Origin of the sequence: Paracoccus sphaerophysae (assembly GCF_000763805.1) — a bacterium.
Lineage (GTDB): Bacteria > Pseudomonadota > Alphaproteobacteria > Rhodobacterales > Rhodobacteraceae > Paracoccus > Paracoccus sphaerophysae.
On sequence record NZ_JRKS01000013.1, the window covers coordinates 1 to 56,348 of the forward strand.

General features: G+C 66.0%; 57 protein-coding genes, 1 tRNA gene and 1 pseudogene (1 of these 59 running past the window's edge). 46 read left to right on the top strand and 13 right to left on the bottom strand.

Annotation, left to right across the window (positions count from 1 at the left end; all coding sequences use genetic code 11):
* Positions 1–48: 48 nt before the first annotated feature.
* Positions 49–125, top strand: a tRNA-Met gene (locus tag IC63_RS05880).
* A 112-nt stretch (positions 126–237) separates the two neighbouring features.
* Here the strand turns inward: IC63_RS05880 and IC63_RS17350 are convergent.
* Together IC63_RS17350 and IC63_RS05890 are read right to left on the bottom strand one after the other, a co-directional pair.
* Positions 238–2,613 carry a S8 family peptidase gene (locus tag IC63_RS17350; RefSeq protein WP_198026263.1) on the bottom strand — a complete coding sequence of 792 codons (2,376 nt, stop codon included), beginning with the start codon at positions 2,611–2,613 and terminating at the stop codon, positions 238–240.
* Positions 2,614–2,781: 168 nt separating this feature from the next.
* Positions 2,782–3,768 carry an AAA family ATPase gene (locus IC63_RS05890; RefSeq protein WP_036717916.1) on the bottom strand — a complete coding sequence of 329 codons (987 nt, stop codon included), beginning with the start codon at positions 3,766–3,768 and terminating at the stop codon, positions 2,782–2,784.
* A gap of 274 nt (positions 3,769–4,042) precedes the next feature.
* Here IC63_RS05890 and IC63_RS05895 point away from each other — a divergent pair, with 274 nt between their 5' ends.
* The 21 genes and pseudogenes from IC63_RS05895 (at position 4,043) to IC63_RS05995 (ending at position 20,313) form a co-directional block, all read left to right on the top strand.
* Entirely contained in the window at positions 4,043–4,369 is a 327-nt protein-coding gene (locus IC63_RS05895; RefSeq protein ID WP_036717917.1) for a helix-turn-helix domain-containing protein, read from the top strand.
* A gap of 10 nt (positions 4,370–4,379) precedes the next feature.
* A complete protein-coding gene (locus IC63_RS05900) occupies positions 4,380–5,102 on the top strand; it encodes an ImmA/IrrE family metallo-endopeptidase (protein ID WP_036717920.1) in 723 nt (240 codons plus the stop codon).
* Positions 5,103–5,206: 104 nt separating this feature from the next.
* Positions 5,207–6,397: a hypothetical protein gene (locus IC63_RS05905; protein ID WP_232222523.1), complete on the top strand. Its 1,191-nt coding sequence runs from the start codon at positions 5,207–5,209 to the stop codon at positions 6,395–6,397.
* A 61-nt stretch (positions 6,398–6,458) separates the two neighbouring features.
* Positions 6,459–7,316, top strand: a complete 858-nt coding sequence (locus IC63_RS05910; RefSeq protein WP_036717922.1) for a hypothetical protein — start codon at positions 6,459–6,461, stop codon at positions 7,314–7,316.
* 167 nt (positions 7,317–7,483) lie between these two features.
* Entirely contained in the window at positions 7,484–7,693 is a 210-nt protein-coding gene (locus IC63_RS05915; RefSeq protein WP_036717925.1) for a helix-turn-helix transcriptional regulator, read from the top strand.
* Positions 7,694–7,703: 10 nt separating this feature from the next.
* Positions 7,704–8,189: a hypothetical protein gene (locus IC63_RS05920; protein ID WP_036717927.1), complete on the top strand. Its 486-nt coding sequence runs from the start codon at positions 7,704–7,706 to the stop codon at positions 8,187–8,189.
* Positions 8,189–8,935, top strand: a complete 747-nt coding sequence (locus IC63_RS05925; RefSeq protein WP_036717928.1) for an ATP-binding protein — start codon at positions 8,189–8,191, stop codon at positions 8,933–8,935. Before IC63_RS05920 ends, IC63_RS05925 begins: the two co-directional genes overlap by 1 nt.
* A gap of 22 nt (positions 8,936–8,957) precedes the next feature.
* The gene (locus IC63_RS05930; protein ID WP_036717931.1) at positions 8,958–9,461 is read left to right on the top strand and encodes a DUF669 domain-containing protein; all 504 of its coding nucleotides are present in this window, start codon (positions 8,958–8,960) and stop codon (positions 9,459–9,461) included.
* A 66-nt stretch (positions 9,462–9,527) separates the two neighbouring features.
* On the top strand, positions 9,528–9,893 hold the full coding sequence (locus IC63_RS05935; RefSeq protein ID WP_156965372.1) for a hypothetical protein: 366 nt from the start codon (positions 9,528–9,530) through the stop codon (positions 9,891–9,893).
* Positions 9,893–10,834, top strand: coding sequence for a PD-(D/E)XK nuclease family protein (locus IC63_RS05940; protein ID WP_036718043.1), 942 nt, complete (start codon positions 9,893–9,895; stop codon positions 10,832–10,834). Before IC63_RS05935 ends, IC63_RS05940 begins: the two co-directional genes overlap by 1 nt.
* The gene (locus IC63_RS05945; RefSeq protein ID WP_084115539.1) at positions 10,828–12,567 is read left to right on the top strand and encodes a DEAD/DEAH box helicase; all 1,740 of its coding nucleotides are present in this window, start codon (positions 10,828–10,830) and stop codon (positions 12,565–12,567) included. The genes IC63_RS05940 and IC63_RS05945 overlap by 7 nt, the downstream gene beginning before the upstream one ends.
* A complete protein-coding gene (locus IC63_RS05950) occupies positions 12,564–12,788 on the top strand; it encodes a DUF6511 domain-containing protein (RefSeq protein ID WP_036717934.1) in 225 nt (74 codons plus the stop codon). Before IC63_RS05945 ends, IC63_RS05950 begins: the two co-directional genes overlap by 4 nt.
* The gene (locus tag IC63_RS05955; RefSeq protein ID WP_036717935.1) at positions 12,788–15,073 is read left to right on the top strand and encodes a PriCT-2 domain-containing protein; all 2,286 of its coding nucleotides are present in this window, start codon (positions 12,788–12,790) and stop codon (positions 15,071–15,073) included. The genes IC63_RS05950 and IC63_RS05955 overlap by 1 nt, the downstream gene beginning before the upstream one ends.
* A 392-nt stretch (positions 15,074–15,465) precedes the next feature.
* Positions 15,466–15,987, top strand: a complete 522-nt coding sequence (locus tag IC63_RS05960; protein WP_036717938.1) for a crossover junction endodeoxyribonuclease RuvC — start codon at positions 15,466–15,468, stop codon at positions 15,985–15,987.
* Entirely contained in the window at positions 15,984–16,184 is a 201-nt protein-coding gene (locus tag IC63_RS05965; RefSeq protein WP_028030855.1) for a hypothetical protein, read from the top strand. The genes IC63_RS05960 and IC63_RS05965 overlap by 4 nt, the downstream gene beginning before the upstream one ends.
* Positions 16,177–16,605 (top strand): DUF6362 family protein, encoded by a 429-nt coding sequence (locus IC63_RS05970; RefSeq protein ID WP_036717942.1) that lies wholly within the window; start codon positions 16,177–16,179, stop codon positions 16,603–16,605. Before IC63_RS05965 ends, IC63_RS05970 begins: the two co-directional genes overlap by 8 nt.
* Positions 16,606–17,067: 462 nt before the next feature.
* On the top strand, positions 17,068–18,444 hold the full coding sequence (locus IC63_RS05975; protein ID WP_036717944.1) for a site-specific DNA-methyltransferase: 1,377 nt from the start codon (positions 17,068–17,070) through the stop codon (positions 18,442–18,444).
* Between the two features lies 1 nt (position 18,445).
* Positions 18,446–18,952: pseudogene (locus IC63_RS18705) on the top strand (DNA cytosine methyltransferase); the annotation flags it as partial.
* Between the two features lie 205 nt (positions 18,953–19,157).
* Positions 19,158–19,637, top strand: coding sequence for a hypothetical protein (locus IC63_RS18710; protein WP_036717950.1), 480 nt, complete (start codon positions 19,158–19,160; stop codon positions 19,635–19,637).
* Positions 19,634–20,092, top strand: coding sequence for a MerR family transcriptional regulator (locus IC63_RS05990; protein ID WP_084115541.1), 459 nt, complete (start codon positions 19,634–19,636; stop codon positions 20,090–20,092). Before IC63_RS18710 ends, IC63_RS05990 begins: the two co-directional genes overlap by 4 nt.
* Positions 20,089–20,313 carry a DUF7220 family protein gene (locus IC63_RS05995; protein WP_036717954.1) on the top strand — a complete coding sequence of 75 codons (225 nt, stop codon included), beginning with the start codon at positions 20,089–20,091 and terminating at the stop codon, positions 20,311–20,313. Before IC63_RS05990 ends, IC63_RS05995 begins: the two co-directional genes overlap by 4 nt.
* 256 nt (positions 20,314–20,569) lie before the next feature.
* Here IC63_RS05995 and IC63_RS06005 read toward each other — a convergent pair whose 3' ends face one another.
* Positions 20,570–21,106 carry a DUF3489 domain-containing protein gene (locus IC63_RS06005; RefSeq protein WP_036717960.1) on the bottom strand — a complete coding sequence of 179 codons (537 nt, stop codon included), beginning with the start codon at positions 21,104–21,106 and terminating at the stop codon, positions 20,570–20,572.
* 96 nt (positions 21,107–21,202) lie between these two features.
* On the bottom strand, positions 21,203–21,475 hold the full coding sequence (locus IC63_RS06010) for a hypothetical protein (protein WP_036717963.1): 273 nt from the start codon (positions 21,473–21,475) through the stop codon (positions 21,203–21,205).
* Between the two features lie 111 nt (positions 21,476–21,586).
* Between IC63_RS06010 and IC63_RS06015 the strand changes: the two genes are divergently transcribed.
* The 13 genes from IC63_RS06015 (at position 21,587) to IC63_RS18715 (ending at position 32,444) form a co-directional block, all read left to right on the top strand.
* Positions 21,587–22,183: a hypothetical protein gene (locus IC63_RS06015; protein WP_036717966.1), complete on the top strand. Its 597-nt coding sequence runs from the start codon at positions 21,587–21,589 to the stop codon at positions 22,181–22,183.
* On the top strand, positions 22,131–24,134 hold the full coding sequence (locus tag IC63_RS06020; RefSeq protein ID WP_052041918.1) for a phage terminase large subunit family protein: 2,004 nt from the start codon (positions 22,131–22,133) through the stop codon (positions 24,132–24,134). Before IC63_RS06015 ends, IC63_RS06020 begins: the two co-directional genes overlap by 53 nt.
* Before the next feature lie 2 nt (positions 24,135–24,136).
* Positions 24,137–24,346: a phage head-tail joining protein gene (locus IC63_RS06025; protein WP_036717969.1), complete on the top strand. Its 210-nt coding sequence runs from the start codon at positions 24,137–24,139 to the stop codon at positions 24,344–24,346.
* On the top strand, positions 24,346–25,914 hold the full coding sequence (locus IC63_RS06030) for a phage portal protein (RefSeq protein ID WP_036717972.1): 1,569 nt from the start codon (positions 24,346–24,348) through the stop codon (positions 25,912–25,914). The genes IC63_RS06025 and IC63_RS06030 overlap by 1 nt, the downstream gene beginning before the upstream one ends.
* Positions 25,915–25,919: 5 nt before the next feature.
* On the top strand, positions 25,920–27,977 hold the full coding sequence (locus IC63_RS06035) for a prohead protease/major capsid protein fusion protein (protein WP_036717976.1): 2,058 nt from the start codon (positions 25,920–25,922) through the stop codon (positions 27,975–27,977).
* 74 nt (positions 27,978–28,051) lie between these two features.
* Entirely contained in the window at positions 28,052–28,387 is a 336-nt protein-coding gene (locus IC63_RS06040) for a DUF2190 family protein (protein WP_036717980.1), read from the top strand.
* Positions 28,387–28,698 carry a head-tail joining protein gene (locus IC63_RS06045; protein WP_036717983.1) on the top strand — a complete coding sequence of 104 codons (312 nt, stop codon included), beginning with the start codon at positions 28,387–28,389 and terminating at the stop codon, positions 28,696–28,698. The genes IC63_RS06040 and IC63_RS06045 overlap by 1 nt, the downstream gene beginning before the upstream one ends.
* Complete coding sequence (locus tag IC63_RS06050; protein ID WP_036717986.1) at positions 28,695–29,327, top strand: DUF6441 family protein; 633 nt, start codon at positions 28,695–28,697, stop codon at positions 29,325–29,327. The genes IC63_RS06045 and IC63_RS06050 overlap by 4 nt, the downstream gene beginning before the upstream one ends.
* A gap of 48 nt (positions 29,328–29,375) precedes the next feature.
* Positions 29,376–30,335, top strand: a complete 960-nt coding sequence (locus tag IC63_RS17955; protein WP_156965373.1) for a hypothetical protein — start codon at positions 29,376–29,378, stop codon at positions 30,333–30,335.
* 44 nt (positions 30,336–30,379) lie between these two features.
* Positions 30,380–30,799, top strand: a complete 420-nt coding sequence (locus tag IC63_RS06060) for a hypothetical protein (RefSeq protein WP_036717992.1) — start codon at positions 30,380–30,382, stop codon at positions 30,797–30,799.
* 24 nt (positions 30,800–30,823) lie between these two features.
* A complete protein-coding gene (locus IC63_RS06065) occupies positions 30,824–31,765 on the top strand; it encodes a phage tail tube protein (protein WP_036717994.1) in 942 nt (313 codons plus the stop codon).
* Complete coding sequence (locus IC63_RS06070) at positions 31,765–32,202, top strand: hypothetical protein (protein ID WP_036717996.1); 438 nt, start codon at positions 31,765–31,767, stop codon at positions 32,200–32,202. The genes IC63_RS06065 and IC63_RS06070 overlap by 1 nt, the downstream gene beginning before the upstream one ends.
* 68 nt (positions 32,203–32,270) lie before the next feature.
* A complete protein-coding gene (locus IC63_RS18715; RefSeq protein WP_456299423.1) occupies positions 32,271–32,444 on the top strand; it encodes a DUF7697 family protein in 174 nt (57 codons plus the stop codon).
* Here IC63_RS18715 and IC63_RS06075 read toward each other — a convergent pair.
* Positions 32,434–32,814: a type II toxin-antitoxin system VapC family toxin gene (locus IC63_RS06075; protein ID WP_036717998.1), complete on the bottom strand. Its 381-nt coding sequence runs from the start codon at positions 32,812–32,814 to the stop codon at positions 32,434–32,436. The two genes, IC63_RS18715 and IC63_RS06075, sit on opposite strands and share 11 nt — an antisense overlap.
* The gene (locus IC63_RS06080; RefSeq protein WP_036718052.1) at positions 32,814–33,026 is read right to left on the bottom strand and encodes an AbrB/MazE/SpoVT family DNA-binding domain-containing protein; all 213 of its coding nucleotides are present in this window, start codon (positions 33,024–33,026) and stop codon (positions 32,814–32,816) included. Before IC63_RS06080 ends, IC63_RS06075 begins: the two co-directional genes overlap by 1 nt.
* Positions 33,027–33,096: 70 nt before the next feature.
* On the opposite strand from IC63_RS06080, the gene IC63_RS06085 reads away from it, so the two are divergent.
* The 11 genes from IC63_RS06085 (at position 33,097) to IC63_RS06130 (ending at position 44,330) form a co-directional block, all read left to right on the top strand.
* A complete protein-coding gene (locus IC63_RS06085; protein WP_036717999.1) occupies positions 33,097–35,514 on the top strand; it encodes a phage tail tape measure C-terminal domain-containing protein in 2,418 nt (805 codons plus the stop codon).
* Entirely contained in the window at positions 35,514–36,140 is a 627-nt protein-coding gene (locus tag IC63_RS06090) for a DUF2460 domain-containing protein (RefSeq protein ID WP_036718000.1), read from the top strand. The genes IC63_RS06085 and IC63_RS06090 overlap by 1 nt, the downstream gene beginning before the upstream one ends.
* The gene (locus tag IC63_RS06095; RefSeq protein WP_036718001.1) at positions 36,137–36,487 is read left to right on the top strand and encodes a hypothetical protein; all 351 of its coding nucleotides are present in this window, start codon (positions 36,137–36,139) and stop codon (positions 36,485–36,487) included. Before IC63_RS06090 ends, IC63_RS06095 begins: the two co-directional genes overlap by 4 nt.
* Positions 36,480–36,611, top strand: a complete 132-nt coding sequence (locus IC63_RS19060; RefSeq protein ID WP_268939895.1) for a hypothetical protein — start codon at positions 36,480–36,482, stop codon at positions 36,609–36,611. The genes IC63_RS06095 and IC63_RS19060 overlap by 8 nt, the downstream gene beginning before the upstream one ends.
* Positions 36,612–36,615: 4 nt before the next feature.
* A complete protein-coding gene (locus IC63_RS06100; protein WP_036718003.1) occupies positions 36,616–37,275 on the top strand; it encodes a lysozyme in 660 nt (219 codons plus the stop codon).
* A 3-nt stretch (positions 37,276–37,278) separates the two neighbouring features.
* Entirely contained in the window at positions 37,279–37,509 is a 231-nt protein-coding gene (locus IC63_RS06105) for a hypothetical protein (RefSeq protein ID WP_036718005.1), read from the top strand.
* A gap of 86 nt (positions 37,510–37,595) precedes the next feature.
* Positions 37,596–37,826: a hypothetical protein gene (locus tag IC63_RS06110; RefSeq protein WP_036718007.1), complete on the top strand. Its 231-nt coding sequence runs from the start codon at positions 37,596–37,598 to the stop codon at positions 37,824–37,826.
* 126 nt (positions 37,827–37,952) lie between these two features.
* Positions 37,953–38,837, top strand: a complete 885-nt coding sequence (locus tag IC63_RS06115; RefSeq protein ID WP_036718009.1) for a DUF2163 domain-containing protein — start codon at positions 37,953–37,955, stop codon at positions 38,835–38,837.
* Positions 38,834–39,268, top strand: coding sequence for a C40 family peptidase (locus tag IC63_RS06120; RefSeq protein ID WP_036718011.1), 435 nt, complete (start codon positions 38,834–38,836; stop codon positions 39,266–39,268). Before IC63_RS06115 ends, IC63_RS06120 begins: the two co-directional genes overlap by 4 nt.
* 9 nt (positions 39,269–39,277) lie before the next feature.
* A complete protein-coding gene (locus tag IC63_RS06125) occupies positions 39,278–43,243 on the top strand; it encodes a baseplate multidomain protein megatron (RefSeq protein ID WP_036718014.1) in 3,966 nt (1,321 codons plus the stop codon).
* A gap of 10 nt (positions 43,244–43,253) precedes the next feature.
* The gene (locus IC63_RS06130; protein ID WP_036718016.1) at positions 43,254–44,330 is read left to right on the top strand and encodes a DUF2793 domain-containing protein; all 1,077 of its coding nucleotides are present in this window, start codon (positions 43,254–43,256) and stop codon (positions 44,328–44,330) included.
* Positions 44,331–44,375: 45 nt separating this feature from the next.
* Here the strand turns inward: IC63_RS06130 and IC63_RS06135 are convergent, their stop codons facing one another.
* The 7 genes from IC63_RS06135 to IC63_RS06165 all read right to left on the bottom strand — a co-directional run.
* Positions 44,376–45,320: a GIY-YIG nuclease family protein gene (locus IC63_RS06135; protein WP_052041919.1), complete on the bottom strand. Its 945-nt coding sequence runs from the start codon at positions 45,318–45,320 to the stop codon at positions 44,376–44,378.
* A gap of 36 nt (positions 45,321–45,356) precedes the next feature.
* The gene (locus IC63_RS06140) at positions 45,357–48,092 is read right to left on the bottom strand and encodes a phospholipase D-like domain-containing anti-phage protein (RefSeq protein ID WP_036718019.1); all 2,736 of its coding nucleotides are present in this window, start codon (positions 48,090–48,092) and stop codon (positions 45,357–45,359) included.
* 24 nt (positions 48,093–48,116) lie between these two features.
* Positions 48,117–51,143 carry an anti-phage-associated DUF1156 domain-containing protein gene (locus IC63_RS06145; protein ID WP_036718022.1) on the bottom strand — a complete coding sequence of 1,009 codons (3,027 nt, stop codon included), beginning with the start codon at positions 51,141–51,143 and terminating at the stop codon, positions 48,117–48,119.
* Positions 51,144–51,776: an anti-phage-associated DUF3780 domain-containing protein gene (locus tag IC63_RS06150; RefSeq protein ID WP_052041920.1), complete on the bottom strand. Its 633-nt coding sequence runs from the start codon at positions 51,774–51,776 to the stop codon at positions 51,144–51,146. It lies immediately after the preceding gene.
* Between the two features lie 3 nt (positions 51,777–51,779).
* Entirely contained in the window at positions 51,780–54,899 is a 3,120-nt protein-coding gene (locus tag IC63_RS06155) for an anti-phage-associated DUF499 domain-containing protein (protein ID WP_036718023.1), read from the bottom strand.
* On the bottom strand, positions 54,896–55,096 hold the full coding sequence (locus IC63_RS06160; RefSeq protein WP_232222525.1) for a hypothetical protein: 201 nt from the start codon (positions 55,094–55,096) through the stop codon (positions 54,896–54,898). The genes IC63_RS06155 and IC63_RS06160 overlap by 4 nt, the downstream gene beginning before the upstream one ends.
* A gap of 99 nt (positions 55,097–55,195) precedes the next feature.
* Positions 55,196–56,348, bottom strand: partial view of a tyrosine-type recombinase/integrase gene (locus tag IC63_RS06165; protein WP_036718026.1) — the 3' portion only. 5 nt of this gene lie beyond the right edge of the window; only the last 1,153 of its 1,158 coding nucleotides appear in the window; its start codon lies beyond the right edge, outside the window; its stop codon occupies positions 55,196–55,198.

The following is a 56,348-nucleotide window of genomic DNA, read 5'->3' on the forward strand; positions in this document are numbered from 1 at the left end:
ACCGCACCGGATCCCACGGGGAAAACCCCGCCGCAACAGCGGCACGGTCGCGGGGTAGAGCAGCCCGGTAGCTCGTCAGGCTCATAACCTGAAGGTCACAGGTTCAAATCCTGTCCCCGCAACCAAATCTATCCGCGTTATCAAACGCTTATGCGCCGCCCTCCGGGGCGGCGTTTGCGTTTCCGCCGCCCGTGGAAGCACTGTGGAAGCAAGAGGGGCCGAAGTCGTGCGTAGAGGCTACAATTCCACCTCTGCCTCCAGCTCCGCCACACCAATCTCCTGTGCAACCGGTGTCCAGATGTCGAAGTCTTCGGCTTCGGTTTCTATGGTGACAATCAGCGAATAACGCGCACCAAGTCCGCTTCGATCGCGCTTGGGCTGATCCTTCCACCAGCCAGAGACCGGATAGATTCCTATCGCGCCGCGCTCAGCAAGATCCGCAGCGGTGCCAACCCAAATGTCTGAATGAACGGAGCCCTTGTTACGGGCTTCTCCAATGTACCAATCGGCCAGGCCCCCAGCGGGGGCGGGCTTCCCTTCGTCTTCTTCGAGCGCTTTCTGGTTCAAGCGCTTATGGAACTCATCTGTGCTCTCGGTTGGAAGTTTCATGTCGAAGCGCAAGCCGTGTGAAGCATAGCGGTGACGTGTCTTCCAACCACGTCTGCCAGGGTTGGGCTCGATGAAATACGACAGCGTAACCCGCACTCGAACGGGCGTCTCTCCCATCTCCGTCAGTACCGACTTCGGCCAGGGCAGTTCATGCAAATGCAACTCGCGCATCTTTCCATTGGCGAAAGGGCGGATCGTTGACTGCGCGACGAGGGTAAGCGCATCGCCGGCGCTTCGAAGTGCGGCGGGGAGATTCGGTACGCCATAACCATATCGGCGAAGAAGCTTCGCCCGGGCCTTCTTTCCTCCGGCACCGTCGATGTGCTTCCGCATCGCCTTAGTCCATCTTGCCGACTGGACGATCAGGCCTCGGACGCTCTCCGGCCAGAGTTGCGGATACTCGGCGCTGATCATGGCTGCCATCCGCGCCACTTGCGCCGTTGCCGCGCTCGTCGCCCACGAAAGTGCGAAGCTCTTCTCCGCTGGTTTGTGGTGCGTTGACAGCAAGCAAAGATCTGCAACAGGGAAGTCGATAGCTTCCCCATTCAGGGCGAGATTCCCGCCCTCAAAGACTACGTCGGGCTTAAGTGGCCATGTCTCCTGAAACAACACTGAGGTTGTGCTCCAGGGCGAGAGATCACCCGCCGCGGCCAAGGGTGACCACCCGGCGAAAGATGGGTCGTTTATGATCGCTTTCTCTGTGTACGCGCCTACGGTCAGCGCGTTCCAAGCGTGCGCAGGGTCATGAATAGCCTCGAGGTCGCTTCGATCGAGGTGTTCCTTCTGCAAGTTCGTGCCATTGACATTACCCGCACTAAGCACGAAGAGACGCGGTACATTTGATGCGTCATCTTCCAAGTAGACTAGGCCTTGGTTCGTTGCGTCGAACGATCGGCCTACTGCAAGCGCGTCAATTGCCGCTGACCAAGAGGTTGGCTGCCCACGGTCCCGCTCGTCGGTAGCGGTCACGGCCATCGAGAATGTGCGGCGTCGTTGAGGTGCTTGGATCTCGGGACGTGCTACTGCTTGAGCAGTGATGGCGCCATAGAGCTCTGGCGGGTTGGCTCCATGAGGCGGGAGAATCTTGACCGACTCGAGGCGGTGGCGAAGCGGCACTGGTTCGGTGGACACCAGCACATCGATCATGTCTCCGTAGCCAGAAAGGCCGGCCATTTCGGTGCCGTGGCCATGATGGTCGTGCGCGCCCCAAGTCGGAACGACGGTCGTTGCGTCTTCTGGTGCCAAGATTTCCTGAAGAAGAGGATGTCCATACGTCACGCCAGTGTCGAGGATGCAGACCGCAGGCGCACTCGCATCTGGAGTCACTGTGCGCTCCTTGAGGTCGCCCACCCAATCGGCCTGCTCGACTGGAGTGAGATCGTTCACGAAGAATGCAGCAGTTTCCTTAGCTCGTCGTAACTCCGCGAAATCGTTGAGCACGTCCAAGGAGGCAGAAAGTTGGGCGACCGTTCCTTGCACCAGGACGACGATACGATCGTCAAAACCAAGTCGGCGCTCGCCGACGTTGACCCCCGTCTGTTCCCCAAAGTCCATGAGGCGGGCGAGTTCGGCACCGTCGTGGCGTCGCAGCCAGACTTCCCACCACGACACTTCGTCTTCAGCGGGAAAAGCGGCGTCGGTGTCGGTCCAGAGCGCTCGCAAGCTTGCCTTCCGTAGCGTCGCAATCCGGTCCACCAGATCCTTGTGGCGTGGTTCGCCCTTCTGCGTCGTTTCGTCGGCGTACTGCTGGAACCGGTCGAAAAAGTGCTTCAGAGCGCCATCGGGGATGAAAACTGTCGCGAGTTGAACGGGACCGTCGCCGTCTCCCGTGGCAAATCGGACATTCAGTAGCTCGATCCCCTTCTGTTTGTTCTCGAGCGACTGAAGCTTCAGATCAAAGCCAGGAGGACTTTCGAACTCAACCGTGATCCCAGACGGCGCGCCTTCGACAACTACACTTGTTTCCTGTCTGCTGGCGTTTGCCTGTTCCCTGATGGTCGACAAAGATTCGCTAAGCGCTGCCGCATGAGCGGGCCGGTTCGGTGGGCCCGGGTAGACGGGAACGTCAATCTTCCGTGGGTGGGGGCGGTAGTCCTCCGACCGAGGAACATTCGGAACTATGAGATGCTTCCGGTTTCGCGGCGCTGTCATCGTAATCGCAACCTCACCGGATCATCGATGCACAGCGCGTCGTTCGCGCAAAGCTTCGACAACCTCCCCGGTGTCGATGCGGGTATGTTGTTGTAGGATGGCGTTCTTTGCCGCCTGCTCGCAGGCCCGGGTTACCTCCGAGTGGCTAAGCCCTTCTGCGGCTTCAGCTGCAGCAGACCAATCCACCTTGGACGTATCAAGAAGTGCTAGTCGGGCGCGCATGACCTGTTCGGAAATATCTGCCGACGGCAGGCCATACTCGATCACAGCATCAAAGCGCCGGAAGAGCGCCTTGTCCAGGATTTGCGGATGGTTGGTGGCGCCTGCAACGAGGCTGTCCGAGTCATCTTGCTCGAGAAACTGAAGGAACGAGTTCAGCACGCGACGTATCTCGCCTACCTCGTTCTTGGTGGCGCGCTCGCTCCCGAGAGCGTCGAACTCGTCGAAAAAGTAAACGGCCCGGGTCTGCTGGATCGCATCAAATATCAGCCGCAGCTTCGCGGCGGTTTCACCGAGATACCGCGTGATCAGGCCGTCGAGGCGGATTGTGAAGAGTGGTATTCCAAGTTCACTGGCCAATGCGGATGCCGTCATCGTCTTGCCAGTCCCAGGCGGGCCAACAAGGAGGAGTTTTTGTATTGGAGACATGCCGTGGGCACGCAGCTTTTCGCGCTGGCGTTGCTCGAGAAGGATGCGTTCGAGGCGGGAGCGCACTGACTGATCAAGCGCCATATCAGCGAGACGGATTGTCGGGAATGAGGCCGTGAGTAGGCCGGCGAGTTCACCGCGTGGCTGAACTATCGGTACAGGCTTCGTCTTTTGACCCTGTGCCGGCGGCTCACCGTGCGCTTTCGCGCGATCTACCAGATCGCGCAACTCCTTTGCCATTTTGGTGTGACCCTGCCGGGCCGCCTGAGCGGCCACCTGCAGCGCGATCGCATAGAAGCGCTCTTCGTCACCCTCAGAGTGACTTCGAATGAGCGCTTTTATGTGATCCGCGGTCGCCATCTCTGCACTGCCTCCCTCCTCTTTCGGCAGGCGTCAACGCTGCTCGACTGCCGACCCTGCGCTCGAAAATTGCCTTTTTGGCAGCTGCAGTTGACCCAGTTTCTACACGGGCGCGAGTCGGGTGTCGACGCTCTTGAGGCAGTCCCCCTCGTCCAAATGCTCGAAACGGCCCAGTCGCAACGACCTCCCTGTTGATCACCTTGGGGATAAGGCGTAACAGTTCGCATATCCGCGAACAAGCGGATTGACAGGGAGAGCAAGAGATGAACCGGCCATGTCCGCCGACGGTGTGACCTTCGGCCAGGCGATTTCGAAGGCCCGAAAGGGGCTCGGTCTCAGCCAGAAGGAGCTCGCAGCGCGCGTGATGAAGGAAGAGGGCGGCGGGTCGATATCCCCGCAGTATCTCAACGACATCGAGCACGATCGACGCAGCCCCAGCTCGGGGCACCTGATCCGCCAGTTCTCCGGAATCCTGAACATCCCGGAGGACTACCTATTCGCACTCGCTGGCCGGCTACCGGATGATCTGCGGCCGGACGCGTCCACCCCGGACAAGGTCGTCGAGGCCTTCGCCAATTTCAGGAAGACGTTGAAGGAGTAAGGAGGTTCGCATGGTGAAGATGATCCGTGACAACACGGGCCGCTTTGCCGAGCGACCCTTCTACGCTGCGCGGGATCTCGACGATGAATGCGAGCGGCTGATCCGGGACCTTCTGCTGAAGCGCCGCGGGACGGTCGACTACCCCGTGGCGACCGACGACCTGACCGTGCTGATCGAGATGCACGATGCGGACCTTGACCCTTACGCCGACCTGTCAGCGTACGGGCCCGATGTGGAAGGCGTCACCGAGTTCTTCCCCGACCGGGGGCCCAAGGTCTCCATCTCGGAACGCATCGCGGCCGACGAGCGGCGCGAGAATCGTTTCCGCACCACGCTCACCCACGAGTTCGGGCACGTGAAGTTCCACGGGCCTCTCTGGGCGCAGAAGTTCGCCAACGGCGACCTGCTCGAGCGCGGCGTGAATGCGAACAAGGCGATCTCCAAGCGCGACAACATCCTGGACGCCCCGCAGTCCGACTGGATGGAATGGCAGGCTGGCTATATCAGCGGCGCGCTGCTGATGCCGGCCACGCCGGTCCGTCGCCTCGTGTCCGACTACTGCGGCCCACGCGAGCTGCATGGCGATATCCATGTTTCGACGGAGCATGCTGTGGTGCTGATCCAGATGGTCATGGAGCGTTTCGCGGTTTCCGAAGAGGCCGCGCGCATCAGGCTGCTGAAGCTGAACCTGATCACTTCGGTACGCGGACAGCCCTCGCTCTTCGGCCGCTGATTGCGAATCCGCGGAAGTGCGTATTTTTTCGGTTGACTCCCCTCTGGCGCGATATACGCTGATTAGCAGATCAGCCGATACATGGAATCGCCAGAAAGGAGATCATGGTGACTGCACTGTCCGCCTTCCTTCGCAAGACGCCCGGTGAGGCGCTGCGCGAATACTTCGACCGGCCGGAGATCGGCCTGCCCACCGAGTTCGACTGGCCCGAATCGGACGCCGATCTGTCCGGGCCGCTTCTCGGCGCCATCGAGAAGATGTCCCGCGTCCAGCGCGACCGCATCTCGAACGACGCCGAGCGCGTCCATGGCCTGTCCGATGAGCCCGGGCAGGCCGCAATCTACAGCGTGGCCGAGGATCCCGCCTTCCTCGACGGGCTCGCGAACCCGCACGCGCGGTCGCTCTGGATGTTCCTGAACGCGCAGGACCGCTTTCGTTATGCCGAGGAAGTCCGCTTCACGGAGGACCGCCGGCGCGGTCGGATGTGGGCCGGCTACATGACCGACGCCGGCTGCGTCGTGCAGCGCGATGCATCGGCCCGCCACGCCTTCGTCTCCGCGATCAAGGAGTTCTCGGGCGCCGCCCATGCTCATGTCGACATCTTCGACCGGGTGCGGACGACCCATGAGGGCGACGAATGCGACCTGGTGCAGGTGACGATCTACCGCGAGGGACGGCCCGACGATCTGCTGCGCTTCGACGACAGGGGGTCCCTCGTGCGGCAGGCCTATCGTCCTGTGTTCGAGGCCGCGGTGACCTACGAGCCCGCCACCGGCGGCATCGAGGTGATCGCCAACGACAAGGCGACGCGGAGCGAGATCGTTAAGGCGACGGTCACGCACCTTCTCGGCATCGCGTTCAAGGAGAACCGCCTGCCGCTGCGGTGCTACGATCTCTCGGTGCTTCTGAACCCGTATGACTTCCCGGTCGATCCGGAGGACTGGATCGAGGGCGTCGAGGTGCGCGAGCTGCGTCTGATGCCGATCGACGACAGTGATTTCCGGGTGACGCTGGAGAAGCCCGCCCGAGCCGACGAGACGATCTGGGCGAAGGCGGAGGAAAGGTTCGGGGATCGCACGCCCCTGAGCGAGGGCTACGTCGTCACGCGGGCCAAGATCGCCGTGAAGCTCGCCCGCCGTCCGCGAGGCGACCGCCGGCGGACGCTGGCCCTGACGATCACCTGGCCTCATGGCTGCGATCTGAAGGACCGCACCGCGACCGAGCAGATGATCGGCGAGAAGTACCTGCGGCGCTGGGGGGTCCTGGTCGATGACTTGCAGCTCTTCGAGGATTGACCTCGCCGCCCGCCGGCTGATCTCGTCCATCGCCGGAACCCGCGACGCGCGGGTTTCGGCCATGGCGCTGGCGCACATGCGCAGCGCCGGAAAGACGCTGATGGACGCCGGACTGATCGTGCAGCGCGGCAGCGCGATGTCCGTCGTTGCCGAGGACGACTTGGACGACACGCCGACGTCCGTCATCGCCCACCCGATCACCGGCCATCACGGGCATCTCGGCAACGCGGCATGGCACGACGAACGGGCGAGCGGCCGCCGCCAAGTCTATGCGCTGGACATGGCGGCAGCAGCTCGGCGAGTGGTCGCCCGGCTCGATTGCTCACTCGGCAAGGACCCGGTGCCGTATCTCGATGGCGTGGTGTTGGATTTCGGAGCTGCGCGGCTACCGAACCGTACAGCGCGCGTCGGGATCTGGGTGGTACGCGGCTTGAGCGTTCCAGGGGCCTTCGACCAGTTCCGCCAGCTCGCCGCGCGCCGTCCGTCCGAAGGCTTGCGGCTAGTTATATCCCTTGATCCGGCCAAGGGGCTTTGCCGCTCGACCCTGAAAGGCCACGAGATCGTGCCGTTTGAAGATGTGGTCGATCATGAAGACGGGATCGCCGCGAACCCCGGAATCCTTTCGGCACGGCTGCTGACGGGTCCTTCTGATCAGGGGCCGGTTTGGGTCTCCGGTGACGGAGCGATCCTGATCGTCCACGGTGAACGCTTTGAGTTCAAAGGCACGAAGCAGAAGGCTGCAGTGCTTATGATGGCCGAGGCCTTCATCGCGGGGGAACACCGGCTCTCGACGGATGCGGTTTTGGAGGCGGCCGCTTGCGGTCGAACCGTTCGGAGACTGTCCGAGCTCTTCAAGGGACACCCGGCTTGGAAGCGGGTCATCTTCGAAAGCGGCGCGAGTTGCTGGATCGAAGGCTGACCGCAAATCGGTGACGTGAAAGGCCGTCCTTCGGGGCGGCCTTTTTCGGTTTCGGGCGCCTCGATTTGCATTCCTCCCGTCTCTCCTCCTTGGCTCCTCCCGCTGCCCTCCTAGGCGCTCCCCCATCGTCCTTCGCAGGCATTCGGCCAATCGCGAAGGAGACGACGATGTCAGTCACACATCTCAACCAGGTCGAGCTGGCGGCTCGATGGAAGATCAGCCCGCGCACGCTGGAGCGCTGGCGTTGGACCGGTGAGGGCCCCGCCTTCATCAAGATCGGAGGCCGGGTTGTGTACCGGCTCGAGGATGTCGAGGCCTACGAGGCCAACCGGCACTGCTCGAGCACGTCCGACAAGCCCGCCGTGAAGCTGGCGTGAGGGGGCGGCCATGACGATCCCCAACCGCATCACCCTCGACGACCTTCCCACCATGCCGGTGGGCGAGATCGCCGCTCTGCCGGGCGACCAGCTGGCGCTCCTGAAGCAGGACGCCGACGAGCGGCTGCGCGCCGCGAAGACCCTCAGCGACTGGCTCGATGGCGCCATCGCGCTGAAGTACGGCGACCAGGCGCAGGAGGCGCGCCGCGCGGAGAGCAAGGACACCGGCACGGTCAGGCTGCAGGACGGCCCGGTCACGGTGGTCGCGGAGCTCCCCAAGCGCGTCGATTGGGACCAGGCGATGCTCGCCGGTCTGGTCGAGCGCATCCGGGCGGATGGCGCCGATCCCGCCGAGTACGTCGACATCGCGTTCAGCGTCCCCGAGCGCAAGTACACCGCCTGGCCAAAGGACATCCGCCAGGAGTTCGAGCCCGCGCGCACGGTCCGTAGCGGCAAGCCCAAGTTCCGGCTGCTTCTCGGCGAGGAGGCGCGCTGATGGCCATCTCGCTCGCATCCCTGCAAACCTCGACGGCTCTGCGGCCGCCGCGCGTGCTGATCCACGGCGTCGCCGGCATCGGCAAGTCCACCTTCGCCGCGTCCGCCGACGCGCCCGTGTTCGTTCTCACCGAGGACGGTCTCGGCAAGCTCCAGGTGCCGCATTTCCCGCTGGCGACGAGCTACGCGGAGGTCGCCGAGGCGCTCGACGCCCTGCTCGACGAGGACCACAGCTACTCGACGGTGGTCGTCGACAGCGTGGACTGGCTGGAGCCGCTGATCTGGGCCGAGGCCTGCCGGCGCAACGGCTGGCAGTCGATCGAAAGCCCCGGCTTCGGCAAGGGCTACGCCGAGGCGCTGACCATCTGGCGCGAATACATCGACAGACTGAACGCGCTCCGCGACCGGAAGGGCATGGCGGTCATCCAGATCGCCCACACCGACATCAAGCGCTTCGATAGCCCCGAGCACGAACCCTACGACCGGTACGTGATCAAGCTGCAGGCCCGCGCCTCCGCGCTGCTGCAGGAGCACTCGGACGTCGTGCTCTTCGCCAATTACCGGATCTCGGTCAGCAAGTCCGACGTGGGCTTCAACAAGAAGGTGACCCGGGCGCTCGGGTCCGGTGCGCGCGTCATGCACACCGAGGAGCGCCCCGCCTTCCTCGCCAAGAACCGCTACGGCCTGCCGGAAACGCTCCCGCTCGAGTGGTCGGAGTTCCTGGCCGCCATGCCCCAATCCGCCTGATTACGACTGAAAGGACAGCACGATGGCACGTTTTGACACCGCCTTTGACGCCGCCGGCATCGAGCCCACCACCGCCTACGAGATCCTGCCCGCGGGCAAGTACCGCGCCCAGATCGTCGAGAGCGAGATGCGCGTCACGAAGAACGGGATGGGGAAGTATCTCTGGCTGATGCTCGACATCCTCGAGGGGCCGCAGCAGGGCCGCAAGGTCTTCGACCAGCTTAACCTGGTGAACGCCAACCCGACCACGGTTGAGATCGCGCAGCGCACGCTGTCGGCGATCTGCCACGCCACGGGCAAGCTGCAGGTGAACGACAGCGAGGAGCTGCACCTGATCCCGATGACGATCCAGGTCGGCGTGAAGCCCCCGAAGGACGGCTACGGCGAGCGCAACACGATCCGCTACATGGTGCCGGAGGCCCCGCAGGCGACCCCGCCGAAGCCCGCCGCCACGCAGCCGGCCAGCGCGCCCGCGCAGTCGGCGCCCGCCCGCCCGGCCACCGCGCCCTGGAACCGCAAGAGCTGACGCCCTCGGCCGCCGCGGGCTGAGACCTGCGGCGGCCCGGACATCGACAGACCCGAGAGACCGACCATGACCAACACCACCGACGCGGCCTGCGCGGCCGCGAACGCCCCCGGCTTGCCTGACGACACCCGGCGCCTGATCGAGATCGAGGACGCCATCGCGAAGATCCGCACGCAGATCGCGACCGCCGATCTGGCGCGGCAGCGGACGGCCAAGCCGATCGACCCCGACTGGTTTCACCGCGCGCGCACGGCGCTGCGTCACCTCAACCGCGAGCGCGCCGAGATCGTCGCCCGTCAGGGCGGCCGCCGCCGGCGCGAGCGCCTGAAGGACATGATCATCGCTGTCCTGCGCGAACGCCATGACAGCGCCGCCTGGGCCGCTGTGCTGGCGGAGGCTCGAGCGCGGCTCGAGCGGGAGGAGGCGTGCTGATGGCCGAGCTCCCCGAACCCCCGACGCCGACCCTCTCCGCGATCTACGCCTCCTTCGAGGCGCGGCAGGGCGACGGCTTCCGCGACCACCTCGGCGCCTCGCTGATCGGCAAGTCCTGCGCCCGCGCGCTCTGGTACGACTTCCGCTGGGCGACGCCTGCGCGGCACACGGGCCGCATCCTGCGGCTGTTCGAGACCGGCCAGCTGGAAGAGGCCCGGCTTGTCCGCGACCTCCGCGCCACCGGCGCGACGGTTCTGGAGGTCGATCCCGAGACCGGGCGGCAGTTCCGCGTCGAGGCGCATGGCGGACATTTCGGCGGCTCGCTCGACGCCGTCGCCCTCGGTCTGCTCGAAGCGCCGAAGACCTGGCACGTCGTCGAGTTCAAGACCCATTCGGCGAAGAGCTTCGCCGAGCTGGTCGCCAAGGGTGTCGTGCTCGCCAAGCCCCAGCACGCCGCGCAGATGCAGGTGTACATGCACCTGACCGGCATCACGCGGGCGCTCTACGTCGCGGTCTGCAAGGACACCGACGCGCTGCACATCGAGCGCGTCCCGGCCGACCCCGAGATGGGCGAACGCCTGCTGGAGAAGGCGCGGCGGATCATCTTCGCCCAGCATCCGCCCGAGCGGATCAGCGCGGATCCCGCCTGGTTCGAGTGCCGGTTCTGCGACCACCACGGGCTCTGCCACGGCGAGGACGCCGCGGCTGTCACCTGTCGGTCCTGCCTGCATTCGACACCGGTCGAGGGCGGTTGGCACTGCGCGCGCCACGACCGGTTGCTCGACCCTGCCGACCAGCGTCGCGCCTGCGGCCGGCACATGTTCATCCCCGATCTCGTCCCCGGCGAGGTGACCGACGCAGGCGAGGACTTCGTCTCCTACCGCATGCGCGACGGCTCGGCCTGGACCAACGACGCCCGCGAAGAGGCCGCCGCATGCTGACCCTGCGCCCCTACCAGCAGGCCGCGATCACCTCGATCTACGGCTATTTCGAGAAGGAAAGCGGCAACCCGCTCGTCGTGATCCCCACGGCCGGCGGCAAGAGCCTCGTCATGGCCGCCTTCATCGACGGCGTGCTCAAGGCCTGGCCCGACCAGCGCGTGCTCGTCGTCACCCATGTCCGCGAGCTGATCGCGCAGAACCATGCCGAGATGCTGGGGCTCTGGCCCGAGGCGCCGGCGGGCATCTACTCGGCCGGGCTCGGCCGCCGCGATGCGCGGGCCCGGATCCTCTTTGCCGGCATCCAGTCGATCCACGACAAGGCGACGCGCATCGGCCACGCCGATCTGGTGCTGATCGACGAGGCCCATCTGATCCCCGGGCGGTCGAACACCATGTATCGCCGCTTCCTCAATGACCTGCAGGCGATCAACCCCGCGCTGAAGGTGATCGGGCTGACGGCGACGCCCTTCCGGCTCGACAGCGGCATGCTGCACGAGGGCGAGAATGCGCTATTCACCGACATCGCCTACGAGGTGTCGGTCCGCGACCTGATCTATCAGGGCTATCTCTCCCCGCTCATCTCGAAGCAGACCAAGACCCGCCTCGACGTGACCGGCGTGGGATCGCGGGGTGGCGAGTTCATCGCGCGCGACCTCGAGGACGCGGTCGACCAGGACGCCATCACACGCGCGGCCGTGGCCGAAGTGATCGCCCATGGCGAAACGCGCCGGTCCTGGCTCGCCTTCTGTTCCGGCGTGCGCCACGCCACCCATGTCGCCGAGGAGTTCCGCCGCTGCGGGGTTAGCTGCGCGACGATCTTCGGCAAGACGCCGAAGGACGAGCGTGACGCGATCATCGCCGCCTTCAAGCGCGGCGAGATCAGGGCGCTGGCCTCGATGGGCGTGCTGACGACGGGCTTCAACGCGCCGGCCGTGGATCTGATCGCCATGCTGCGGCCCACCAAGTCGGCAGGGCTCTATGTCCAGATGGCCGGACGGGGCACGCGGCTCGCCGCGGGCAAGGAGAACTGTCTCGTTCTCGATTTCGCGGGCAATGTCCGGCGGCATGGCCCCATCGATCTGGTGCGGCCGAAACGGCCGGGCGGTCCGGGCGACGGGCCGCCGCCCACGAAGATCTGCCCCGAATGCGGGACCATCGTGGCCATCGCGGCCCTCGAATGTCCCGGCTGCGGTTTCGAGTTTCCCGGCCGCGAGGTGAAGCTCGAGCCGACCGCCTCGACGCTGGAGGTGCTGTCGACCGGCAAGCCGCAATGGGTCGGCGTCACCGACGTCACCTACAGCCGCCATGAGAAGCGCGGCGGGCGGGTCTCGCTCAAGGTCACCTACCGCTGCGGTCTCTGCTTCCACACGGAATGGGTCTGCATCGAGCACGAGGGCTATCCGCGCCGGAAGGCCGCGAGCTGGTGGCGCGAGCGGGCGCCGGATCTGGAGGTGCCGGAGTCCGTCGACGAGGCGCTCATCCTGGCGGACGAGCTGCGTCGCCCCACCGAGATCGCCGTCCGCCCCGCCGGCCGCTTCACCGAAATCACCGCCTACAGGTTCGCCCCATGCCTTACAGCCGTGCCGGGCTCTGCGCCGTCTGCCATCGAGAACCCCGCGGCTGGGGCTGGTTCGACGCGCGCTTCCGCGTCTCCGACCCGCGGCGCGACACGAGTCGCAGAGACCTCTGCAGCCGGCTTTGCCAGGACATCTGCCACCGGAGGTCGGGCATGATCGATCCGACCCCCAATGAGACGGCGGCCATGGTCGAGGGCGGCAAGGCCGGCGGCGCCTATCTCGACAGCCTCGGCCGGACCGATCTCGCCCAACTCAGCGAGGAGGAGTGGGACACCTTCGTCGAGGTGATCGTCACCGGCTACTGCGACCACCTGCGTGACCTGGCGGCGAAGGACCGTGCCCGGCTCGACGGCGTGATCCCTGAGGTGCCCTTCTGATGGCGGACACCTCGTGGATGGCGCGCGTGGGCGCGCGCCTCGTGACCAACGGCTACGCGATCCTGCCGATCGCGCCCGGCACCAAGAAACCCGGCCGGTTCGCCCGCGCGGCCTGGCACGACTACCCGCAGTGGAACCGGCATGCGAGCCGCGCCACGACCGAGCTCGAGGTCGCGACCTGGTCCAGCTGGCCCGACTGCGGCGTCGGGATCGTCGGCGGTGCGGTCGCCGCGCTCGACATCGATATTGCCGAGGATGGCGACCTGGCGCTCCGCATCGAGCGGCTCGCCCGCGAACGGCTGGGCGACACGCCGGCGCTCAGGATCGGAAAGCCGCCGAAGCGGCTCATGGTCTATCGCGCGACCGAGCCTTTCGCCGGGATCCGGCGCGCGCCGCTCGAGGTTCTGTGCCTCGGACAGCAGTTCGTGGCCTATGCCGAGCATCCCGATACCGGCCAGCCCTATGCCTGGCCGGACGAGGGGCTCGCGGATCTCGACATCGAGAGCCTGCCCGAAATCGACGCCGAACAGGCAGCGGCGTTCCTCGACGAGGCGCTGGCGCTGATCCCGCCCGAGCTGCGCCCGAAGAGCCTCGGCGCGAAGGGCGCGAACGGGGCCGGGAATCCGTGTCTGCCGGCCCATGCACAGGCTGGCACACTGGCCGCGATCCGGAGCGCGCTCGCCTGGTTGCCGAACGCCGAGCTCGACTACGACAGCTGGATGCGCATCGGCATGGCGCTGAAGGGCGGGCTTGGCGAGGAGGGTGCTGCGCTCTTCGCCGACTGGTCGGCACAGGCGGCCAAGAACGACCCGGCCGCGACGGCGAAGGCGTGGACGAGCTTCAAGCCCGCGCGGATCGGCGCCGGCACGATCTATCACCTCGCCATGGAGAAGGGCTGGCGGCCCGATCCTGACCTGCTGCTCGACGGCAGTCAGAAGATCAGCGCGGCCGACGAGCATCCGGCGGCAGGGCTCCTCGCGCGGCTCGCCCAGCCCGAGGCCCCGATGCCGATCCTCCCGCCTGCGCCGTCGTTCACGCTGACGATCCCGGGCGGGCTCGTGGGCGATCTCGCGCGGTACATGATCGACACCGCGCGCAGACCCCAGCCGCTTCTGGCGGTGGGCGCCAGCCTCTGCGCCCTCGGCGCGCTGATGGGACGGCGCTACCGCACGGCGACCGACCTGCGCACGAACCTCTACATCGTCGGCATTGCGGACAGCGGCTCGGGCAAGAACCACGCCCGCGAGGTCGTCAACGAGCTGTTCTTCGCGGCGGGGCTGGCGCAACACCTCGGCGGCAACAAGATCGCCTCGGGCGCGGGGCTCCTGACCGCGCTCCACCGTCAGCCCGCGATCCTGTTTCAAATCGACGAGTTCGGGATGTTCCTCTCGGCGGCGGCCGACCGCAAGCGCAGCCCGCGCCACATCACCGAGATCCTCGACAACATGACCGAGCTCTACACTGCGGCCAGCGGGATCTTCCTCGGCGCGGAATACGCCAACCGGGACGGCTCGAACGATCGGCGCGACATCGTGCAGCCCTGCCTCTGCGTCTACGGCACGACGACGCCGCTGCATTTCTGGGGGGCACTGCAGGGCGCTAATGTCGTCGACGGCTCGCTCGCCCGGTTCATCATCCTGCCGAGCGAGGAGGACTACCCGGACGAGAACCGTCGTGCCGGGCTGCGCACGTCGCCGCGCCCACTGATCGAAGGGCTGCAGCGGCTCGCCGAGGGCGGGGTGCGGACCAGCGGAAACCTGGCCGGCCGAACCTCCGGACCCGAGACGGCTGTCGATCCGATGACGGTGCCGATGGACGACGACGCGCAGGCGCGCTTCGACGCGCTGGGCGAGGAGATCACCGCCGAGCTCCGGGCCGCGGCCGGCACGTTCCACACGCCGATCCTCGCCCGGATCGCGGAGAACGCGGCCAAGGTCGCGCTCGTCCTCGCCGTGGGGCGCGATGCGGTCCACCCCGTCATCCGTGTCGAGGATGCCCTCTGGGCCATCGATTTCGTGCGCCATTTCGCCCGGCGCACCATCGATGCCGTCGAGCGCCATGTCGCCGATACCGAGACCGAGGCGCATTTGAAACGCGTGCGCGAGATCATCCGCAAGGCAGGATCGGCCGGCGTCACCAAGTCCGAACTGACACGCGCCTCGCAATGGCTCCGTGCGCGCGACCGCGACGACATCCTGCTCACGCTCGTCGAGAGCGGCGACGTCGCCACGGTCGAGCAGGAGACCGGGGGGCGGAAAGCCATGCGCTTCCGGGCGATGCGGTGAGGGCCGGGACGATGCTTCCTTCAACCGCCCCCATCCTTCATTTGAAGGAAGTTCCCGCCCAAGCCCCCGTCCCGCAACGGAAATCCGGCGCGGCGGACTTCTTTCAATATTTCACGCAAAGACCCTCGCGCGCGTGGAGAGGGCGGGGTGCCAGACACATACCCAATGAAGTAACTGAAATATTGAAAGAAGAGATTTATACTCATTCTGCCAATGGTTTGCGGCCTCACTTCCTTCAAGCGGACGGGGTGAAGCCATTGAAGGAAGTGCCGGGCGCTCCCGGCATCGACAACGTGACCGTGACCAGACCTCGCGATCCCGACCCGGGCGCGCGTGCTGCCCTCACCAGGCAGCCGTGCCGCCCCGGCCTCTCACTCGAAGAGGAGGTCGTCATGGACCGCTCCCCACACATCGCCCCGACGCCTCTCACGGCTGCCGGCAGTCTCAACCCCTGCATTCTCGCGCTGGATCTCGGCACCAGCACCGGCTGGGCGTTGCGCGCGCCGGACGGGCTGATCACCAGCGGAACTGCGAGCTTCAGGCCCGGTCGCTACGACGGTGGCGGCATGCGCTATCTGCGCTTCACCAACTGGCTGACCGAGATCGACCGCCTGTCGGGGCCGATCGCCGCGATCTGGTTCGAGGAAGTGCGCCGCCACGCCGGAACCGATGCAGCCCATGTCTATGGCGGGCTGATGGCCACGCTCACGGCATGGGCCGAGCTGCGGGGCGTGCCCTATGCCGGCGTTCCTGTCGGCACGATCAAGCGCCACGCCACGGGCAAGGGCAACGCGCCGAAGGAAGCGATGATCGCTGCCGCCCGGGCCCGAGGCTTCAGCCCTGCCGACGACAACGAGGCCGACGCCATCGCGCTGCTGCTCTGGGCCATCGAGACGAACGGGGGTGTCGCATGAGGTGGCATCCCAAGGGCTACGGCGGCCATCGCCGGGATCCGGACCAGGTGAAGCGCGAGGGCTGGCGTGAGCAGGGTCTGCTCGCCGTCTCGCTCGAGGACGCGCGTCTGACCTGGCCGGAACGCGAGCTCGTCCGCCAGCTGGGCGAAAAGCTCTACGGGCCGCGCCCCTCCGACGAAGGAGGGCGCCATGGATAAGTGGACCCCGTCCCTCGTCGAGGCCCGTCTCGCTGAGGCGGCCTTCGTGCTCAAGCGCCTGCCGGAGCCGCGACGGCAGGGCTACTTCAGCACGTGGCCCGAGATCGTCCACAGCTTCGCCGACAAGGTGGGCCAGGAGCCGAAGCCCATGCGTGTGCTGCCCTCGCCGCAGGCGATCAGCCGGATGGAGGAGACGCTGACCTGGACCGCGTGCCTCGATCCGGTCGATGGCAAGATCGTCTGGATGCGCGCCCATGGGGAGCGGTGGAAGACCATCTGCTGGACGGTCGGTCTGCAACGCTCGGCCGCCAACCAGCACTGGCTCTACGGGCTCTGCGTCATCTCGCTGAGACTCAACCGGCGTCGGTTCAACCGCAACCTGTCGAAGCGGAAGGTGATCGAGCTTGCCGGTGGCGCGTAACCCTGCGCGCCACAGTGGAAGGTGTGCGGCGGACAGTTTTCGACGGGACAGAAAACCGTTTCGCGGGCTAGGTTCGGGATAAGCTCGGGAGAGACGCGCGCGCGGCGCGGCCCCGAACGAAACCGTCCTTTCGTTGGCGACGGCCCCTAGAAAAGGAAAGGCGCTGATCCTTTCCTTGCGGGCCGCTGTCCGCCCCCGCCAAGCCCCTCAGCCGACTTCGCGGTTCCTTCTGCGCGACATTCGTATGCTGGCGGGCGAAGCGCGGGACATCGCCAGCGACAGGGCCGGATTTTTGGGACGCCACCCGGAAGCCGGACCCACTCACGCCGCGCACAAACGCCAATGAACGCTGGCCTTCCGACCGGACACCGTTGGTGGCCGCTGGACCCCGCGTGGAGTCCAGCCCGGCATCCGGAGTCCGGAAGCCACCGGCATCCACCCGACCGAGGAACCTTGCCCACCATGACGCTGAGCTTCGCCCCGGACGCGATCGAGACGTGGCCGCTGTCGCGCCTCCAGCCCTACGCGAAGAACGCGAAAGCGCATGGCGCGGACCAGGTCGCGAAGATCGCCGCCAGCATGGCCGAGTTCGGCTGGACCGTGCCGTGCCTCGTGGGCGAGGACGGGGAACTGATCGCAGGGCATGGGCGCGTACTGGCCGCGACGCAGCTCGGGCTGACCGAAGCGCCGGTGATCGTGCTGGGCCACCTGACCGAGGCGCAGCGGCGGGCCTACCGGATCGCGGACAACAAGCTGACCGAACTCGGCACTTGGGACGAGGCGCTGCTGTCTGCCGAACTGAACGACCTGCTGGCCGATGATTTCGACCTGTCGCTGGTGGGCTTTTCCGACGGCGAGTTGGACAAGCTGCTGGCCTTCGTGCCGGAGGGGAACGGTGAAGAGGGTGGCGCCGGGGGCTCCGTGCCGCCGGTGACCATCCCTGAACCACCGCGTAATCCTGCCTCGCGCCCGAGCGATCTGTGGATCCTCGGTGACCACCGCCTGCTCTGTGGCGACAGCACCAGCGCTGCCGATGTGCGCCGCCTGATGAACGGCGAGCGAGCGATCCTGTTCGCGACGGACCCGCCTTATCTGGTCGATTACGACGGCTCGAACCATCCGACCCGCAACAAGGATTGGTCCGCGTCCTACGGCACGACCTGGGACGACAGCAGCCAGGGCGCCGAGCTCTACGACGGCTTCATTGCCGCCGCGGTAGCCGAGGCGATCACAGAGGACGCGGCCTGGTACTGCTGGCACGCCTCGCGCCGCCAGGCGATGCTGGAAGCCTGCTGGGAAAAGGCCGGCGCCTTCGTCCACCAGCAGATCATCTGGGTGAAGGACCGCGGTGTTCTGACCCGCTCGCATTACCTGTGGAAACACGAGCCCTGCTTCATGGGCTGGCGCCGCCCCAACCGTCCGCCGAAGGTGGCCGAGGAAACGCTGCCATCGACATGGGCGCTGCCCAGCTTCGCCAAGGACGATCGACCCGACCATCCGACACCGAAGCCGCTCGACGCCTTCGGCATCCCGATGCGCCAGCATGTCGCCCGTGGCGGCCTCTGCTACGAGCCGTTCTCGGGCTCCGGCTCGCAGATCATGGCGGGCGAAGCCAATGGCCGCCGCGTCTTCGCGATGGAGATCAGCCCGGCCTATGTCGATGTGGCCGTGGAACGCTGGCAGGCCGAGACCGGCCGCGACGCGATCCTCGACGGTGACGGTCGGACCTTCGCGCAGGTGAGGACCGAGCGGCTGGGCGACGATGCCGAAGCCCCCGCCGACGCCCCGGCAAGGGACGCAGCCCCCGAACCCGCGCGAAAGCGCAAGACCGCCGCGTGACATGCATGACCTGGCTTTACCTTCCTCCGGATGCGCTTCCGGAGCTGGAGACGCATGCCTGTTCGGCCTCTCCCTCTGCTCCGGCGCAGGCGGGCTCGACCTCGGGCTCGCCATCGCCATCCCCGGATATCGTGCTGTGGGCCATGTCGAACGGGAAACCTACGCCGCAGCCACTCTCGTGGCGCGGATGGAAGACGCGTCCCTGGATCAGGCTGTTGTCTGGGACGATGTTGCCACCTTCGACGGCCGCCCATGGCGCGGCGCGGTGGACATCGTCACTGCGGGCTATCCGTGCCAGCCGTTCTCCGTCGCGGGCAAACGCCGGGGCGCGGACGACCCGCGGCACCTCTGGCCGCATGTCGCCCGCATCGTCGGCGAGGTCGAGCCGCCTTTCGTGTTCCTCGAGAATGTCGCCCATCATCTCCGCCTCGGCTTCCCCGAAGTCGCCAGCGGACTGGTCGGCATGGGCTACCGCCTTGCGGCAGGCCTCTTCACGGCGGCGGAGGTCGGCGCGCCGCACAAGCGCGAGCGGCTGTTCATCCTCGCCATCCGCGAGGGAGATCAGTTGGCCGACCCCGCGCGCCTGCTCTGGCACCCGGTCGAGTGGCGGGAACCGGACGGAACTGTTGCGGCTCTGGCCGACGCCGAGGGCCAGCGCCAACGAGAACCGGCAGACGAAGCCGACGCCGTCGCAGGCAGCAGGCCAGCACGGGATGAATCTGGCCACGACGGTCGCCCTGTGGCCGACGCCGCAGATCGACAGTTTCCGCAGCCGGGGTGGCGAGAGGAAAGACGAGAAGGGTCTGGACCGGATGGCGCGGGACTGGCCGACGCCGATGGCGAACGACGGCTGCAAGCCGAGCGCGGGCAACCGCCGGACGGCCGACCTGACCCATGCAGCGGGGATGTGGATGACGCCGACGGCCCGCGATCACAAGGATGGCGCGACGACCTTGGCGAACACGCCGGTGAACGGCCTGCTTGGCCGCCAGGTCCTGGTTACGCCGATGGCTGGGAGCGATACCTCCGAGCCGCGCCGGACCTTGAACCCGCTGTTCGTCGAGGCGCTGATGGGCTGGCCCACCGGGTGGACCGGCTTCGCCTCTGTGGCAACGGAGTGGTTCCGCTGGTTGCGGCGCATGCGCTGCGAACTCTGGCGGCTGAACTGCTGGCCGATGGATGAGGCGGCATGAAAACGTGGACGATCCATGAGATCGCCGACGCCTGCGCCATGACGACGGGCGAACTGAGCCAATGGATCTCGCGTGGTCATTTCCGACCTTCCGTGGCTGTGCGGCCCGGTCAGCGCCGGCGGTTCGATTGGCGCGATCTCGCATGCCTTGCAGTCATGAGAGTGCTGAGGAAGCACTCACTATCGTTAGACGGGATGGCGCTGTTCGTCTCGGACCTGCGCGACGACCTCGCCGGGATGAACGACATCTCCGACATCTCGGGCCGGTCCTTCTTCTGCGCGGACTGGGGCAAGCAACAACCCTGTCCGACCGTGGGGCTCGTCATCGAAACGGATCTCTTCGCGGTGCTGAAACGGCGACCCGAGACCGTGATCATCGTGGACGTTGCGACCGTGTACCGTGATGCTGCTGGTGCAATCCCCGTCGTTACGGCCGCGGGAGGTGCCGCGCTGTGAAGCAGAGCCGGATCATGTCGATGGTCGAGGCAGCGACGAATGTCGTCGTCGGCTATGTGCTGGCCATCGCCACGCAGATCGTCGTGTTCCCGTGGTTCGGGATCGAGACGGGGCTTGCGGAGCATCTGACCATCGGCCTCGCCTTCGTCGGCGTCTCGCTGGCGCGCGGCTACCTGCTGCGTCGGTTGTTCGAGGCGATCCGGGTCCAGAGCGCAGAATGAGACACCGCCGCCCAGAATGCGGGGCGGCGGCTCATGGGCATTGGCTGACCGATCTACGCGTCCCCTTGGCGGAGCGTGGCGTGGACCGCGCGCCAATCCACCCCTGCGTCCCTGAGGACCTCGCGCAGCTCCTTGATGAGGCGCCATGGCACTCGGGCCTCGTAGGAATGCTCGTGCTTGCGGAGCGGGGGATATGCCGCCAGCTGCAGCGCGATCCCGAGGATGCGGTGCTGCGGGTCCGGGCGGTCGGCGGGGCTCAACGCCCGGCCCCCTCGCGCATGTCGCAGATGCGGTAGCGACGTGCGCCGCCATCGACCTTCTCGGAGATTATGGTCAGCCCGAGCTTCTTTTTCAGGGCGCCGGACATCGCTCCTCTGACTGTATGACTCAGCCAGCCCGTTTCGGCGACGATCTCGTCGATGGTCGCGCCGCCCTCGGCGCGGAGCATCTCGATCAGGGTCTCCTGCTTGGTGCCCTTCCGGCGCTGGACCGGGGCGGTTGGCGTCTCAGCCGGCAGCGTGTCGTCCTGCTCGTCCGTGATCCCGAGGGTGCTGTAGGCCAGAGGGGTGGCGCGCAGCGTGATCGGGCCGCGCTCCTCGTCGTGCCGCCAGACCGTGTTGACGTCCGTGGCGCCGTTTTCCTCGATCAGGCCCTGCTTCAGAAGGCTCTTGCAGACGTTGCCGACGGCGCCGCCCTTGAGGCTGGCGGTGACGGGAAAGACCGCCCCGTCCTCGCGCGCGCAGGCGGTGGACAGGATGACGGCTTGGGCGTCGGAAAGCTGAATCTGGGTCATGGGGTCGTCTCCTTGCTCGAGGCCCGCGTCATGCGGCGCCTTCTACGACCCCGAGCCGCGCAGGGCGCGCGGCGGGAGTTCCGGCAGCGCCGGAGATCAGCGGGCGTGCTCGCCCTCGCCGAAGGCGCTGTCGGTGATGCGCTTCAGGAGGCTGGCGTAGTGTTCGAGGGTGCCGACCATGGCCCAGCCCACCTCTTCGGGGGCGCAGTTGAAATGGTCGTCGCTGAGCGCCTGCAGGCGGGCGAGCATCTCGTCGATCTCGGCCTTCTTGCCGACGAAGGCGGCGAGTGCGGCCTCCTTGTTCCAGCGCGCCTTCTCGGCGCGGAGTTCGTGGCGCGGGGTGGTGATCGGGTTCAGGCGGCTGGTCATCGTGGTGGCTCCTTGGTGAGTTGCATCGCTTCGCTGGAGTGACGTTCGCTCTCTCCGCCGCGCTTATCAACTCGATAAGCACATGATTTAGAATGATAATCGGAGCAGCCGATGCAGGGCATGAGCGAGCGCCAGTACGCCGCGCATGTCGGGCTGTCGCGCGGTGCGATCCAGAAGGCGAAGACGGCCGAGCGGCTGGTCCTCTATCCGGACGGCAGCATCAACGCGGCCGCCAGCGATGCCCGGCGTGCCGAGACGACGGACCCGTCCAAGACCCGAAAGCCGCCCGCGCCGAAGCTGAAGCCCGTCCCCGAAGCTGCGGTGGCGGCTGTTGGCGACACGCTCCGCGAACAGGGTCTGGCGGTCCCGGCGGTCGGCGGCGGCACGACGTTCCTGCAGGCGAAGACGGCCAACGAAGTGCTGAAGGCGCAGGAGCGGCGCATCCGGCTCCAGAAGCTGAAGGGGGAGTTGATCGAGCGGGCCCGCGCGCTGGCGCTGGTGTTCCGGCTGGCGCGGGAGGAACGGGACGCGTGGGTGACCTGGCCCGCGCGCGCGGCGGCGCTGATGGCGGCTGAGCTCTCGGCCTCGTTCAGCGACGCGACAGGCCAGCAGATCACCGTGGAGCCAGCCGCGATGCAGAAGGTCCTGGAGAAACATGTACGCGCCCACCTCGACGAACTCGCCGAGGTCCGGCCCGACTTCCGGTGAAGATGACACACTGACGGACTTCGACGGCGCGGGCGAGATCCTGCGCGCCTGGGGCAACGGGCTGCGGCCCGACCCGGACCTGACCGTTTCGGAATGGGCGGACCGGCACCGGATGCTCTCGGGCCGCGCCTCCGCGGAGCCCGGGCGGTATCGCACAGTGCGCACGCCCTACATGCGCGAGATCATGGACCGGCTGAGCCCCGGCGATCCCACGCAGCGGATCGTGTTCATGAAGGCCGCGCAGGTCGGCGCGACCGAGGCGGGCAACAACTGGATCGGCTTCGCCATCCATCAGGCGCCGGGGCCGATGCTGGCGGTCCAGCCGACCGTGGAACTGGCCAAGCGCAATTCGCGCCAGCGGATCGACCCGCTGATCGACGAGAGCCCCGAGCTGCGGGAGCGGGTGAAGCCCGCCCGGTCGCGCGACGCGGGCAACACGATGCTGTCGAAGGAGTTCGCGGGCGGCATCCTGATCATGACGGGAGCCAACTCGGCGGTCGGGCTGCGGTCCACCCCGGCGCGGTACATCTTCCTCGACGAGGTCGACGCCTATCCTGCCTCGGCCGACGAGGAAGGCGATCCGGTGACGCTGGCCGAGGCGCGGTCGCTGACCTTCGCCCACCGGCGCAAGGTGCTGCTGGTCTCGACGCCCACCATCAGAGGGCTGTCGCGCATCGAACGGGAATACGAGGCCAGCGACCAGCGCCGGTTCTTCGTGCCGTGCCCGCATTGCGGCGCGATGCAATGGCTGAAGTTCGACCGGCTGCGCTGGCAGAAGGGCCGCCCGGAGACGGCCGAGTATCACTGTGAGGGCTGCGAGACGCCCATCGCGGAACACCACAAGACGGCGATGCTGGAGGGGGGCGAATGGCGGGCGACCGCCACGGCCGCCGATCCGACCACGGTCGGGTATCACCTCTCGGCGCTCTATTCGCCGATCGGCTGGCTGAGCTGGGAGCGGATCGTGCGGGCATGGGACGCGGCACAGGGCTCGGACGAGGCGATCAAGGCGTTCCGGAACACGATCCTCGGCGAGACCTGGGTCGAGACGGGAGAAGCTCCGGATTGGCAGCGGCTTTACGACCGCCGCGAGCGCTGGACATCCGGCACGGTGCCTGCGGGCGGGCTGTTCCTGACGGCCGGGGCCGACGTGCAGAAGGACCGGATCGAGGTCGATGTCTGGGCGTGGGGTCGTGGCTTGGAGTCCTGGCTCGTCGATCACGTCGTCATCGAAGGCGGTCCTGATCGGCATGACGCCTGGTCGGAACTGACCGCGCTGCTGGATCGAAGCTGGCCGCACGAGCGCGGCGCGCATCTCAGGATCGCACGGCTGGCCATCGACACCGGCTACGAGGCCCCGGCGGTCTATTCCTGGTCGCGGGCGCAGGGGTTCGCGCAGGTATCGCCGGTGAAGGGCGTTGAAGGGTTCAACCGCTCCAGCCCGGTGTCGGGGCCGACCTTCGTCGATGCGACCGAGGGCGGCAAACGCCTGCGGCGCGGGGCGCGGCTCTGGACCGTGGCGGTGTCGACCTTCAAGGCCGAGACCTACCGCTTCCTGCGGCTGGCGCGCCCCACCGATGAGGACATGGCTGACGGGGCGGCATTCCCGCACGGGTCGGTGCATCTGCCGCACTGGGTCGAGAACGAATGGCTGAAGCAGTTCGTGGCCGAACAACTGGTGACGGTGCGCACCAAGCGCGGCTTCGCCCGGCTGGAATGGCAGAAGCTGCGCGAGCGCAACGAGGCGCTGGACTGCCGGGTCTATGCCCGCGCCGCCGCCTGGATCGCGGGCGCGGACCGCTGGTCCGACGAGAAATGGCGCGACCTCGAGGATCAGCTCGGGGCGGCCCCCACCGACACCGATCCCGCCGGGCAGATCAACCGGCCGGGACAGGCCCCGCAGGGCAAGCGCCGCTCCGACTGGCTCGGGCGGCGCGGAGGATGGTTCTGAGCATGACCGACTGGACGGAAACCGAGCTCTCGGCGCTGCGCCGGGCCTATGCCAGCGGCACGACCCGCGTCAGCTATGACGGCAAGTCGGTGGACTACGGCTCGGCCGAGGACCTGCTCGCCCGCATCCGCACCATCGAGCGCGCCATCGCGGGCACCAATCGCCCGCTGCCGGTCGCCGGGCTCGCGGGCTTCAGCCGCGGGGATCGCTGATGTCGGCGACCTGGTTCGACCACGCCATCGCCACGGTGGCGCCGCGCATGGCCGCCCGCCGCGTGATGGCGCGTCAGGCGTTCGAGACTCTGACGCGGGGGTATGACGGCGCTGCACGCGGACGGCGCACGGACGGCTGGCGCGCGCCGGGATCCTCGGCCGACACCGAGATCGGCGTGGCCGGAGCGCTGCTGCGCGACCGGATGCGCGATCTCGTGCGCAACAACCCGCATGCGGCGAAGGCCGTGGCGGTGCTGGTGAACAACATCATCGGTGCCGGGATCATGCCGCGCGCCGCGAGCGGCGACGACAAGCTCGACCGCAAGGTCGACGCGCTGTTCGAGCGCTGGACGGTGGAGTGCGACGCCGACGGCCAGCTGGACTTCTATGGACTGCAGACGCTGATCTGCCGCGAGATGGTCGAGGCGGGCGAAGTGCTGGTGCGCCGCCGTCTGCGGCGGGCCAGCGATGGCTTGCCGGTGCCGCTGCAGTTGCAGGTGCTGGAGGCCGACTTCCTCGATGCCACGAAATCCGGCGTCCTCGGCGCCGGGCGGCTGGTGCAGGGGATCGAGTTTGACCCGGTCGGCAAACGCCGGGCCTACTGGCTGCATGCCGAGCACCCCGGCGACGCGTCGGGGGCGCTCAACGGTGGGCTCGGATCGCGCCCGGTCCCAGCGACCGAGATCGCCCATGTCTACGAGAAGCAGCGCACGCAGGCGCGCGGCGTTCCATGGGGCGCGCCGGTGATCCGCAGCTTGCGCGATCTCGACGATTACGAGGTGGCGGAACTGGTCCGCAAGAAGACCGAGGCCTGCGTCACCGCCATCGTCTTCGGCGACGACGAGGCCCAGCAGGGCATCGCGCCTTCGGTGGTTGATGCCGACGGGAACCGGGTGGAGCAGTTCGAGCCGGGGCTCATCGCCTATGCGCGCGGCGGCAAGGACATCCGGTTCAACCAGCCCTCCGCCACCGGCGGCTATGGCGAATACAAGCGTGCGAGCCTGCACACGATCTCGGCCGGGTTCCGCGTGCCCTACGAGGTGCTGACGGGGGACCTCTCCCAGGTGAACTATTCCTCGATCCGGGCGGGGCTCGTGGAGTTCCGCCGCCAGATCGACGCCGTGCAGTGGCAGCTCTTCATCCCGATGTTCTGCGCCCCTAGCTGGCGCTGGTTCACGGAAGCCGCCTGGGCCGCGGGTCTGATCCCGTCTCCGACCGTGCCGGTCGAATGGTCGCCGCCGAAGTTCGAGGCGGTCGATCCGCAGAAGGACGCGATGGCAAACCTGCTGTCGATCCGCTCGGGCACCATGACGCTGGCCGAGGTGATCGCGAAACAGGGCCGCAACCCCGACGCGGTGCTGGCCGAGATCGCCGCGACCAATGCCAAGCTCGACGCACTCGGGCTGGTGCTCGACAGCGATCCGCGCCGAGTCACCAAGACCGGCAGCGCGCAGAGCAGTGACGCGGCGACCGATCCGGCGACCGATCCGGCCGACGACGAACCGGACACCGACGACTCCTCGGCCGACGCGGACAATGAACCGGCGCAGGCCGACCAACAGGACTGACCTTCATGGACACGATGATCGAACTGCCGGCCATGCGCCGGTCGGCGGAGCTTGCGCCGAACACGGCCGATGCCGACACGCGGACCGTCGAGGTGGTCTGGTCGGCAGGCGCCCGTGTCCGCCGCGCCACCTTCTTCGGCGAACCCTATGACGAGGAACTGAGCCTCGATCCCGCCCATGTCCGGCTCGACCGGCTGAACGCGGGCGCGCCGTTCTTGAAGGTGCATGAACTCGACACCCTCGACGCCGTGATCGGGTCGGTCGTGCCGGGTTCGGCCCGGATCGAGAACGGCCGCGGCATCGCGCTGGTGCGGATCAGCGAACGCGCCGATGTCGAGCCGATCTGGCGCGACATCCAGGCCGGGCACATCCGCGCGGTCTCCATCGGCTATCAGGTCCACCGCTTCGAGGTTTTGAAACCCGAGGCCGCGCGCGAACTCTGGCGCGCGGTGGACTGGACACCCTTCGAGGTCTCCGCCGTCGCGGTCGGCGCCGACCCGGCAGCGGGCTTCCGCGCCCAGCATCCCCTTCACGACTGCGTCCTTCACCGCCGGGACGCCCCTTCAAGCACGAAAGGACCGATCCCGATGACGGACAAGACCGAAACCCCGGCGAGCGACGCCGGCACCGCCGCCACCACCCAGCCGACTGAGCCGAATGATACCGAGGACACCACCATGACCGAGCCGAAAGCGGCTGCGCCCGACCCGAAGGTCGCCGCAGTCGAGACGCGCAGCCAGCCGAAGACGCTGGCAACTCCCGCGCCCGACACCGAAGCGGTCGCCACCCGCGCCCGCGAGGCCGAACGCGACCGCGTCTCCACCATCTATGATCTGGCCGGGCGGCTGAACCTCGAGCGCGGCTTCGCCGAGGATCTGGTGAAACGCGGCGTCAGCGTGGACGAATCCCGTCGCCTGATCCTCGACCAGGTCGCCGCGAAATCGGACGAGACCCGGACCTTCCCCCATGTCTCCGCGCCGCTCGGCGGCCGGGACGAGCGCATCACCCGCCGCGACGCCGTGGCGAACGCGCTCCTGCACCGCTACAGCCCGACGCTGTTCCAGCTGGAGGACGCCGCCCGACAGTATCGCGGCATGACGCTGCTGGAACTGGCCCGCGAAAGCCTCGGCAACGCCGGGGTCAACACGCGCGGCCTGTCGCGCGACGAGGTGGCGACACGCGCGCTGCATTCGACCTCGGACTTCCCCGAGATCCTGTCGGCGGTCACCAACAAGACCCTGCGGCAGGCCTACGAGGCCTATCCCCGCACTTTCATGCTGTTCTGCCGCCAGGTGCTCGCCACCGACTTCAAGGCGATGCACCGGGTCCAGCTCGGAGAAGCGCCCCAGCTGCTCGAGGTCGGCGAAAGCGGCGAGTTCAAGCGCGGCACGCTCGGCGAGAGCAAAGAGAGCTACAAGGTCAAGACCTATGGCCGGGTGGTCGCGATCACCCGCCAGACGCTGATCAACGACGATCTCGACGCCTTCACCCGGATCCCGGCGATGTACGGCAACTCCATCGCCCAGCTGGAGTCGGACGTGGTCTGGGGCATCATCACCGCCAACCCGGCCATGGCCGACGGCAATGCGCTGTTCCACACCACCCACAAGAACCTCGCGGGCACAGGCGCGGCGCTTGATGTCAGCAGCGTCGGTGCGGCCCGCGCCGCCATGGCCAAGCAGACGGGCCTCGACAAGAAGACGGTGCTGAACGTCCGCCCCGCCTTCCTGATCGTGCCCGCATCGCTGGAGTTGAAGGCCGAGCAGCTGGTCGCGCAGAACCTCGTGCCCGCCGCGACGTCCAGCGTGGTGCCGCAGTCGATCCGCACGCTCGCGCCGATCAGCGAGCCCCGGCTCGACGCCGCCAGCGAGACCGCGTGGTATCTGGCCGCGAGCCCGAACCAGATCGACACCATCGAGTACGCCTATCTCGAGGGCCAGCAAGGCGCCTACATCGAGACCCGCAACGGCTTCGACGTCGACGGCGTCGAGATCAAGTGCCGCCTCGACTTCGGCGCCAAGGCCATCGACTGGCGCGGCCTCTACAAGAATCCGGGCGCGTAAGGCGCGCTTCCTGAACCCTGACATGCGGGCGGTATCGACGGGCCGCCCTTCGTCTTTCCACGAGGATCACCCCCATGAAAAACTACGTCCAGCCCGGCAACACCATCACCCTGACCGCACCCTATGCCGTCGCCTCTGGCGATGGCCTGCTCGTCGGCTCCATCTTCGGCATCGCCGCCGGGGCGGCCGCCCTCGGCGAGCCCGTCGAGACCGCGCTCGTCGGCGTGTTCGACATCACGAAGGTCGGCTCGCAGGCCTGGACCGTCGGCACCAAGGTCTATTGGGACGACACCAACAAGCGCTGCACGACGGTCGCGACCGACAACACTCTCGTCGGCGTGGCCGTCGAGGCGGTGGCGAGCGGCGCGGGCGACACCATCGGCCGGGTCCGCCTGAACGCGGCGTTCTGATGAGCGCCTTCGCCGCCGCCGTGGATGCGCTCTTCGCCGATCCGAACATCGGCCGGGACGCGGTCTACATCGCCGACGGCGGCGCGCCCGTTCTGGTGCGCATCGTCGCCCGACGTGCCGATGCCGTCACCGACTTCGGCGACGCCCGGCTCTGGTCCGAGACCACCCGGATCGACCTGCGCGTGGCTGAGGTGCCGACACCGCGTCCCGGCGATCGCATCGAGATCGACGGGGACGCCTTCCTCATTCAGGGCGAGCCCGTCCGTGACCGCGAGCGGCTGGTCTGGACCGTCACCCTGAGGCTCGCGTGAAACTGAAGCTCGACATCGATCCCGACATCGCCGCGATGATGGCAGCGGAGGTGGCGGCGGGCGAACGCGCCGTTACCGCCGCCATGCGCGAGGCCGGGACCGGGCTGAAGACGGCCTGGCGGTTGCAGATCACCGGCGCGGGGCTCGGGCCCCGGCTGGCCAACTCGATCCGGAGCCAGAACTTCCCGAGGTCGGGCGAGAGCCTCGACGCGGCAGCGCTGGTCTGGTCGAAGGCCCCGGTCATCGTGGGCGCCCATGACACGGGGCCGCTGATCCGCTCCAAAGACGGGTTCTGGCTGGCGATCCCGCTGCCCGCCGCAGGCAAGTCCCTGCGCGGCGGCAGGATCACGCCCGGTGAATGGGAGCGGCGACGCGGCCTCCGCTTGCGCTTCGTCTATCGCCGGACGGGCCCGAGCCTGCTGGTCGCCGAGGGGCGGCTGAACACGAAGGGACAGGCGGTCGTATCGCGCTCCAAGACCGGGCGCGGAAAGGTCACCGCGCCGATTTTCCTGCTGGTGCCGCAGGTCAAGCTGCCGAAGCGGCTGGACCTGGCGCGGGATGCAGACCGGGCATTGGACAGTGTGCCGGGGCTGATCGTGGCGAACTGGGTGGAGGGAAAAGTTGATTGACCGCAATCAAAGTGGTGCTCGGGAGGATAACGGATTATGCATGGGGCCATGTCCGACCTGCTCACGAATGCCCTGAACTCAATCCAACTAGGGATCGAGGACTACCAGTCGAACGACCTACGACGCCCAGTGAGCGCCGTTCGCAACTTTTATGCTGGAGTTCTGCTGCTTGGTAAGCAGTGTCTTCTCAATGAAGCGCCCGATGCTGATCCTATGGAAGTTCTAGGATCGCGCTTTGCGCCTAAGCCTGATGGCAAAGGTGGCGTGGTACATGAGCCGGAGGGACACCAGACAATCGACCTGGGGCAACTCCGTCGGCGGTTTCAGGATTTCGGCCTTCGTTGGCCGAACGGAGATGTTAACTCGCTTCAGCGGGTACGTAATGATCTGGAGCATTTCCATTCTCCAGCGCCGCATCAGGCACTTCGCCAAGCAATTGCGGACTGCTTTCCCCTTGTGGAGGGATTCTTTGCGTTGCTTGAAGTCGACCCTCGCGAAGCGCTCGGGTCCGCTTGGGAGATAATGCTGAGCGAAGAAAGATTTTTCTCTGAACAGAAGCTGACATGCGATGCTACTTGGAAGCAACTTCCTTGGTCTGAAAATATTGATAAACTAAAAAAGATAGCTTGCCCAAAATGTGGCTCATCATTGATCTACCAGGAGGATTCGCTGAACGGTGATCCAGCAATGATCCAAGGAAAATGCAAGGCGTGCGGAGCACGATTTGGGGAAGAAGAGACAATTACACTTCTTCTGGAAGCGCAATATGGCGACGACGACTATGTCGCAATGACCGATGGTGGTGATCCGATCGTTGGCGACTGCCCGGAATGTGGATCACATACCTACGTCCACGATCCGGAAGGCCCTTCACTATGCTTTTGGTGCGACTTCACCATAAGTGGTGATTGTTGGCGATGTAATGCGCAGCTGACACCTCAGAATACGTCCGTCAATGACAGTAGTATGTGCGACTACTGCTACTGGATGACAAATAAGGACGATTGATCAGACTGATAATTCGTCGCCTTCTTTGGTCATCGGAACTGAACATGCCCACACCCCGCGAAACCATCCTCGCCGCGCTGCACGCGCGGCTCTCGGCGCTGCCCGCCACTGCGCTCCGCGGCGAGGTGCTGCCCGAGCGCGTTCCGGCCGAGGGGCTGCTGATCGTGCGCGACGGCGAGCCGGGCGAGCCCGAGGTCACGCTGTCGCCGCTCGCCTACCACTACCAGCACCGCGCCGAGATCGAGGCGGTCGTGCAAGGCGCCCACCGTGACGCCGCCTTCGACGCGCTGACCGCAAGCATCGGTTCGGCGCTCGCTGCCGACCGCACGCTGGGCGGGCTCTGCGACTGGGTCGAGGCCGAAGCCCCGCGCCCGGTCGATCTGCCGGTCGAGGGCGCGGCCAGCCTGAAGGCCGCGGCGATCCCAGTGGTGCTGCACTATTCCACGGCCGATCCACTGGCCTGACCCCGACAACCCGAGGAGAACACCATGGCACGAGCCCAGGGGGCGCGGGCGCTGATGGCGCTTGCGTTCGAGACGACCTATGGAACGCCGCCCGTCAGCGGCTTCACCCGCATGCCCTTCGCCAGCACCTCGCTCGGCGCGGAACAGCCGCTGCTGAACTCGGAGCTGCTCGGCTACGGCCGCGATCCGCTGGCGCCGATCAAGGACGCGGTGACGGCCGATGGCGATGTCGTCGTGCCGCTCGACGCCGAGGCCCTCGGCTTCTGGCTGAAGGCGGCGTTCGGCGCGCCCACGACCACGGGTGTGGAAGCCCCGTACAGCCACGAGTTCCAGTCGGGGTCCTGGACGTTGCCCAGCATGTCGATCGAGACCGGCATGCCCGAGGTGCCGCGCTATGCGATGTATTCCGGTTGCTTGCTCGATCAGATCACCTGGCAGATGCAGCGGTCCGGCTTGCTGACCGCGACGGCCCGATTGGTGGCGCAGGGCGAGACGGTCGGGACCACGACGAGCGCCGGGACGCCTGCGGCGCTGGAACTGAAGCGCTTCGGCCATTTCAACGGCTCGATCACCCGGAACGGGACCGCCCTTGGCAATGTGGTCTCGGCCGAGATCACATATGCCAACAACCTCGACCGGATCGAGACTATCCGGAACGACGGCCGCATTGACGGGGCGGACCCGTCCATCGCGGCGCTGACCGGCCGGATCGAGGTCCGTTTCGCCGACCAGACGCTGGTGACGCAGGCCATCAACGGCGAGGCCTGCGAGATGGAATTCGCCTACGTCCTGCCCTCGGGCGAAAGCTTCACCTTCACTGTTCACGCCGTCTACCTGCCACGCCCCCGGATCGAGATTTCGGGGCCGCAGGGCGTGCAGGCCACCTTCGACTGGCAGGCCGCCCGCGACAGCGTCGTCGGCCGGATGTGCACCGCCACCCTCGTGAACGATGTGGAGACGTATTGATGCTGACGCTCGATCTGACGAACGCGCCGCGCTGGCATGACCTGGGGCCCGGCGTCCGGCTGCAGCTGCGCCCACTGACCACGGCGCTGATGGTGGCGACTCGCAGCGACCCGGCCGTCGAGGCGGTGCCAGAGGAGGCCGCCGACGAGGAGCGCGCGGTCGCCTTCGCCAGGGCGCTCGCGCGCCGCGCCGTGCTCGCCTGGGAGGGCATCGGCGATGCCGACGGCAACGCGATCGACCCGAGCCCCGAGGCCATCGACGCGCTGCTCGACGTCTGGCCGATCTTCGAAGCCTTCCAGCTGACCTACGTCTCGAAAGGCCTGCTGCTGGAGCAGGAAAAAAACGCCTCCGCGCTCTCGCCGACTGGTCCTTCGGCGGGGGCGAGCGCTACTGCCAAGCCTGCCCGCAAGCCTGCCCGGACTGCCCGGCGCGGCTGAACTGTCCGGAAACTCCGGAGGGTTGGCAGGTCTGGGACCTGGTCGGCCGTCTCGGCGGCCAACTTCGTGTGCTGCCCGGCGCGGTGATCGGCTGGGACATGTCGGCGGCGCTGGCGCTTGGTGACGCGCTCGGCGTGCCGTCGCTCGCCATGGCCGAACTGCTACCAGTCATCGAGGCGGTGATGGTGCGGAAGCTGAACGAGGAACTGGCCGCGAATGGCGGCCCCGGTGTCAGGTCTTGATCTTCTCGATCAGCGAGACGCCGGGCAGCCCCTGGAAATGCGCGTCGCAGGTCAGGAGCGTCGCGCCCTGTGCGCGGGCGGTTGCGAAGATGATCGCGTCGGCGGTGGCGAGCTTGTGCTCGCGGCAGGCTTCCGCGGCCGCCAGCGCGATCTCGGTGTCGAGCGGGACGACGTGGCAGACCTGCGTGAAAGCGATGACCTGATCCGCCTTGTCCTCGCCGACCTCGCGGGTCAGCCATTTCGCCAGCTCGAACTGGACCATGGTCGGGACCAGCCACTCGGCCTGTTCGGGCAGATGTTCGGACAGCTTCTCGCCGGTCGGCGAGCCGATGAGCCACTCGATCCACGCCGACGTGTCGACGAGGATCATCAGAACCGGTCCGAGCGGTCGCGATAGTCGGTGGCAGATGCTCCGCGCGCGAGCCCTTTCAGCGCCTCTCGCTTCGGCACCGGCACCAGCAGGACGCCGGTGCCTTTCGGGATGAAGGCAAAGGTCAGCCCGGCTTCCCAGTGCTGCGCCGCGCGGATCGCCTTGGGGATCGAGATCTGGAACTTCGAGGACAGGGTCGCGGTCTCGGCCATGGTCATACCCTCATGTGATCGATGGCTAAAACGTAAGACCCCCATGCGGCGAAAGCAAGGACTCTGACCGATGGCAGAAAAACGGGTTAGCGTCCGCCTCGCCGCAGTGGGCGGACGGCAGGTGCGCGCCGAGCTGGAGGGTGTCGGCGAGGCCGGGTCGCGTGGCTTCGGACGGCTCAGCCGGGAGATGGAGGCGGCCAACGCACGGCTCGCGGCCTTCTCGCGGCGGGTGCGTGTGGCCGCCGCTGCCGCAGTTGCCGCCGCGACCGCCGCTGGCGTGGCGATGATCCGGTCCGGCCTCCAGACGGTCGATGCGCAGGCCAAGCTCGCGCAGTCGCTCGGCACCACGGTCGCCTCGATCCAGACGCTGGAGCGCGCGGGCGAGCTGGCGGGTGTATCGATGTCCGGCATCGAGCAGGCGACGAAGGATCTGACGCGCCGTCTCAGCCAGGCGGCCGCCGGAACCGGACCCGCCGCCGACGCACTCGACCGGCTGGGCCTTTCGGCCAACGAGCTGATCGCCCTGCCGCTGGACCAGCGGGTGGGTGCGATCAACGCCGCCATCGAGAGCTTCGTGCCTGCCGCCGAGCGCGCCGCCGTCGCGGGCCAGCTCTTCGGCGAGGAAGGCTCCATCGCCATGTCGCGGATCGACACCGCGACGCTGCGCCAGGCGACCGAGGACGTCCTCGCCTTCGGTGTCGTCGTCTCGGAGCAGGATGCCGACCAGATCGAACGGACGAACGATGCCATCTCACGGCTCGGTCTGATCTGGCGCGGGCTCTCGAACCAGCTCGCGGTCGCAGCAGCCCCGGCGCTGGAAGCCGTCGCCAATGCCATGGCGGCGGTGGCCAGTCGGACCGGGCCGCTCGGCATCGCGATCCGCGGCCTCTTCGACAACATCGGCCGCCTCACAACCTATGCCGCCACCTTCGCGGCCTTCCTCGCGGGCCGCTGGGTCGCCGGCATGGCCGCCGCGGCTCTCTCGGTCCGTGGCCTCGCCACGGCGCTGGTCGTCCTGCGCGGGGCGCTGATCCGGACCGGCATCGGGGCGCTGATCGTCGGCGCGGGCGAGCTCGTCTACCAGTTCAGCCGTCTCGTCTCCGGCGCGGGCGGCTTTGGAGAGGCGATGTCGCTCCTGAAGGACGTCGCCGTCGAGGTCTGGGAGAGGATCAAGATGGGCGCGGCTGCGGCGGGCGCCGCCGCCACGGCGATGTTCTTCGACCTGAAGGCGGATGCCGCATCGGGCATGCAGAGCGCCATCGAGAGCGTGGTCGGTTTCGGCAACACCGCCGCGAACACGTTCGAGGGCGCCTACGAGGCGATCAAGGCGATCTGGGGCCTGCTGCCCGCCGCCATCGGCGATCTTGCATTCCAGGCGGCCAACAGCTTGGTCGATGGCGTCGAGGCGATGCTGAACGGCGTGGTCTCGCGCATCAACGGCTTCATCGGCGGGATCAACCAGGGGCTCGAAGCGCTCGGGTCGGAGCGGCGCATCTCGCTGGTGCCCGACCTCGACCTCGGCGAGATCGAGAACCGCTTCGAGGGGGCAGCCAGTGCCGCCACGACTGCGGCGCAGGCGGCGTTCGACCGGGCCTTCGAGGACAACCCGCTGACCGCGCCCGATCTCGGCCTGACCGAGGCGGCAAACCGGGCGCTCGAATCCGCGAACCTCTATCGTGGCGCGGCGCGCGATCTGGCCGAACGGGCACGTGCGCCCCTCGAAAGCTGGCAGGCGCTGCACGATGCCGTGCGCGGTACCGACGAGGCCAGTGCCGATGCGCTGACCGAGGCCACTGGCGCGGCCGAACGGCTGGAGACGGCGCTCGGCGATGCCGGGCGGGCCGCCACGGGTGCGGGTGCGGCTGCCGGGGCTGCTGCTGCGGCAGCAGAGCCCGTGACTGAAGCTGCCGTCACCGGTTGGCAGGCCGTCACCGCCGCGCTGTCGGATTACGCCAGCAAGGCTCGCGACATCGGTGGCGACATCGGCCAGAGCCTCGTCGGCGCCTTCCAGTCGGCGGAGAACGCGGTCGGTGAGTTCGTGAAGACCGGCAAGCTGAACTTCCGCGATCTCGTCACCTCGCTGCTCGCCGATCTCGCCCAGCTGGCCGCGCGGCGTTTCATCCTCGGACCCATCGCGAATGCGCTCTCCGGCGTGTTCTCCGGCGCAGGTGGGATCTTTGCCAACGTCCTGCATGCGGGCGGGATGGTCGGATCGGCTGGGCCGTCGCGCATGGTCCCGGCCATGGCCTTCGCCGCCGCGCCCCGGATGCACTCCGGCGGCATGGCCGGCCTCCGCCATGACGAGGTGCCCGCGATCCTGCAGCGGGGCGAGCGGGTGCTGTCACGGCGGGAGGCACAGAGCTACGGCGCGGGCGGCGGGGTGAACGTCACCATCATGGCCCGCGACGCCGAAAGCTTCCGGCAATCGAGGACACAGGTCGCGGCCGACATCGCCCGCGCCGTGTCGCTCGGGCGAAGGGGGATGTGATGGCGTTTCATGAGGTCCGGTTTCCCGACAACATCAGTCGCGGAGCGCGGGGCGGGCCGGAGCGGCGCACCCAGATCATCGAACTCGCCTCCGGGGACGAGGAGCGGAACGCCAGCTGGGCCAACTCGCGCCGCCGCTACGACGTCGCCTATGGCATCCGCCGCGCCGACGATCTCGCCGCCGTCGTTGCCTTCTTCGAGGCGCGGAACGGGCGGCTCCATGGCTTCCGGTTCAAGGACTGGGGCGACCACAAGTCCTGCCTGCCCTCGGGCACGCCGTCGCCGACCGACCAGCCGATCGGCATCGGCGACAGTGCAATGACCGCCTTCCAGCTGGTCAAGCGCTACGCCTCAGGCGCGCAATCCTGGACGCGCGCCATCGCCAAGCCGGTGGCGGGCACCGTGCGCATCGCGCTGTCGGGCGTCGAGCAGCCCTCCGGCTGGTCGGTCGATGCCACGACCGGCGTCGTCAGCTTTGGCGCCGCGCCAGGCTCCGGCGTCTCCATCACTGCGGGCTTCGAGTTCGACGTGCCGGTCCGCTTCGACACCGACGTGCTCGACGTGACGCTCGACCTCGAGCGGCTCGGCTCGATCACCTCCATTCCGCTGTTGGAACTGCGCCGATGAACGACGAATCCCGCTTTATTGCTGCGGTTCTGAAAGAACTCGCTACGTCCACGGCGGTGATCCTCGCCGCTTGGGGCGCTCTCGGCGGCGCCACGAACGCACTGACCACGAAGATGCGGCTGCGCGATGCGCTGCGGCACATCCTGCTCGGCGGGCTGATCGCGGCCGGGATGGGCAGCCTCTCCATGGCCGTGATCACCGCCTGGCTGGGGCTGTCGCCCGAGACGATCCCCGCGGGCGGGGCGGCAGGATCGGCGGCCTATCTCGTCGGCGTCTTCGGCCCGGCCTTCATCGAGATGCTGCTCGCCCGCCTGCGCCGCGTCAACGAAAGCGCTGGCGATGAATGAACTTCTCCGCCTCGCGCGCTCCTTCCGCTGCGACCCCGCCGACCCCCGGCAGGCCTTCGCCCATCGCCTGCGCATCGGCCTCGTCGTTGCGGCACTGATCCTGATCCTCTCGCTTTTCCGGTAATCCCATGCACATGACCGACCGGGGCCTGCTGGCCCTCGTCCGGCACGAAGGCATCGTGCCCGGACCCTATCTCGATGTGAAACAGGTCTGGACCTTCGGCATCGGCCACACGGCCGCGGCCGGGTCGCCCGATCCGGCCACCATGCCGCGCGGCATGCCAGGTGACCTAGATGCCGGGATCCGCGATGCGTTCCGGGTGTTCCGGGCCGATCTCGGGCGCTACGAGGCGGCCGTCCTGCGCGCCGTGAAGGTGCCGCTCAAGCCGCACGAGTTCGATGCGCTGGTCAGCTTTCACTACAACACCGGGGGTATCGCGAAGGCCGCGCTGACCCGGCACCTCAATGCCGGCAATCGCGTTGCCGCCGCCGGCGCGTTTCTGAACTGGCGGCGACCAGCCTCCATCATCCCCCGCCGGGAGGCCGAGCGCGACCTGTTCCGCCATGGTCGCTATCCCGGCGGCACGATCCCGGTCTGGTCCGTGGATCGCACGGGCCGCGTGGACTTCTCGCGGCCGGTCCGTCGCCTGACCGAAGACGAGGCTCTGGCGCTGCTGCGGCCGTCGCCGCTGCCGAGGCCGCCGGTCCTCGATCCTGCTCCCGACGCCCCCACCGGCTGGCTCGCCCGGCTGGCCGCCTTCTTCTCCACCCTGATCCAGAGGGCCTGACCCATGCGCTACGTTCGCCCCAACTCGCTCACCTGGTGGGCGGGACTGCTCGCCATGCTTACCGGCATCGCGTCTCTTTCGCTGCCCGCCATAGGTTCGCTCGGCGAACTGTCCCGTCTCGTCGCGCTGCTTGCCGGCTCGGGCGATGCCTCGCCGGCCGGGCTGATGTTCCTCGGGCTGGGCCTGATCGGCCTGCGCGACCGGATCGAGCGCGGGTTCCGTGGCGATGCTTGAGTTCATCGCCGGTCTGGTCGTGGGCGGCTGTCTCGGGGTCTTCGTCGTCGCCCTCTGCGTCGCCGCCGCGCACGGGGAGCGGGACGGTGGCTGAGTTCCTGATCTGGCTGGTCGCGGCTCTGGGCGCGGTCGGAGGTGTCGTCCTCGGCCGCGTCTGGGGGCGTGCGGAAGGGGAACGCGCGGGCAAACGGGAGGCGGAACGCGATGCGATCGAAGACAAGAACAACCGCGTCGAGCGCGGGCGGGATGCGGTTCGCAATGGCCGCGGCGCTGGCGATCCTGCTGACCGGCTGCGCCGCAACGACGGGCGCTGGTGATGCGGGCTGCGCGTCCTACGCCGAGGCTCGGCTAGGCCGACCTGCTGCCGAGACCGTCGCGGAGGTTCCGCCGGACTGGGCGGACTGGATCGCCGATCTCGACGACCGCATGACGGGAACCTGCCGATGAAATCCCTCTCGCCCAACCTTCAGGCGCATCTCGACGAGGGCACGACGACGCTCGCCTGGTGCTGGCGGATCACGCGGGCCGATGGCGTCACCTTCGGTTTCACTGATCACGACCGGACGCTGGGCTTCGACGGCACCGCCTTCGAGCCCGAGAGCGGGCTGATCGCCTCAGAGGTCCGTTCTGGTTCGGACCTGTCGGTTGATGCGCAGGATGCCGAGGGCGTGCTGACCTCGGACCGCATCACCGAGATCGACATCCTCGATGGGCGCTGGGACAACGCCGAGGTGGAAGTCTGGCGGGTGAATTGGGCCGACACCAGCCAGCGGGTGCTGATGCGTCGCGGCGCCATCGGCCAGATCCGGCGCGGGCGGCTGGCCTTCGTGGCAGAGGTCCGCTCGCTCGCGCATGTGCTGGGCCAAACGGTCGGGCGGACCTTCCAGGCGACCTGCGATGCCGCGCTCGGCGATGCACGCTGCGGCGTCGATCTGGAGAATCCTGTTTACAAGGGCGCGGGCGCCGTCATCGATCTCCTGCGCGACCGGGCTTTCACTGCCTCGGGGCTCGGCGGCTTCGCTTCGGGCTGGTTCACCTTCGGCACGCTGGAATGGACCAGCGGAGCGAACGCCGGACGACGCACCGAGGTTTTGGGCCATGGCGTCACGGACGGCATCGCCGTGCTGACCCTGCTCGAGGCGCCGGTGCGTGCCATCGCCGAGAGCGACGCCTTCACCATCCGCGCGGGCTGCGACAAACGGATGGAGACCTGCGGGGCGAAGTTCGCGAACACAGCCAACTTCCGCGGCTTCCCGCACATCCCCGGCCAGGACGCCGTTCTCCGCTACGCCACGAAGGATGGCGGGCACGAGGGGTCAGTGTTGTGATCTCCGCTGATCCCCAGCGCGTCGTCGCGTCGTCGCGCTCCTGGCTCGGCACGCCGTACCACGACCAGGCCAGCCTGCGCTGTGTCGGCTGCGACTGCCTCGGGCTGGCGCGGGGCGTCTGGCGCGAGGTTGTCGGCCCCGAGCCGTTCCCGATCCCGCCCTACAGCCGCGACTGGGGCGAGACCGGACCGCGCGAAGTGCTGGCCGAGGGCGCACGACGCATGATGATCGAGGTGGAAACGATAGCTGTTGGTCCCGGCGCGCTGGTGCTCTTCCGCATGAAGCCCCGCGCCATCGCCAAGCATCTCGGGATCGTCACCGGGCCTGACAGCTTCCTCCACGCCTATGAGCGGCTCGGCGTGATCGAGGAACCGCTCACCCCATCCTGGCGGCGGCGCATCGCCTTCGCCTTCCTGTTCCCGCAACGCTGAGACCCAGACATGGCCACCCTCGTTCTCGGCGCGGCCGGCGCCGCCATTGGCGGCAGCATCGGCGGCGCAATCCTCGGCGTCAGCGCGGCGACCATCGGCGGGTTCATCGGCTCGAGCCTCGGCTCGGTGGTCGACAGCTGGATCGTCTCGTCGCTGGCGCCGACGCAGCGCATCGAGGGCGCGCGGCTCGACACGCTGCGCATCACCTCGGCCACCGAAGGCGCCGTGATCCCGCGTGTCTACGGCCGTATGCGCATGGGCGGCAACATCATCTGGGCGACCGATTTCCGCGAGGAGACGAAGACCACCACGCAGGGCGGCGGCAAGGGCGGCGGAGGCGGCAAGGTCAAAACCACCGAGTATCTCTACTATGCCAGTTTCGCCGTGGCGCTCTGCGAGGGCCCGATCACCGGGATCGGGCGCATCTGGGCCGACGGCAAGCCGATGGACCTCTCCGGCGTCACCTGGCGCTGGTATCCGGGCGACGAGACGCAGACCGCCGATCCGTTAATCGCCGCGAAGATGGGCGCTGCCAACACCCCCGCCTATCGCGGCACCGCCTATGTGGTCTTCGAGGAACTGGCGCTTTCCACCTATGGCAACCGGCTGCCGCAGCTGTCGTTCGAGGTGTTCCGGCCTCTGGCCGATCCAGACACGGCCGAGGGGCTGACCCGCGCCGTCACCATGATCCCGGCTTCGGGCGAGTTCACCTATGCCACGCAGGCCATCCGCAAGACCGATGGCGGCGCGACGGTACCCGAGAACCTGAACACGCTGGCCGACTCCACCGACATGGTGGAGGCGCTCGACCGGCTGCAGGCGATGGCGCCTGCGGTCGAGAGCGTGAGCCTCGTCGTCGCCTGGTTCGGCGACGATCTGCGCGCGGGATCGTGCAAGGTGCGACCGGGCGTCGAGGTCTCGGCCAAGTCGACCACGCCTGCCAGCTGGTCGGTGAACGGCGTCAGCCGCGCCAATGCCTTCCTCGTCAGCCGCGACGACCAGGACCGCCCGGTCTATGGCGGCACGCCGTCCGACTTCGCGGTAGTGCAGGCGATCCAGGAGATGAAGGCCCGCGGGCTGCGCGTCACCTTCTATCCGTTCATCCTGATGGACGTGCCGCCCGGCAACAGCCTGCCGAACCCGTATTCCGACAACGCCGCCGAGACCGGCCAGCCGGTCTTTCCATGGCGGGGGCGGATCACCTGTACTCCTGCGGCGGGGTTCGCCGGGACCGTGGACAAGACCGCCACGGCCGCCAATCAGGTTTCGGCGCTGTTTGGCGCGGCCACGCCTGCCAGCTTCAGCGTCTCGGGCGAGAGCGTCAGCTGGACCGGGCCGTCCGGCGACTGGGGCCTGCGGCGCATGGTGCTGCACTACGCCCATCTCTGCGCGGCGGCGGGCGGGGTCGATGCTTTCCTGATCGGGACCGAGATGCCGGGGCTGACGACCGTCCGCTCGGGTGCGTCCACCTATCCGGCGGTGCAGACCTATCGGGACCTGCTCGCTGATGTGCGCTCGATCCTCGGCTCCGGGACCAAGATCGGCTACGCCGCCGACTGGTCGGAGTATTTCGGGCATCAGCCGGGCGACGGCAGCGGTGACGTGTTCTTCCACCTTGATCCGCTCTGGGCCGATCCGGAGATCGATTTCATCGGTGTCGACAACTACATGCCGCTGTCGGACTGGCGGGACGGGTTCGAGCATCTCGACGCGGCCGAGGGCTGGCCCGCGATCTACGACCGCGCCTACCTGCAGGGGAACATCGCGGGCGGCGAAGGCTTCGACTGGTTCTATGCCAGCGCCGCCGACCGAACTGCGCAGGTGCGGACCACCATCAAGGACGGCGCCGCCAGCAAGCCGTGGGTCTTTAGATACAAGGATCTGCGCGCCTGGTGGTCGAACGCCCACTACAACCGCCCGGGCGGGGTGGAGAGCGGCACGCCGACGGCATGGGCGCCGCAGTCGAAGCCGATCTGGTTCACCGAGCTCGGCTGTCCGGCCATCGACCGCGGCACCAACCAGCCCAACGTCTTCTTCGATCCGAAATCGTCGGAGAGCTTCACCCCACATTTCTCGCGGGGCTGGCGGGACGACGCGATCCAGCGCTCCTACCTGGAGGCGACGTATCTCTGGTGGGCCGAGGGCGCGAACAACCCGGTCTCCTCGGTCTATGGCGGTCGCATGGTGCATGTGCCGGAATGCGCCGCCTGGACCTGGGACGCGCGGCCCTATCCCTTCTTTCCCGCGCTGACCGACGTCTGGACGGACGGGGCGAACTGGCGGCTCGGGCACTGGCTGACCGGGCGCCTCGGGGCGGTGTCGCTGGCGGCGCTCGTCCGGCACCTCTGCCTGCGCGCCGGACTGCCCGAGACCTTGATCGACGTCTCTGGCCTCTGGGGCGCGGTCGAGGGCTACGCCATCACGGCGCTGGAAAGTCCGCGCGCGTCGATCACCACGCTGTCGCGGCATTTCGGCTTCGACGCGGTGGAGACCGAGGGCGTGATCCGCTTCGTCATGCGTGGCCGGACCTCGGTCGTCACCCTCGCGCCCGGCGACCTGGTCGCCCCTCGCGAGGGCGATGTGCTGGAACTGACGCGCGGCCAGGAGACGGAACTGCCGCAGGCGCTGAAGTGGCAGGTCGCCCGCGCCGACGAGGATTACGACGCGGCCCTCGTCGAGGCGCGGCGCATCACCGTGGACACGACGCGTATCGCGTCCGAGAGCTTTCCGATGGCTGTGCCGCCCGAGGAGGCTGAGCGCCGCTGCCGCCGCGCGTTGATGGAGGCGTGGGTGGGGCGCGAGACGGCGGCGTTCCGTCTGCCGCCCTCGCGCCTGGCGCTCGATCCCGCCGACGCGATCCGGCTGGAGCATGACGTGCGGCTGGTCGATCTGCGGCTCGTCTCCATCGCGGATGCCGACGCGCGCGGGGTCGAGGCCGTTCGCCAGGACCGCGCGACCTACGACCTGCCGCCCGGCGATCCCCGCGCGGCGTCGCTGACGCGGGCGGTCGTGTTCGGCGCGCCGGATGCGCTGCTGATGGACCTCCCACAACTTTCCGAGGACCAGCCCGCGCATCGACCGTTTGTGGCGGCGCACGCAGTTCCCTGGCCGGGCGAGATGGCGGTGTTCCGCAGCCCCTCGACCGATGGCTTCGAGTTGCTGACCACGTTCGGCAGTCGCGCCCGGATCGGGGTGCTGGTCTCGGACCTCTACGCGGGCCCCACGTCGCGCTTCGATCTCGGGAATGCGCTGGTGATCGATCTGCTCACCGGCACGCTGGAGAGCGCCACCGACCTGACCCTGTACGGCGGTGCAAACGCTCTGGCCATCGAGAGCGCGCCCGGCGTGTGGGAGATCGTTCAGGCGGGCGCGGCGGAACTGCTGGCGCCCGGCCGCTATCGCCTGACCCGGCTCCTGCGCGGGCAGCGCGGCACCGAGGGCGCCATGGGCAACCCGGCGCCCGCTGGCGCCCGCGTAGTCGTGCTGGACACGGCGCTGGCGTCCCTGCCGATCGCCGAGGCCGATCTCGGCATCCCGTGGAACTGGCGCATTGGCCCCGCGAGCCGCCCGGTCAGCGACGAGACCTACGTGGGGCAGACCTTCACGCCTGAGGGCGTCGGGCTGCGGCCGTTCTCGGCCGCCCATGTCGAGCAGCCGTGGCGTAGGCCTCGCACGCCCGGCGATCTGACGATCCGCTGGACGCGCCGGTCCCGCGCGCTGGCGGCCGACAGCTGGGGCGGGCTCGAGGTGCCGCTGGCCGAGGAACTGGAAGCCTACGAGGTGGAGATCCTCGACGGTCCTACTGTGAAGCGGGTGCTGAGCACGACCGCCACCAGCGCGCTCTACACCGCCGCCCAGCAGATCGCCGACTGGGGCGGGCCGCTCGGTCCCGGCGACACGCTCGACATCCGCATCTTCCAGCTCTCCGCCCTTGTCGGGCGGGGCGTGCCCAAGACCATCACGCTGGTACTCTGAAGGCCATCCCATGTCCGACGCCACGACCCATCTCCTGCTGCCCTACATCCTGGCGGCGCAGGCCCAGAAGCACGTCACCCACAACGAGGCGCTGCGGATCCTCGACGGTCTCGTCCATCTCTCGGTGCTCGACCGGGATCTGGCAGCACCCCCAGCGAGCCCCGCCGATGGCGACCGCTACATCGTCGCCTCGGGCGCGAAGGGTGACTGGGCGGGCTGGGACCTGAACGTCGCGCTCTGGACCGACGGCGCCTGGCTGCGCCTGCCACCGCGCACCGGCTGGCGGGCGTGGGTCGAGGACGAGGGCCTGCTGATGGTCTACGACGGGTCTGGCTGGGTCGGCACCACGCCCGCGGCGCTGCAGAATATGGCGCTGCTCGGGCTCGGCACCACAGCGGATGCGTCGAACCCGTTCTCGGCCAAGCTGAACGCCGCGCTCTGGACCGCGAGGACCGTGGCCGAGGGCGGGACCGGCGATCTGTTCTACACCATGAACAAGGAGGCTGCGGGCGACGACCTCGGCCTCACGCTTCAGACCGGCTTCGTGACCAAGGCACTGGTCGGCCTGTTCGGCTCCGACCGCTTCCGCCTCGCGGTCTCGGCCGACGGCAGCACCTTCTTCGACGGGCTCAGCGTCGACAACGCCACCGGCGTCGTCGACCAGCCCCGGCTGCCGCGCTTCAAGGCCTACACGAACTACGACAACTACGTCGGCGTCGGGACCTGGACAAAGATCGGCCTCAACAACACCGACACCAACGATCAGGGCGCGTTCGACGCCGCGAACAACCATTTCGTGGCCCCGGTTGACGGCACCTACCTCTTCGGCGCGACGCTCCTCTACAAGATCAACGCCAGCGCGACGGCGCGCATGAGCGGGCGGCTCGTCCTCAATGGCACAACCGAAATCCGCGGCTCCCTCGGCGAAATCTCCGCCACCCACGTCTCGCTCGCCACCGCCATCTGGCTGCAGACCATGGTGCCGCTCACCGCGGGCGATACCGTCGAGCTGCAGGGGTATTTCCGGGTTGCGGACGGCTACTTCGCCGCCGATCACACGTCCTTCTGGGGCTGCAAGGTCGGCTAAATTCTCGCCACGCTGACGGTACCGTTCCCCGGGCAGTCGCAACCTTCAGAATTGGCCTGACGCATCGCCCGCCGCATCCTGGTTTGCCTCCCAATCCGCGTAATTGCGTCCGTCTGGGAGCTTCCAGAGGATCCGGCCATTGGCGCTCGCACCAATGACGGCCGCGGCAGCGGCAGAGGCAGACGTGAAGCTGTAGGCGCTTGTGAAGACAAGAAAATCGCCTTCCTCGCGGAGGACGCCCTTCTCGACAAGGGTGTTCCGGAGCGTGACCGTACCTCTAGGTATCGTTCGCGTCGTCCGGACCCTTGCCCTCGAACCTGCTGTGACGACGAAATCCCCGGAGGGCCCGATCTCCATCTCTGCCGCGAAGCCGTCGCCTCGGAAGAAGAACCGAGGGCTTTCATGGAAGTCAGCCTTTGGCAGTTCTCGTCCTGCGATCTGCTCCGGCGCACGACCGCGGACTTCTCGGAAGAGATCCCAACCGAGGGCTCCAACCAGTGTTTTCGTCTGATCCACGAACTCGTCCATTGCTGCGCGGTCGGGGAGCGGTAGCTTGCCCGCGTCGTCGGACGGCGTGCGCGTGTTGGGCAGGGTCCAGCGAGGATTGCTAACGACGCCTCGGATCAGGCAGGCTTCGACATAACGCGCGTGGCTCTTGGTCAGGTTCTCGTCCTTGCTGATCAGCACGACCGTGTCGGTCCAGAAGCCTTTAGCATCGCGCCCCGCCTCATTCGAGTTGTGATACGATAGTCGCGCCCCGACACCTTCAGACTCGCCGATATATGCAAGCTGCCGGTCCTGCGCTTCTTCATCGGCCCCAATGAGGATGTACACGCCTGGCCGTTCGATCTCGGGGAAAGCCTCTCGAACCCGACGAAGCTGGTTGCGCCGGAAGGCAATCGCCTGGATCGTCGACATCGAGATTTGCGCCACCCGGATGCCATTCGGGTCGCCGTCGAGCAGAAAAATATTAATCGAGCGTGGTTTCAAGTCATTGCTTCTCAAATGGCAATTTCGGGGCTGGGCTTATGTCCATCCGTTCCTCATGAGCTGAGCGAAGTCTCGACGTGAAAGAACCTCTGTGCATTCCCGCCAGTCACGATCGGACGGCTCCGCGGTAGCATTGTAGCGAAGATCAAACCCTGTCGCTTCACGTTGCGCATTGATGTATTCGTCCATTTTTTCGCCAAGCGTCTCAATATCTTCTATCCACTCATCTTTAATTGTGTCTGGCAGCGAGCCGAATAGGTCAAAACGATCTCGCATGCGCTCAGAGAGCCTTTCGTACACCTTCTCATCAACAGTTTGCTCGTTTACTAGATTGAGCATATCGACCTTTTCTCTGGCTTGGCCGAACCGCTTAATCCTCCCAATCCTCTGCTCCAACCGTGTTGGATTCCACGGAAGATCAATATTGATCAGAGTACCGAGGGTTTGCAGGTTCAATCCTTCACACGCAGCGTCTGTCGCAACCATGATTTTTATCTCGTGCTCGGCGACCATTTTCTTGAACGTCTCGCGCTCAATGCTGACACTGTCGCCCTTCTGGTAAAGACGACTCCGGGATGCGCCTGCATAAAGTCCTATCGCCAAGTCCGGATAGAGAGCCGCCAAAGAATCAGCAATCCACTTTGCGGTGTCGTAGTATTGACTAAATATTATGGCCCCGTGATCTCGCCACTTTTCCTTATCAAGAAAGTGAATCGTGGCTTGGAGTTTGGGATCTCCATCGATTTTCTCTAGGCGAGAAATCAGGCGCTCCAGGGCCAATTTCTCATCGGAGCCCTCCGCAGTCAGCTCGATGACCTGATCTTCGGTTTCTTCCTCGACAGTTCGGCCGGCCAAAAGCGTTCGAGCGGTGTTCAGGCCAGCTGCAATGCTCGAGCAAATCCGCTGCTCCATGAGATTCTTCATGAAGCCGCTTCCCTTCCCGCGCTTCGAGAGTGCCTTGCCGAATGCTCTGGCCTCTCGATACGCTTCCCGGAAATCATCATTGGTTCGAAGCGCTTTACCTTCGAACAAGGCGTCGAAACGCTGTGTGTCGCGGATGTATCTGCGGTCCGGATGCAGATCGACCCCAATCCTCGGCAGCAATCCTGAGGCTTCGAGGTCGGCGCGTTTTCGAAGGACAATGTGTCGGATAAAGGGGTTCTCTCGCTGGAAGAATGTCGCGCCCGATATCTTCCGCTCAAGGTCCTCTTCGAGAATTTCTCGGGTGTCATCGCTCAGTTGCGTGATAGGTACCGAGGTATCTGTCTGTCTTTCGTTGAGACCGAGATCTTGGCGGATGGCGCTGAAGAGCCGCCGGGCTCTTGGTTCATCCGTGGAATTTACAGCGGGCAGAGGTGAGCGTAGCAGCTCCCATCCGAAGTCTGGGCCTTCTACGTTGGTCTGACCGGAGATCAGTGGCAGGACCTCATCCGGCTGGTGCCATCTCGAATACTCGTTACCGAGCACGAAGCGTCCCTTGCCTCTGTGGAGGATGCGCATGAGGTCCCACAGATCCTCCGACCGCGTCTGGATCGGAGTTGCGGTGCCGAGCAATACATGGTCGCTGCGTTCTGCAACTGCGGTGGCGAAAGCGAGGAGCTCATTCGGGGTGCCAGCGTCACGACCGAAGCCTTGTCGACTTCGCGCCTTGTGCGCTTCGTCGAGGATCACGAGCGCGAAGCGCAGACCTAGAAGGTGCTGTTTTTCGAGGCTGTCGCGCATCATGAGACCTGTGGACACGATGCCGATCCGCAATGGGCAGCGCGCGATCTGTTCTCGCCCTGCGGGCGAGATCACCCGATCATCGTGATCGAGCCAGACTTTCTTCTGCGTCTCCCATCGCGCGCAAGGGATCCCTAGCTTGTCGATCATCTCGGTCTGCCACTGCTCGCAGAGCGTGGCAGGTGCGAAGATCACGACAGGCCTTTGCCCCCCGCTATCCTTGTCCTGGAGCAGGCAAAGGGCGAGCGCCGCAGTCCCCAGCGAGAGCGTCTTTCCAAGACCGACTTCATCGGCGAGCAGAAGCCGGACGATGCCGTGGTTGGAGTAGTGGCGGAGGCACTCAGTCAAGAAGCCTTGCTGCCACGGCTGCAGAGAAAAGCCCTCTCGATAGAGCGGCGACTCGATGAGGGCTGCCGGGGCGATATCTTCTGGGTCATCAAGTTCCTCGAACAGAACTTCACGGCGATAGCCGCGCCGATGCACCTCGCGGATCACTGCGCGCGGCAATTCCTTTGCCGCTCTCCAGAGGAAGTCGAACTCTTCCTCGATCCAGGCAACGCCCTCGGGGGACGAGTCCTCCCACAGGATTTCATAGTGACGCTGCCAGCCGCTGCTGGTCTCATTCATGGACCCGATGAAGCCCAGCTTTCTGCCATCAGCGCACTCAATCACGCCGGCCTTGCCATGCAGGAATCCACAGACGTTGTCGGGGGCGACCCGAACCGCCTGGCCGTGCTTCTGCAGAAACGCGTCGAGCCGACGATACCGCTCGCGGTTCAGAAGCGCCTCCGCTTCCAGCGCACGTTCGTTCCACCGCCCGATCATCTTGGCTTCGCGCAGCTTTGCCACCTTCAGATCGTCGGGGTGAATGTCGACGTTGCAGACGATTTTCACCTCGGGGATGTGATCCAGCAACTCACCTGCCACCTCGAAGAGCGAACTGGTGAAGTAGCCGGCGATCCGCTTGTAGCTGCGGGCGCCCTTGAGATGCTCGAGCAGGATCGTCTGATCGAGACGATGGGTCCGTGAGGAGAACCGACGTATGGTCATGTCGCGGGTCCCTCCCTGAGCGCGTTACTGGCTGAACGCGCGGAGGTTCTTGAGACGACCGCCGAGGACTTCGGCGGCATCGCGCACCTCTTTTTCGGGGGCTTTCCGCTCGATGAACGAGAGCATGTCGATCAGCTGCCGGCGGATTTCGAGGAAGTCCGGCAGGTCTTCCTGGATCTGGCCCACGACGACCGTCGGTTCCGTTTCCGCCAGAAGCTGCTGCAGCCCAATGATCAGTCGGCCGAGCCAGGTCGGTCCGATCTCTGTGCTGTCCGTCAGGTCGCGGGAGGCGAACTCGGTCACGCGCTTGAGGCGTGCGCTGTTGGCGGCCATGTTGCCCATCACCTTGGCATAGTCGGCAACCCGAAACGCTTTTGCGAAATTCTGGTAGTTGTCGAGCTTGCTGGCGCCCGTCGTCTCCATGTCCATCATGCGGAAGTAGAACCGCTGGATGCCGGTCAGGCGGGACCACGTCTCAGCCTCGAGGCCTTCGGGTACGAGAAGGCTGTTGGCCGCTTCTGCAGCTTGCTGGACGATCTCGTCGACGACGGTCTCCTCGCCACGCTGACGGGGGCGCAGCGCGAAGCTTGTCACGTCGTCTCCGCCAATATGGGTGTAGGCGGTCAACACCTTCAGCGCGGCGGCATATCCCGCCATCTGCAGGTCGGAGTCGTTGAAGACCGGCTCGCCGAGCTTGTCCTTCACCTCGTCATTGAGGTGCATCATGCTCTCGATCTGTCGTTCCACCTCGGTGCGGACGGCGGGCAGGATGCGCTGTTTGAAGCCAGAGCGTTCCCCGGCCGGTCGCTTGCGCAGCATCAGGATGACCGTGCCCTGGACGTAGCCGCCCTTTTTCAGCTCAGAGGTCGTTTCAGTGGCAATGTACCAGGCCGCCACAACCTGGAGCCCTGCAGCCCAGAAGATCCCGACCATGTCAGACCACACGCCGGTGTCCTGATGCGTGAACATCACGCACTGCATGCCGTTGTCCGGCATGTGCTCGGCCATGGCGCGATAGGCGTCGACCATGCCCCGCCTGAAATCGTCGCCCGATCCCTTGATCGCGAGCGCTCGCCGCGAGTCCCATGTCCAGTCGCGAAACTCCTCTGGCGGGTTCCGCCGCAGCCAGGCGATGAAGAACTCAGTGATCTCGTGATAGTTCACTGCGTCCGCATAGGGAGGGTCGGTCACCCAGAAGTCGCAGACGCGCGCCGGCTGATCGGCAGGAGCGGATATCACTTCCCGCTCGACGTCCGGAAGCGCTTCTTCGGCCATGCGGAATGATCCAGCACCATAGCCGGACCAAGAGCGTGTAGCGTAGTTGTAGAACGTGTTGAGCGCTTGATTGGAGAATACGCCTTTTGGCCCTCCCAGGCCGCCACCTTGTGACGTCGCCCAACGACACAAGCGTGAATTGAAGTCCGCCATCTTCGCGACGTTCAACCATCCAAGCGGAGCGCCCGGCGACTCCCGCCATGCCTTCAAGGCCAGCGCTTGCAGCAACAGCTGGCGGGGATTGAATAGATGATGCCAGTGCGTCCAGCCGCGTGTCCGGATCGGTTCATCGGTCTTCGCTCCCGGTTCGATCAGCATGTCAGGCGTTAATCCTTCAGCCTGCCAAGCCGCCAGATTTTCGGCGACGATCCTCTCGACCTTGCGCTCACGTTCCAGATCTGCATCGGTCACCGCACGGAAGTACGTGATCTGCCGGGGCTTGTAGATCGAGTTCTTCGTGATCCACTGAATGGCGTAGAGCCGCTCCTGGAAGATGTCGTCTCCGCGCGGAACGAAGTCCAGCTTCTCCCAGCGACGCAGCCTATTGAGGGTCGCCCCATCCGGCCCGCGATAGTCCCCGCGCAGGGTCTTCACCGGCGTCCGATAGGTTCTACCGTCGAGTTCATAGACGAGGGAGCCATCGTCGATGGTGCCCTTTTCTGCGCCCTTTAGCTCCTTCGCCGAGACGTTGCTCACCACCTCGATCTCGAAGCGCTTGTTCGCATGATCAGGCTTGAGCCGCGCAATCGCGCCGAGTTTCGGTGAGACGACCCGGCTTGGGAGCATCGGAACCATCCAGCCCGTTTCGGGGCATCGGGTTTCAAGGCAATAGAGGTATGCCTTGCCGCGATTACCCTTTTCGTCGTGCTCGACGCCGAGCCTGATCAGCTCCTTGTCGACCTGCTCGGTTACCGTCTTCTGAGCGTCTTCAAGCATGGTGCGATGCTTCTTTGGAGCACCGATGATGTTCATCGCGCCCCAGGTCAGCATGCAGGCTATGGGGTTGAGGTCGGCGGCATATGCATCGCATCCCATGCGCGCAGCCTCGAACGGGATGGACCCGCCGCCGGAGAATGTATCGCCAACGCGCGGTCGATGTCCGAAGCGCAAGATGCCCATTTGCTCGACGAGTTCGGGCAAGGAGCGCGCCTTGACGCCCCATTGGGCGTAGTGGTCGTTCACTGCGGGCCAGACTGGGGCATAGAGCCAAGCCTGTTCAACTTCTTCAGGCCGCTTGCAGAAGCTGGCTTTCTCTTCGTACGTCGAGAATGTTCCTAGCGCCCGCTCTATGAGCTGAAGCTTGGCCTCGTCCGAAGTGTCCCGATCCCAACGCAGGGAGATGCCTTCCTCGTCTGCGTCGAACGGGCACTCAAGGTTCAGAAGGCGGTCATCGGCTTCGAGGTCGTCGCGCCCCGTGAAGGTGAAATAGTCCCACGGGTTCGAAAGCGAAATCCGCGAAGCGATATGCTTCGGCTTGAGATCGTTTTGAACAAAAGCACGTCGTGCGAGTCCATGGTCGTCGAAAGCCATCAATTTCTCGAAGATCTCGAGGTCCTTCTCGCTGTCGCCGGTCTGCGGCAGGAGCGAGCCAAGGACGATGGCGCGCACAAGGATGAGTGGCTTGCGTCCCTTCCAATAAGAACCGAGCCCTGTCAGCGTCTGAGCCGCGACCGCCTTGCGCTCGGACTGCGCTTCGAATGACACTTTCTGCGCGGGGAAGACCGCCTGGATGAGGGCCGGCGCATCCTTGAGGGAAACGGGAGTAATCTCGTTCATTCAGATCTCGTCGTCAAAAAGGTCGAGGGTCGGCCGGTCGCTGGCCTTCCCAATTTGTCTTCTGGCGCGGGGCTGCATCAAATCGCTTTGTGCGACATCTCCAAGCGCGTGTCGAAGGGCGAGCCGCCAGCCGCGGCCGGCGTCCTTTACCGTTCCGGTGGCCATCGCCGTCATGCTGAAGAGCCACCACCGTTCCTCCGGGCGAAGCGCCAACCAGTTGCGGACCGAGACGGGGATCTTGTCCATCTCCATGTCCTCGACGGCCCAGGCGAGAACGCAGAGTTCCTTGCCGAGCAACCGGTCGACGGGGTTCTCCCCGACCTTCCAGGCGGATGTCTTCAGTTCATGGGCCTTCAGCCGCGCGTTGAAGGCGCGCTGGACCTCGCTGCGGATCGCGGTCCAGCGTGGGCGGTCCAGAACGACCCGATCCATCACCGCGAACTCGTCGCTACTGGCCTGCAGTCCGAGGTATTCGCTGATCTGGACCTTTCCAGAGTTGGCCGGAGGGATCCTGACCTTGAAGTGGTGAGGGTCCGACGTTGCAGGCACGCCGAACCCGAGCGTCGGCTTGGCCTCGCGGCCGTCACCAGCGTCCAGGTTCGTCTTCTTGCCTGCCGTCTGCCCTCTGGGCATTCTCTACGCCTCCTGCACCAGGTCGCCGGGTTTCAGATCCAGCCCCGCGATCTTCGCGAACTCCTTCACGGCAAAGCCGTTCTCGAACTCCACGCCGTCGCTGATTGTGATTGCGACCGGTGCCTGATCCTCCTTCAAGACCGCACGCAGACTGTTGACCACGCCCTCGATCATGCCGGCGGTGACGGCGCGCTCCTGGAAGCGCACGGTTACGGTGTTTTCGCCTTCGCCGATCTCGATGCGAACGCCCCTGAAGAGCGTGTTGTCGTTGTCCTTGAACTTGTTGATGACGCCGTAGACCCGGTCGGTCGTGTCGAGAGAGACACGCTTCCCCTGAAGCCTTGCAGGTTTCGTATCGTCGATCTGAACGCGCTTGTCGCCGCTGGCAGGGATCTGGAAGTCTGCCGTCTTGTTGGCTTCTCCGGCGCGTGCATAGACCAGCAGGCGGAGTGCCTCCGGCCCGATTTCGAATGGCTCCGTGAATTCGATGCCATCCTTCGGGTTGGAGCCGTCGAGCGAGTACGTAATCGCCGCTCTGGGTGTCGATTGCAGAGTGACGCGGCGTTTGTCTCCTGCGGGATCAACCTGATGCCGTACCTTCAGCTCTGCCACCCAGCGAACAGGTGGTCCGCTCTCGAACTTGCCGGTCGGATCCTTGACCCAGAAATACAGCGACCCTTCATTCGTCGAGAAGTTGTCCAGGTCTTCGACCTTCGGATCGGCCTCTGTCACCTCGGCCTTTGGAGAGTAATGAACTACGGGGCTGTCCCCTGCGTTGCGGGGCGTGAGGCTCAGAAGGCACTCGCCGGTGTCCGTGCTCCCCTGAAGCGAGACATTGATCGTCGTCTTTTCCTTCGGGAACGGGCCCTTCTCAATGTAGCCGTCTTCGCCAAGACGCCACCGCCCTTGCTTCAGAGCCTCGGTCTTCAGCGCCTCCAGGCCACCGGCGCCCGGCATCCATGGCCACACCGGGCTGCCTTTGGCGCGGCTGACGACGTCCTTCCACGGTGTGCGCCGGTTGTCCTTACCAGAGGGCCAGAGGTACTCCTCGGCCATCGCAAAATACTGGCTGAACTCATCGGCCATATCGAGCGCGAGCTTGTAGTTGGCGCGCGGGCTGGCGAGCAGGTTCTCGATCTGCAGCTCCGCCGATTGCTCTCCTTGGCCAGTTCGCAGCCCATTGTCGATAGTCACCGCCATCAACCGTTCGCTGCCATCAGTCTCTTCAAGCGCGGGATAATAGATGCGGTTGTATCCAGCTGACAAAGCCTTGTGAAAGCGATCTTCTGCGTCCTCAAGGCGGTCTCGCGCCTCTTCGAACAAGGTGTCGCCAGGCTTCAGTCGCTTCGAGATCTGCTCGATCGCGTAGAGCTCCCGCAGCCGATCCTCTACGGCGTCAGCGAGATGACTGTCCTGACCAGTAAGCACCACCAGGTTGTTCTTCTCCTGTTGATAGTCGAAGAAATTCTGCAATTCGTTCGGCGGCACCCGACCGTCTGGGCGGATGACAATCAAGACGCGAGGGCCGCTTAGGCGCAGGTCGTCAAGCTTGGGGAGAACTTGTAGCTCCTGGTATGCCCGCTTGCTGGACGGCTGCAGGATACCCATAAGTCGATTTATCAGCGCTTGGTCGATCTTGGGCTGCGGTATTTCCTTTGCGGTACGCTCAATTTGTCGCGAGAGATTCTCTGTCTCTTTCACGAAGAAACGCTGTTCCTCTCGATGTAGGTACCAGGCTTGCTCGCGGAGGCGTTCGAGTGCCGACAAGAACTCATCCGGCTTGCGATTGGGCGCGGCAAGAAACTCGATGATCTCGCTGTCTGACAGGCCAATTCGGCCACCCACAGCCCGCGAAAGGGACGATGCTAGCAAAAGGGTCATCACCTGCTGGGCGGCGTCTGCTCCCATCTCGTCATCAATCGTTTCGGAGATAGAGTTGCCGGAATCGGCAATGTCTCGGGTAACAGCAGGGAGCAGCTTGGGTGCGATGCGTTCAATTTCGTCGCGGACCTGGTCGTCGTTCAGGTCCAGATGCTGAGTTCCAATGAGGAACACATCATCTGACTTCCGCTGCTCGACGCTCTTTAGAAGTCGTGCAGTGAATTGCATCAAGCCGCGAGTCTGTCGGAAGCCTTCATTCTCTTTGAATAGCGCAACAAGATGCTTGAACGATGGATGGAATGGATACGTCTCACGCACTTGCTCAGCAATCTGCTCTATGCTTGACGCAACGATGTATCCACCGTCTTCCGCCTTTTTTACCTGCTGCGCATATTCTTCAGCGATATCGGCGATTGTTCTTTCATCTGGCAGCTGATCGATCAGGCGCTTTTTCAGGATCTCGTATATCTCGTTCCCCGCCAGCTGGACCGGGGTGATCGTCATTGCCTGGCGTCTCGCCTCCTGCTGCAGATTCCCGACGGCTTCAGCGAGTGCCTTTGTTTGAGACTTGTAGCTGCCTGAAAGGTTGGCGATCACGATGGCGCAGTTTGGAAGTTCCAGAGCTGCGCTCATCAAGGAGCTCAGAGAGTAGACGACCATATCCGCAAGTGTGCCAGCGCCCACAGATTGAGTGGCGGCGTTTTGAAGATAGGGCGGGAGCTCGTCCAGTAGTATTAGCGTTGGCTTATCGCCAATGATCTCTTTCCATTTTCTTTGATCGACTGCCCTAGGCCCGTTCGCCCAATGCGGCCGTATGGCCTCATCGGCACCAAGTTGCGAAGCTATCTCACCCCAAATGTAGTTGTCTGGGCTGTTGCGACCATTGAAAGCTGCAATCCTTGCCTCTGCAAAGTCAACTCGCTTATTCAGCTCCTCCGGAAGGACTTCTGGCCGTAAATGCGGATGGCGTGCCAGCAACCCAAGGGCAACCATCATGTGCGTCTTACCACCACCCATGGCTTGGGTTAGCTCGAAAACCGCCTGGTCAGATTTCCCGCAGAGACGCAGCATGCCCTCCTTGAAGAGCTGCTCCATTCCGTGCGTTACGAAATTACGGGCAAAAAAGTCGCGCCCATCACCATTGTCAGTGATCAAGTCGGCGAGGTTTTCGATTCCCTCGGCCATCCGATAATCCTTGATCACCGGATTGAACGTACAAGCTTGCTTGATTGTCTTGATCACTTGGACTGCTCCCCACGCTTCGTCTCTTCCGCAGCGTTTGGAACCGCATGACCGTGGCGACCGCAATAGTCCAAGATCATGACTTCGACCATGTTGGCCAGCGACCGATGCTCTTGTTCGGCCGCGTTTCGCAATGCGTCTTTGAGGGTTGGATCGAGCCTCAAAGTGAGCGTTGCCGTTTTGTTGCTGGCCATCATGGGGATCCGCATGTGCTGCAAAAGTAATGCAGAGTGCAGCATCGCACTTTAACGCATCATGGGAAAGCCCTGAAGCCTGTACGGATCGATCGCTTCCGCTCATCCCGCAAGCGCATCCTTGAGGGACGCAGCCACCGCGTCCGCCGCCGTCCGCACCGGCTCGGCGGCGAGATGGGCGTATCTCGCCGTCGTCTGGACCTGCGTGTGCCCGAGGAGCTTGCCGATCATCGGCAGGCCCTGACCCGAGGCCACGGCCGTGGACGCGAAGGTATGGCGCAGGTCGTGGATGCGGACGTCCTTCACCCCTGCGCGGGCGCGGACGCGCTGCCAGAACGGCTGAAGGTCGCTCAGACGCTTGCCGGGAAGGGTCCCTGTGACGACCCAAAGGTTGCCTTCGATGCGCTGAGCGTCGCGGAGCAGATCGACGACGGGCTGGCCGAGATGGACGACCTTGGCGCCGGACTTGGAATCCGGCAGGCGCAGGACGCGCTCGGCCAGATCGACATATTCCCATTTCAGCGTCATGATCTCGTTCAGCCGACACCCAGTCAGGATCAGCAAGCGCGCGGCGAGGATGGCCGAGGGCAGTTCGATCCCCTCCACCTCCATCTCGCGCAGCACCTCGCCGATCCGGCGCAGTTCCGCTGCGCTGAGGAAACGCTCGCGCTTCTCCTCGGGATACTTCCGGATGTGCTTTCGGGGATTGGTGCCGTCCGGGCGCAGGCCCCACATCTCGGCGAGGCTGAACATCTTCGAGACCACTTCGAGGCAGCGGTTCGCCTGATAGGGGATGTGGCGGAGGTCGTGGTGGAACTTCGCCACGTCCGCCCGGGTGGTGCCCGTGACCGTCAGCTGCCCGAGCGCGGGCAGGATGAAACGGTCGAGGTTCCGGCGATACTCCTTGGCCGTGCTCGCCTTCACGCGGATCGCGATGTGTTCCTTGTCGAACCTCTCCGCCAGCTCCTTCACCGTGATCGCCTTGCGTCCAGCGTCCCGCTCGGCGGCGGGGTCCGCGCCAATGCGCGCGGCGGCGACGATGGAGATGGCGCGGTTGCGCGCCTGCTCGCATGTAAGGACCGTGCTGGGCCCGAGGCTGATCCGCCGGGATCGGCGTCCGGCGCGATACTGGACCACGTAGCCCTTGCGCCCGCTCGGCAGCACGCGCAGCCCGAAGCCGGGGATCTCGCTGTCCCAGACGAAGTATTCGGCGGAGCGGGCTTCTGCGGCGTCGACGAGGCGTTTGGTGATCCGG

Excerpts from the sequence above, each read along its gene's own strand:
- IC63_RS05925 (WP_036717928.1), top strand. The coding sequence starts at position 8,189 with ATGGCCATCTCGCTCGCATCCCTGCAAACCTCGACGGCTCTGCGGCCG.
- IC63_RS06075 (WP_036717998.1), bottom strand. The coding sequence starts at position 32,814 with ATGATCCTCGTCGACACGTCGGCGTGGATCGAGTGGCTCATCGGCTCG.
- IC63_RS06150 (WP_052041920.1), bottom strand. The coding sequence starts at position 51,776 with ATGCCCAGAGGGCAGACGGCAGGCAAGAAGACGAACCTGGACGCTGGT.
- IC63_RS05905 (WP_232222523.1), top strand. The coding sequence starts at position 5,207 with ATGGTGACTGCACTGTCCGCCTTCCTTCGCAAGACGCCCGGTGAGGCG.
- IC63_RS06080 (WP_036718052.1), bottom strand. The coding sequence starts at position 33,026 with ATGGCCGAGACCGCGACCCTGTCCTCGAAGTTCCAGATCTCGATCCCC.
- IC63_RS06085 (WP_036717999.1), top strand. The coding sequence starts at position 33,097 with ATGGCAGAAAAACGGGTTAGCGTCCGCCTCGCCGCAGTGGGCGGACGG.
- IC63_RS06100 (WP_036718003.1), top strand. The coding sequence starts at position 36,616 with ATGCACATGACCGACCGGGGCCTGCTGGCCCTCGTCCGGCACGAAGGC.
- IC63_RS05890 (WP_036717916.1), bottom strand. The coding sequence starts at position 3,768 with ATGGCGACCGCGGATCACATAAAAGCGCTCATTCGAAGTCACTCTGAG.
- IC63_RS05915 (WP_036717925.1), top strand. The coding sequence starts at position 7,484 with ATGTCAGTCACACATCTCAACCAGGTCGAGCTGGCGGCTCGATGGAAG.
- IC63_RS05945 (WP_084115539.1), top strand. The coding sequence starts at position 10,828 with ATGCTGACCCTGCGCCCCTACCAGCAGGCCGCGATCACCTCGATCTAC.
- IC63_RS06025 (WP_036717969.1), top strand. The coding sequence starts at position 24,137 with ATGACCGACTGGACGGAAACCGAGCTCTCGGCGCTGCGCCGGGCCTAT.
- IC63_RS06115 (WP_036718009.1), top strand. The coding sequence starts at position 37,953 with ATGAAATCCCTCTCGCCCAACCTTCAGGCGCATCTCGACGAGGGCACG.
- IC63_RS05900 (WP_036717920.1), top strand. The coding sequence starts at position 4,380 with ATGGTGAAGATGATCCGTGACAACACGGGCCGCTTTGCCGAGCGACCC.
- IC63_RS06005 (WP_036717960.1), bottom strand. The coding sequence starts at position 21,106 with ATGACCCAGATTCAGCTTTCCGACGCCCAAGCCGTCATCCTGTCCACC.
- IC63_RS05955 (WP_036717935.1), top strand. The coding sequence starts at position 12,788 with ATGGCGGACACCTCGTGGATGGCGCGCGTGGGCGCGCGCCTCGTGACC.
- IC63_RS05910 (WP_036717922.1), top strand. The coding sequence starts at position 6,459 with ATGGCGCTGGCGCACATGCGCAGCGCCGGAAAGACGCTGATGGACGCC.
- IC63_RS06020 (WP_052041918.1), top strand. The coding sequence starts at position 22,131 with ATGTACGCGCCCACCTCGACGAACTCGCCGAGGTCCGGCCCGACTTCC.
- IC63_RS05970 (WP_036717942.1), top strand. The coding sequence starts at position 16,177 with ATGGATAAGTGGACCCCGTCCCTCGTCGAGGCCCGTCTCGCTGAGGCG.
- IC63_RS06125 (WP_036718014.1), top strand. The coding sequence starts at position 39,278 with ATGGCCACCCTCGTTCTCGGCGCGGCCGGCGCCGCCATTGGCGGCAGC.
- IC63_RS19060 (WP_268939895.1), top strand. The coding sequence starts at position 36,480 with ATGAATGAACTTCTCCGCCTCGCGCGCTCCTTCCGCTGCGACCCCGCC.
- IC63_RS06010 (WP_036717963.1), bottom strand. The coding sequence starts at position 21,475 with ATGACCAGCCGCCTGAACCCGATCACCACCCCGCGCCACGAACTCCGC.
- IC63_RS06070 (WP_036717996.1), top strand. The coding sequence starts at position 31,765 with ATGCTGACGCTCGATCTGACGAACGCGCCGCGCTGGCATGACCTGGGG.
- IC63_RS06090 (WP_036718000.1), top strand. The coding sequence starts at position 35,514 with ATGGCGTTTCATGAGGTCCGGTTTCCCGACAACATCAGTCGCGGAGCG.
- IC63_RS17955 (WP_156965373.1), top strand. The coding sequence starts at position 29,376 with ATGTCCGACCTGCTCACGAATGCCCTGAACTCAATCCAACTAGGGATC.
- IC63_RS06060 (WP_036717992.1), top strand. The coding sequence starts at position 30,380 with ATGCCCACACCCCGCGAAACCATCCTCGCCGCGCTGCACGCGCGGCTC.
- IC63_RS06040 (WP_036717980.1), top strand. The coding sequence starts at position 28,052 with ATGAAAAACTACGTCCAGCCCGGCAACACCATCACCCTGACCGCACCC.
- IC63_RS05920 (WP_036717927.1), top strand. The coding sequence starts at position 7,704 with ATGACGATCCCCAACCGCATCACCCTCGACGACCTTCCCACCATGCCG.
- IC63_RS06035 (WP_036717976.1), top strand. The coding sequence starts at position 25,920 with ATGGACACGATGATCGAACTGCCGGCCATGCGCCGGTCGGCGGAGCTT.
- IC63_RS06030 (WP_036717972.1), top strand. The coding sequence starts at position 24,346 with ATGTCGGCGACCTGGTTCGACCACGCCATCGCCACGGTGGCGCCGCGC.
- IC63_RS06015 (WP_036717966.1), top strand. The coding sequence starts at position 21,587 with ATGCAGGGCATGAGCGAGCGCCAGTACGCCGCGCATGTCGGGCTGTCG.
- IC63_RS06105 (WP_036718005.1), top strand. The coding sequence starts at position 37,279 with ATGCGCTACGTTCGCCCCAACTCGCTCACCTGGTGGGCGGGACTGCTC.
- IC63_RS06145 (WP_036718022.1), bottom strand. The coding sequence starts at position 51,143 with ATGAACGAGATTACTCCCGTTTCCCTCAAGGATGCGCCGGCCCTCATC.
- IC63_RS05950 (WP_036717934.1), top strand. The coding sequence starts at position 12,564 with ATGATCGATCCGACCCCCAATGAGACGGCGGCCATGGTCGAGGGCGGC.
- IC63_RS05965 (WP_028030855.1), top strand. The coding sequence starts at position 15,984 with ATGAGGTGGCATCCCAAGGGCTACGGCGGCCATCGCCGGGATCCGGAC.
- IC63_RS18710 (WP_036717950.1), top strand. The coding sequence starts at position 19,158 with ATGAATCTGGCCACGACGGTCGCCCTGTGGCCGACGCCGCAGATCGAC.
- IC63_RS05895 (WP_036717917.1), top strand. The coding sequence starts at position 4,043 with ATGTCCGCCGACGGTGTGACCTTCGGCCAGGCGATTTCGAAGGCCCGA.
- IC63_RS06095 (WP_036718001.1), top strand. The coding sequence starts at position 36,137 with ATGAACGACGAATCCCGCTTTATTGCTGCGGTTCTGAAAGAACTCGCT.
- IC63_RS06065 (WP_036717994.1), top strand. The coding sequence starts at position 30,824 with ATGGCACGAGCCCAGGGGGCGCGGGCGCTGATGGCGCTTGCGTTCGAG.
- IC63_RS06160 (WP_232222525.1), bottom strand. The coding sequence starts at position 55,096 with ATGATGGCCAGCAACAAAACGGCAACGCTCACTTTGAGGCTCGATCCA.
- IC63_RS05960 (WP_036717938.1), top strand. The coding sequence starts at position 15,466 with ATGGACCGCTCCCCACACATCGCCCCGACGCCTCTCACGGCTGCCGGC.
- IC63_RS05930 (WP_036717931.1), top strand. The coding sequence starts at position 8,958 with ATGGCACGTTTTGACACCGCCTTTGACGCCGCCGGCATCGAGCCCACC.
- IC63_RS06130 (WP_036718016.1), top strand. The coding sequence starts at position 43,254 with ATGTCCGACGCCACGACCCATCTCCTGCTGCCCTACATCCTGGCGGCG.
- IC63_RS05940 (WP_036718043.1), top strand. The coding sequence starts at position 9,893 with ATGGCCGAGCTCCCCGAACCCCCGACGCCGACCCTCTCCGCGATCTAC.
- IC63_RS05990 (WP_084115541.1), top strand. The coding sequence starts at position 19,634 with ATGAAAACGTGGACGATCCATGAGATCGCCGACGCCTGCGCCATGACG.
- IC63_RS05975 (WP_036717944.1), top strand. The coding sequence starts at position 17,068 with ATGACGCTGAGCTTCGCCCCGGACGCGATCGAGACGTGGCCGCTGTCG.
- IC63_RS05935 (WP_156965372.1), top strand. The coding sequence starts at position 9,528 with ATGACCAACACCACCGACGCGGCCTGCGCGGCCGCGAACGCCCCCGGC.
- IC63_RS06140 (WP_036718019.1), bottom strand. The coding sequence starts at position 48,092 with ATGACCATACGTCGGTTCTCCTCACGGACCCATCGTCTCGATCAGACG.
- IC63_RS06045 (WP_036717983.1), top strand. The coding sequence starts at position 28,387 with ATGAGCGCCTTCGCCGCCGCCGTGGATGCGCTCTTCGCCGATCCGAAC.